Origin of the sequence: Pseudomonas sp. Sample_9 (assembly GCF_004307535.1) — a bacterium.
Taxonomy (GTDB): Bacteria; Pseudomonadota; Gammaproteobacteria; order Pseudomonadales; family Pseudomonadaceae; genus Aquipseudomonas; species Aquipseudomonas mercuritolerans.
In genome coordinates, this window is sequence record NZ_RAZO01000028.1 from 15,700 (window position 1) to 65,442 (window position 49,743).

Annotated in this window: 51 protein-coding genes and 3 tRNA genes; 33 read left to right on the top strand and 21 right to left on the bottom strand. The window is 57.1% G+C overall.

Going from position 1 to position 49,743, the window contains the following annotated elements:
* From D6877_RS01720 to D6877_RS01730, 3 genes are all read right to left on the bottom strand, one after another.
* A partial coding sequence (locus tag D6877_RS01720; RefSeq protein WP_241662831.1) for an ABC transporter substrate-binding protein occupies positions 1-767 on the bottom strand: 767 nt, incomplete at its 3' end.
* A gap of 131 nt (positions 768-898) precedes the next feature.
* Positions 899-1,180 (bottom strand): peptidylprolyl isomerase, encoded by a 282-nt coding sequence (locus D6877_RS01725; protein ID WP_016774509.1) that lies wholly within the window; start codon positions 1,178-1,180, stop codon positions 899-901.
* A 94-nt stretch (positions 1,181-1,274) separates the two neighbouring features.
* On the bottom strand, positions 1,275-2,144 hold the full coding sequence (locus D6877_RS01730) for a triacylglycerol lipase (RefSeq protein ID WP_130909668.1): 870 nt from the start codon (positions 2,142-2,144) through the stop codon (positions 1,275-1,277).
* A 334-nt stretch (positions 2,145-2,478) separates the two neighbouring features.
* Between D6877_RS01730 and D6877_RS01735 the strand changes: the two genes are divergently transcribed.
* Positions 2,479-3,558 carry a hypothetical protein gene (locus D6877_RS01735; protein ID WP_130909661.1) on the top strand — a complete coding sequence of 360 codons (1,080 nt, stop codon included), beginning with the start codon at positions 2,479-2,481 and terminating at the stop codon, positions 3,556-3,558.
* 52 nt (positions 3,559-3,610) lie between these two features.
* Here D6877_RS01735 and D6877_RS01740 read toward each other — a convergent pair whose 3' ends face one another.
* Positions 3,611-4,684 (bottom strand): 3-deoxy-7-phosphoheptulonate synthase, encoded by a 1,074-nt coding sequence (locus D6877_RS01740; protein WP_130909662.1) that lies wholly within the window; start codon positions 4,682-4,684, stop codon positions 3,611-3,613.
* A gap of 606 nt (positions 4,685-5,290) precedes the next feature.
* Here D6877_RS01740 and D6877_RS01745 point away from each other — a divergent pair.
* The 6 genes from D6877_RS01745 to D6877_RS01770 all read left to right on the top strand — a co-directional run bounded on the left by D6877_RS01745 (position 5,291) and on the right by D6877_RS01770 (position 9,178).
* A complete protein-coding gene (locus D6877_RS01745; RefSeq protein ID WP_130909663.1) occupies positions 5,291-5,734 on the top strand; it encodes a GNAT family N-acetyltransferase in 444 nt (147 codons plus the stop codon).
* Between the two features lie 127 nt (positions 5,735-5,861).
* Positions 5,862-6,503, top strand: coding sequence for a UvrY/SirA/GacA family response regulator transcription factor (gene uvrY / locus D6877_RS01750; protein WP_024012761.1), 642 nt, complete (start codon positions 5,862-5,864; stop codon positions 6,501-6,503).
* Positions 6,504-6,505: 2 nt separating this feature from the next.
* Complete coding sequence (gene uvrC, locus D6877_RS01755; RefSeq protein WP_024012762.1) at positions 6,506-8,329, top strand: excinuclease ABC subunit UvrC; 1,824 nt, start codon at positions 6,506-6,508, stop codon at positions 8,327-8,329.
* Between the two features lie 32 nt (positions 8,330-8,361).
* The gene (pgsA, locus tag D6877_RS01760) at positions 8,362-8,922 is read left to right on the top strand and encodes a CDP-diacylglycerol--glycerol-3-phosphate 3-phosphatidyltransferase (protein ID WP_041478738.1); all 561 of its coding nucleotides are present in this window, start codon (positions 8,362-8,364) and stop codon (positions 8,920-8,922) included.
* A 60-nt stretch (positions 8,923-8,982) separates the two neighbouring features.
* Positions 8,983-9,058: transfer RNA gene (locus tag D6877_RS01765), tRNA-Gly, on the top strand.
* Between the two features lie 46 nt (positions 9,059-9,104).
* Positions 9,105-9,178, top strand: a tRNA-Cys gene (locus D6877_RS01770).
* A gap of 83 nt (positions 9,179-9,261) precedes the next feature.
* On the opposite strand, the gene D6877_RS01775 is transcribed toward D6877_RS01770, so the two are convergent.
* Positions 9,262-9,795, bottom strand: a complete 534-nt coding sequence (locus tag D6877_RS01775) for a GAF domain-containing protein (RefSeq protein WP_163012213.1) — start codon at positions 9,793-9,795, stop codon at positions 9,262-9,264.
* A gap of 495 nt (positions 9,796-10,290) precedes the next feature.
* On the opposite strand from D6877_RS01775, the gene D6877_RS01780 reads away from it, so the two are divergent.
* Positions 10,291-10,377: transfer RNA gene (locus tag D6877_RS01780), tRNA-Leu, on the top strand.
* Between the two features lie 93 nt (positions 10,378-10,470).
* Here the strand turns inward: D6877_RS01780 and D6877_RS01785 are convergent.
* The 7 genes from D6877_RS01785 to D6877_RS01820 form a co-directional block, all read right to left on the bottom strand.
* Entirely contained in the window at positions 10,471-11,502 is a 1,032-nt protein-coding gene (locus D6877_RS01785; protein WP_130909664.1) for a tyrosine-type recombinase/integrase, read from the bottom strand.
* Positions 11,503-11,709, bottom strand: coding sequence for a DUF4224 domain-containing protein (locus D6877_RS01790; RefSeq protein WP_093101817.1), 207 nt, complete (start codon positions 11,707-11,709; stop codon positions 11,503-11,505). It abuts the gene before it with no gap.
* Positions 11,706-12,179 carry a hypothetical protein gene (locus D6877_RS01795; protein ID WP_093101816.1) on the bottom strand — a complete coding sequence of 158 codons (474 nt, stop codon included), beginning with the start codon at positions 12,177-12,179 and terminating at the stop codon, positions 11,706-11,708. The genes D6877_RS01790 and D6877_RS01795 overlap by 4 nt, the downstream gene beginning before the upstream one ends.
* 11 nt (positions 12,180-12,190) lie before the next feature.
* Positions 12,191-12,556 carry a pyocin activator PrtN family protein gene (locus tag D6877_RS01800; RefSeq protein WP_093101815.1) on the bottom strand — a complete coding sequence of 122 codons (366 nt, stop codon included), beginning with the start codon at positions 12,554-12,556 and terminating at the stop codon, positions 12,191-12,193.
* Positions 12,557-12,714: 158 nt separating this feature from the next.
* Positions 12,715-12,996 (bottom strand): phage antirepressor KilAC domain-containing protein, encoded by a 282-nt coding sequence (locus D6877_RS01810; RefSeq protein ID WP_008086765.1) that lies wholly within the window; start codon positions 12,994-12,996, stop codon positions 12,715-12,717.
* 9 nt (positions 12,997-13,005) lie between these two features.
* A complete protein-coding gene (locus D6877_RS01815; RefSeq protein WP_093101813.1) occupies positions 13,006-13,596 on the bottom strand; it encodes a hypothetical protein in 591 nt (196 codons plus the stop codon).
* A 253-nt stretch (positions 13,597-13,849) separates the two neighbouring features.
* Positions 13,850-14,611, bottom strand: coding sequence for a S24 family peptidase (locus D6877_RS01820; protein WP_081500543.1), 762 nt, complete (start codon positions 14,609-14,611; stop codon positions 13,850-13,852).
* 101 nt (positions 14,612-14,712) lie between these two features.
* On the opposite strand from D6877_RS01820, the gene D6877_RS01825 reads away from it, so the two are divergent.
* From D6877_RS01825 to D6877_RS01850, 6 genes are all read left to right on the top strand, one after another.
* A complete protein-coding gene (locus D6877_RS01825) occupies positions 14,713-14,964 on the top strand; it encodes a YdaS family helix-turn-helix protein (RefSeq protein ID WP_081500541.1) in 252 nt (83 codons plus the stop codon).
* A gap of 319 nt (positions 14,965-15,283) precedes the next feature.
* On the top strand, positions 15,284-15,802 hold the full coding sequence (locus tag D6877_RS01830) for a phage regulatory CII family protein (protein WP_009049401.1): 519 nt from the start codon (positions 15,284-15,286) through the stop codon (positions 15,800-15,802).
* Entirely contained in the window at positions 15,795-16,019 is a 225-nt protein-coding gene (locus D6877_RS01835) for a TraR/DksA family transcriptional regulator (RefSeq protein WP_008080171.1), read from the top strand. The genes D6877_RS01830 and D6877_RS01835 overlap by 8 nt, the downstream gene beginning before the upstream one ends.
* A complete protein-coding gene (locus D6877_RS01840) occupies positions 16,009-18,228 on the top strand; it encodes a VapE domain-containing protein (protein WP_093101812.1) in 2,220 nt (739 codons plus the stop codon). Before D6877_RS01835 ends, D6877_RS01840 begins: the two co-directional genes overlap by 11 nt.
* Positions 18,221-18,580: a hypothetical protein gene (locus D6877_RS01845; protein ID WP_093101811.1), complete on the top strand. Its 360-nt coding sequence runs from the start codon at positions 18,221-18,223 to the stop codon at positions 18,578-18,580. The genes D6877_RS01840 and D6877_RS01845 overlap by 8 nt, the downstream gene beginning before the upstream one ends.
* 529 nt (positions 18,581-19,109) lie before the next feature.
* Positions 19,110-19,442, top strand: coding sequence for a phage holin family protein (locus D6877_RS01850; protein WP_008080174.1), 333 nt, complete (start codon positions 19,110-19,112; stop codon positions 19,440-19,442).
* 138 nt (positions 19,443-19,580) lie between these two features.
* Here D6877_RS01850 and D6877_RS01855 read toward each other — a convergent pair whose 3' ends face one another.
* Positions 19,581-19,781, bottom strand: a complete 201-nt coding sequence (locus tag D6877_RS01855) for a KTSC domain-containing protein (protein ID WP_093101810.1) — start codon at positions 19,779-19,781, stop codon at positions 19,581-19,583.
* A gap of 229 nt (positions 19,782-20,010) precedes the next feature.
* Between D6877_RS01855 and D6877_RS29750 the strand changes: the two genes are divergently transcribed.
* Positions 20,011-20,169, top strand: coding sequence for a hypothetical protein (locus D6877_RS29750; RefSeq protein ID WP_231990161.1), 159 nt, complete (start codon positions 20,011-20,013; stop codon positions 20,167-20,169).
* Positions 20,170-20,647: 478 nt separating this feature from the next.
* On the opposite strand, the gene D6877_RS01865 is transcribed toward D6877_RS29750, so the two are convergent.
* Positions 20,648-21,529: an NAD(P)H-binding protein gene (locus D6877_RS01865; protein WP_093106737.1), complete on the bottom strand. Its 882-nt coding sequence runs from the start codon at positions 21,527-21,529 to the stop codon at positions 20,648-20,650.
* Positions 21,530-21,797: 268 nt separating this feature from the next.
* Entirely contained in the window at positions 21,798-22,427 is a 630-nt protein-coding gene (locus tag D6877_RS01870; protein ID WP_093101809.1) for a glutathione S-transferase family protein, read from the bottom strand.
* Between the two features lie 166 nt (positions 22,428-22,593).
* On the opposite strand from D6877_RS01870, the gene D6877_RS01875 reads away from it, so the two are divergent.
* Complete coding sequence (locus tag D6877_RS01875; RefSeq protein ID WP_231990160.1) at positions 22,594-23,019, top strand: MarR family winged helix-turn-helix transcriptional regulator; 426 nt, start codon at positions 22,594-22,596, stop codon at positions 23,017-23,019.
* Between the two features lie 64 nt (positions 23,020-23,083).
* The gene (locus D6877_RS01880) at positions 23,084-23,632 is read left to right on the top strand and encodes a nuclear transport factor 2 family protein (protein ID WP_093101807.1); all 549 of its coding nucleotides are present in this window, start codon (positions 23,084-23,086) and stop codon (positions 23,630-23,632) included.
* Positions 23,633-23,711: 79 nt separating this feature from the next.
* Here D6877_RS01880 and D6877_RS01885 read toward each other — a convergent pair whose 3' ends face one another.
* Entirely contained in the window at positions 23,712-24,314 is a 603-nt protein-coding gene (locus D6877_RS01885; RefSeq protein ID WP_093101806.1) for a helix-turn-helix domain-containing protein, read from the bottom strand.
* 173 nt (positions 24,315-24,487) lie between these two features.
* Between D6877_RS01885 and D6877_RS01890 the strand changes: the two genes are divergently transcribed.
* The 4 genes from D6877_RS01890 (at position 24,488) to D6877_RS01905 (ending at position 30,772) form a co-directional block, all read left to right on the top strand.
* Positions 24,488-24,766 carry a LysR family transcriptional regulator gene (locus tag D6877_RS01890; RefSeq protein WP_093101805.1) on the top strand — a complete coding sequence of 93 codons (279 nt, stop codon included), beginning with the start codon at positions 24,488-24,490 and terminating at the stop codon, positions 24,764-24,766.
* Between the two features lie 140 nt (positions 24,767-24,906).
* Positions 24,907-26,151, top strand: coding sequence for a multidrug efflux RND transporter periplasmic adaptor subunit MexE (mexE, locus tag D6877_RS01895; protein ID WP_093101804.1), 1,245 nt, complete (start codon positions 24,907-24,909; stop codon positions 26,149-26,151).
* A gap of 11 nt (positions 26,152-26,162) precedes the next feature.
* Positions 26,163-29,354: an efflux RND transporter permease subunit gene (locus tag D6877_RS01900; protein WP_093101803.1), complete on the top strand. Its 3,192-nt coding sequence runs from the start codon at positions 26,163-26,165 to the stop codon at positions 29,352-29,354.
* The gene (locus tag D6877_RS01905) at positions 29,354-30,772 is read left to right on the top strand and encodes a TolC family protein (protein WP_093101802.1); all 1,419 of its coding nucleotides are present in this window, start codon (positions 29,354-29,356) and stop codon (positions 30,770-30,772) included. Before D6877_RS01900 ends, D6877_RS01905 begins: the two co-directional genes overlap by 1 nt.
* Positions 30,773-30,945: 173 nt before the next feature.
* Here D6877_RS01905 and D6877_RS01910 read toward each other — a convergent pair whose 3' ends face one another.
* Entirely contained in the window at positions 30,946-31,509 is a 564-nt protein-coding gene (locus D6877_RS01910; RefSeq protein ID WP_197677831.1) for a TetR/AcrR family transcriptional regulator, read from the bottom strand.
* Between the two features lie 98 nt (positions 31,510-31,607).
* Here D6877_RS01910 and D6877_RS01915 point away from each other — a divergent pair, with 98 nt between their 5' ends.
* The 3 genes from D6877_RS01915 (at position 31,608) to D6877_RS01925 (ending at position 34,411) form a co-directional block, all read left to right on the top strand.
* Complete coding sequence (locus tag D6877_RS01915) at positions 31,608-32,252, top strand: glutathione S-transferase (protein ID WP_093101800.1); 645 nt, start codon at positions 31,608-31,610, stop codon at positions 32,250-32,252.
* Between the two features lie 3 nt (positions 32,253-32,255).
* Complete coding sequence (locus D6877_RS01920) at positions 32,256-33,299, top strand: alpha/beta hydrolase (RefSeq protein ID WP_241662832.1); 1,044 nt, start codon at positions 32,256-32,258, stop codon at positions 33,297-33,299.
* A 113-nt stretch (positions 33,300-33,412) separates the two neighbouring features.
* On the top strand, positions 33,413-34,411 hold the full coding sequence (locus D6877_RS01925) for a zinc-binding dehydrogenase (protein ID WP_093101798.1): 999 nt from the start codon (positions 33,413-33,415) through the stop codon (positions 34,409-34,411).
* A 438-nt stretch (positions 34,412-34,849) separates the two neighbouring features.
* Here the strand turns inward: D6877_RS01925 and D6877_RS01930 are convergent, their stop codons facing one another.
* On the bottom strand, positions 34,850-35,776 hold the full coding sequence (locus tag D6877_RS01930) for an AraC family transcriptional regulator (RefSeq protein ID WP_093101797.1): 927 nt from the start codon (positions 35,774-35,776) through the stop codon (positions 34,850-34,852).
* A gap of 138 nt (positions 35,777-35,914) precedes the next feature.
* Between D6877_RS01930 and D6877_RS01935 the strand changes: the two genes are divergently transcribed.
* From D6877_RS01935 to D6877_RS01945, 3 genes are read left to right on the top strand one after another with little or no spacing between them, the layout of a single operon-like run.
* On the top strand, positions 35,915-36,658 hold the full coding sequence (locus tag D6877_RS01935; protein ID WP_093106733.1) for an SDR family oxidoreductase: 744 nt from the start codon (positions 35,915-35,917) through the stop codon (positions 36,656-36,658).
* A gap of 19 nt (positions 36,659-36,677) precedes the next feature.
* A complete protein-coding gene (locus D6877_RS01940; protein WP_093101796.1) occupies positions 36,678-37,079 on the top strand; it encodes a VOC family protein in 402 nt (133 codons plus the stop codon).
* Entirely contained in the window at positions 37,076-38,053 is a 978-nt protein-coding gene (locus D6877_RS01945) for a saccharopine dehydrogenase NADP-binding domain-containing protein (RefSeq protein WP_093101795.1), read from the top strand. The genes D6877_RS01940 and D6877_RS01945 overlap by 4 nt, the downstream gene beginning before the upstream one ends.
* Positions 38,054-38,084: 31 nt before the next feature.
* On the opposite strand, the gene D6877_RS01950 is transcribed toward D6877_RS01945, so the two are convergent.
* Complete coding sequence (locus D6877_RS01950; protein ID WP_093101794.1) at positions 38,085-38,687, bottom strand: TetR/AcrR family transcriptional regulator; 603 nt, start codon at positions 38,685-38,687, stop codon at positions 38,085-38,087.
* A gap of 155 nt (positions 38,688-38,842) precedes the next feature.
* Between D6877_RS01950 and D6877_RS01955 the strand changes: the two genes are divergently transcribed.
* Together D6877_RS01955 and D6877_RS01960 are read left to right on the top strand one after the other, a co-directional pair.
* The gene (locus D6877_RS01955; RefSeq protein WP_093101793.1) at positions 38,843-39,583 is read left to right on the top strand and encodes an SDR family oxidoreductase; all 741 of its coding nucleotides are present in this window, start codon (positions 38,843-38,845) and stop codon (positions 39,581-39,583) included.
* Between the two features lie 152 nt (positions 39,584-39,735).
* Positions 39,736-40,146 carry a VOC family protein gene (locus D6877_RS01960; RefSeq protein WP_093101792.1) on the top strand — a complete coding sequence of 137 codons (411 nt, stop codon included), beginning with the start codon at positions 39,736-39,738 and terminating at the stop codon, positions 40,144-40,146.
* 667 nt (positions 40,147-40,813) lie between these two features.
* Here D6877_RS01960 and D6877_RS01965 read toward each other — a convergent pair.
* Positions 40,814-41,725, bottom strand: coding sequence for a LysR family transcriptional regulator (locus D6877_RS01965; protein ID WP_093101791.1), 912 nt, complete (start codon positions 41,723-41,725; stop codon positions 40,814-40,816).
* 398 nt (positions 41,726-42,123) lie between these two features.
* On the opposite strand from D6877_RS01965, the gene D6877_RS01970 reads away from it, so the two are divergent.
* The 3 genes from D6877_RS01970 to D6877_RS01980 all read left to right on the top strand — a co-directional run bounded on the left by D6877_RS01970 (position 42,124) and on the right by D6877_RS01980 (position 45,863).
* The gene (locus D6877_RS01970) at positions 42,124-43,179 is read left to right on the top strand and encodes a tartrate dehydrogenase (protein ID WP_093101790.1); all 1,056 of its coding nucleotides are present in this window, start codon (positions 42,124-42,126) and stop codon (positions 43,177-43,179) included.
* Positions 43,180-43,272: 93 nt separating this feature from the next.
* Complete coding sequence (locus D6877_RS01975; RefSeq protein ID WP_122611016.1) at positions 43,273-44,628, top strand: dicarboxylate/amino acid:cation symporter; 1,356 nt, start codon at positions 43,273-43,275, stop codon at positions 44,626-44,628.
* A 137-nt stretch (positions 44,629-44,765) separates the two neighbouring features.
* Complete coding sequence (locus D6877_RS01980) at positions 44,766-45,863, top strand: sugar diacid recognition domain-containing protein (RefSeq protein ID WP_093101788.1); 1,098 nt, start codon at positions 44,766-44,768, stop codon at positions 45,861-45,863.
* Positions 45,864-45,955: 92 nt separating this feature from the next.
* Here D6877_RS01980 and eno read toward each other — a convergent pair whose 3' ends face one another.
* On the bottom strand, positions 45,956-47,245 hold the full coding sequence (gene eno, locus D6877_RS01985; RefSeq protein ID WP_093101787.1) for a phosphopyruvate hydratase: 1,290 nt from the start codon (positions 47,243-47,245) through the stop codon (positions 45,956-45,958).
* A 345-nt stretch (positions 47,246-47,590) separates the two neighbouring features.
* On the opposite strand from eno, the gene D6877_RS01990 reads away from it, so the two are divergent.
* A complete protein-coding gene (locus D6877_RS01990; RefSeq protein WP_093101786.1) occupies positions 47,591-48,721 on the top strand; it encodes a glycerate kinase in 1,131 nt (376 codons plus the stop codon).
* The last annotated feature ends 1,022 nt before the right edge of the window (positions 48,722-49,743 follow it).

A 49,743-nucleotide genomic window follows, 5' to 3' on the forward strand; every position in this document is an offset into this window, starting at 1 on the left:
TCGAAGTTGTACAGGCCGCGACTGACCGGCAGGTCCTTGCCCCACCAGTCGCCATTGCGTTCAAAGGTGATGCTGCGCCCGGAGTCGACCTTGCCGACCCGGTACGGCCCGCTGCCCAACGGCGGTTCATAACCACCGCCGCCGGCGAAATCGCGGCTCTTCCACCAGTGTTCGGGGAACACCGGCAGGGTCGCGATATCCAGAGGCAGGGTGCGGTTTTCGTTGCTTTTGAAGTCGAAGCGCACGGTCAGCGGTGCCTCGATTTCGACGCCTTTGACGTCGGCAAACTGGGTGCGATAACGCAGGCTGCCTTGGGTCATCAGCAGGTTGTAGGTGTAGCGAACGTCCTCGGCGGTGATCGGTTTGCCATCGGCAAAACGCGCCTTCGGGTTGATGAAAAAGCGCAGCGACAGACCGTCTTCCGAGCGTTCCATTTTTTCCGCCACCAGACCGTACACCGTGTACGGCTCATCCAGCGAGCGCTGGGCCAGTGGCGAATACAGCAGACCGTCGATCTGCGTCACGCCGATGCCTTTGTCTATATAAGGCAGCAGATGATCGAAGTGGCCGATTTCGATTGCCGAGCGCCGCATCGTCCCACCCTTCGGCGCCTGCGGATTGGTGTAGTCGAAATGGCCGAAGCCGGCGGGGTATTTGGCCGGTTCGCCGTAAACGGTCAGTGCGTGTTGCGGGGCAGCGGTCGCACCGGCGGCACCCGTGAGCAGGGCGAGGGCGGTGAGCATCAGTGTGGGAAAAACCAGTCGCATCGTCAGCCTTGGAACGCAAAATCGATAAGCGCAAGTTGTACGCGAGCCGCGCGCCACTCGCCAGCCGTATATGTAACTGAAACACAACGGCCCACCAAAGGGTGGGCCGTTGTCAGCAATCGGACGACGAATCAGTCCTGACGGCTGGTGACTTCCAGCAGGTGATAACCGAACTGGGTTTTTACCGGGCCTTGCACGACGTTGATCGGCGCGCTGAACACCACGGTGTCGAATTCCTTGACCATCTGGCCTGGACCGAACGAACCCAGATCACCACCCTGACGGCTGGACGGGCAGCTGGAGTTGGCTTTGGCGACTTCAGCGAAATCGGCGCCGGCTTCGATCTGAGCCTTGAGTTCGTTGCACTTGTCTTCGCTGGAAACCAGGATGTGGCGGGCAGTGGCTTTAGCCATGGGAATTCTCCGAACTGTTTCAATAAAAGGTGGAGCCTACCGGAATCAGTGGGCGAATTCTCGGCAAAGTTCCATTCTGCGTCCCTGATGCTATTCAAAGATCTGCGATCCGCAGACGCCGGGCGTGCTCGACATACAGTTCAATCGGATCAGGAGATGGCCCGTTTGCGCAAGTGGTACGCCGCAGGCTCGCCAGATGATCCATTGGATAATCTGAGCAGATAACCTGGCCGAGATGGCTGCTGAAGCGTCCGACGAAACCGTCATTCTGCTGGGCTTCGGTGGTGAAGTATTGCGCCAGCACACCGCATATACGCTGAACCGGATCCTGCGCTGGGAACGTGGACTGCGGGACAATGCCGCTCCACGAGTAATAGCGCACGCCATTGACTTGCTCGGCGCCGTGGCCGCCCCAGGTTTGCGGCAATCCCTGGGGAAACTTGTCATTGAATTGACCAACGCCGACTGTCGTCAGTGCGTTGAGTGCGGCCAATGCATTCTGCGGCAGTGCCACGCTGCCGCTGAGCAGCGACAGCAAGTCAGCAAATTGCGTCGCCACGTTCTGTGCTACAGCTTCGGGGAGCTTGCCCGGGATCAGCGCCTTGCGCAGGAAGTCGGCAAGCTCCGAGCCATGGTTCGGGCCGCTGACGGAGGTGACTGAAGCAACGACGTTTGGCGCAAGCGCCGCCGCATAGCGCGCAGCGAGTGCGCCTTGACTGTGTCCTATAAGGTTGACTTTCTTCGCGCCTGTGCCTCGCAGTACGCAGGCCAGCTGTGACAGCAGTTGCTCACCCCGCATTTCATTGTCGTGGGTGGCCGAAAGGTGTGGAACAAACAATCGACAGCCAGCCGCTTTCAGCGCGGACTTGACGTCATGGAACAGCTCGAAATGACCGATACGCTCGAACCCGAACAGACCGTGGACCAACAGGATGGGATAACGAGTTGTAGCATTCCGTTGCATGTTCTTACCTTTTTCGTAGAAGTTCATCGGGAAATCACCGAGCCACTCTAAAACACCCATATCGCCGAGGAAGTACGAAGAGGCTTCGCGTTGTGTTTGAAAATGGACTACGAGGCGTACGAAATTTCGGAGAGCTGTGAAATCCGAATCGGAAGTTCATAGGGTCGTTTGTCGTTGGAAACTCACCGTGAGGGTCCTTGCCTACTTCAGGCGGCGCGTTTGCCGCGTCATCGCGGTGTCTTGAGCTGACATCTAAATCGTGTGGAAAGATGCTCAATGTAGATGTCAGTGTCGTCATTCGGGGCGGCACGTTTTCCAGGGAGTGGAAACGAAAATGAATAGCCATGAAGTCGAGTTTTGCTGGCGCATGCGTCAGCCGATGGTTGCCGAGCTGTCCGTCGACCCTCTGATCGCGCCGACGATTGACGGGCTAAAAGGGAGCGTGTTGGATCCTTCGCTGGTCAGGGCGATCGTTCGCATTTCTCCTTATGCCAACATGAGCTGTGGCGATCAGCTGGTGCTGTACTGGGAGGGGCTGGATATCGAAGGCTTTGCCTATCAATACGAGAGCGTTCGATTCATCAGCCAGGCGCAGATTGGCAAAGACGTAATTTTCGTCATCAAAGGAATGCATGTGGCCGCGCTGGATGGAGGTTCGCTGGAGGTTTACTCGACACTTCGAACTGCGTCCGCACCCAAGGCAATGGAATCTGCTCGCCTGCAACTGTCTGTGGGCGATGTCCGTACGCAACTGTTGGCACCGCAGATAGAAGGCTCGGTAAACGGAGCGCTGGATCCGTCGCGAGTGGCCGAGGGCACCCTGGTAACTCTGCAGCCTTACGCGAGAATGTCTGCGGGAGATCGGGTGGCGGTGTCCTGGCACGGAGATACCTCGCCAGAGATCTTTACCGACTCGTTGAACATTGAGGCCTACGCCGTCGCCCAAAGCCTGTCGTTCTGGGTGCCGGGCAGCTATATCGAAGCGCATCGTGGTGGTGAAGTCGTCGTCGCTTATCGTGTCGAACAGCGTTGTGGAACGATTCGAACGTCGGAGCCTGCAACGGTTTTCCTCGGGCCTGCGGTGCGTGCGCAACTGACTGCGCCGGATGTCGTCGAGGCGGTTGAAAACGTGTTGTCACTGAAGGATTCGCTCGACGGCGTTTCCATTCGCATGGAAGAGGCGCAGGTGCAGGCGGATGAATTGGTCTATCTCAAGTGTGACGGCGAGTTTTTCAGCCATCGCGATGACCTGGAGATCACTCAAGAGACGGCGGGGCAACCGGTGCGTTTCATTGTTCCCCATCGGTTCTGGCGCGAGCATCACGGCACGACAGTCGATATTGCCTACACCATCGAACGTCTGGACGATGTCAGTCAGCAATCTGCTGTCAGGCGGATCAGCGTAGTGGCATAGCCTGGGCGGTCGGCCCTCCGCACTCTGTACGGAGAGGGAGGGCGATCTGATATCAGGCTCTGGCTTGTGCGAGGCGCTGCGCAGCGTCGGTCAGCAATTGTTCCGTTGCGGCGAATCCGAGGCATCCATCGGTGACCGATACGCCGTAGCGCAGAGAGGTGCTCAGCGGCTGGCAGCCTTCGAACAGGTGAGACTCCAGCATCATGCCGATCAGCGACTGGTTACCACGCAGGCGTTGTTCAAGCACATCGTTGAACACCGCTGGCTGACGCAATGGGTCTTTGCCGCTGTTGGCATGGCTGCAGTCGACCATGATCCGGCTGGGGATATTCAGTCGGCTGAGCTCGGCCCTGATTTTCGCTACGCTGGTTTCGTCGTAATTTGGCCCTTGATGGCCACCGCGCAGCACGATGTGGGTGTCAGCGTTGCCGGCTGTTTGCACGATCGCCGGATGCCCTTGGCTGTCAACGCCGAAGTGCCGATGCGGATGGGCTGCCGAGCGCATGGCGTCGACAGCGATGGCGGCGCCGCCGTCGGTGCCGTTCTTGAAGCCCACCGGCATGTTCAGGCCGCTGGCCATTTCTCGGTGAATCTGCGATTCGGTGGTGCGGGCACCAATGGCCACCCAGCTCAGCAGGTCATCAAAGTAGTTGGCGGCCATGGGTTGCAGGAGTTCGGTAGCGACCGGTAGCCCGAGCCGGATCATTTCCAGCATCAGTTCGCGCGACAGCGTCAGGCCGGCGGCCATGTCGTCAGTGCCATCCAGGTGTGGATCGTAGGCCAGCCCTTTCCAGCCGACCGTCGTACGCGGCTTTTCGACGTAGGCGCGCATGACCAGAAGCATTTCACTGCTGACATCCTCGGCCAGGCGAGCGAGTTTGCCGGCATATTCGATCGCCGATTGCGGATCATGGATAGAGCAGGGGCCAACGATGACCAGCAGGCGCGGGTCTTCACCGTTGAGGATGGCGCGCACCGCCTGGCGATGGGCATTGACCTGCTGATGCAGGGAGTGGCTGAGCGGTAATTGCTGTTTGAGCTGCAACGAGCTGGGCAGGCGCAGGGTCAGCGCTTCGTTGGCAGAATCGAGGGTGGACAGCGGCAACGCGGAAACTGAAGAGTTCATGTTTGGTCTTCCTGGGCGGATGGCGGGTTTTTCCCGCGCACTCGGCCCTATTGGGGTGTTCGACAAATGGCCGTACTGGCTAGGCGTGTGTGTTTGCCACCTGTAGGTGACCGATCGGAGGCGGCAGGCTGTCCCGAGCGGAGGCTGGTAAATCGCCAGGCGCTAAAGCTGTCGTAACGGTAATAAGTGGCGTAGTTCATGGTGTATTCCTCGAAGTGTCTGGTGTGGTGCTGAAAATTGTGGGCCTGAAAAAACAAAACCCCCGGTCGGGAGGCCGACCGGGGGTTGAGAAATCTCTGGTAGGCGACCCGTTATCATGGGCGCCGTGTGGGTATCAGGCGCGCCAGTGGCTAAACCAATACCCAAAATAGAAATTGACCGGAGCGCAGGTGACATTCGCCCGGGCAGCCGCCACCGAGCGCGAGGCGCTGGCGATGCAAGACTGTGAAAGGGCGTTGAACATGGTCTGTCTCCGATGAATGCGCCGAGCTTACTCGACGCTGATACGCGTCAGCAATCAGAAAATGCTATTGCTCGCCGAGCAAAACGGCTATCAGTGGCAAACGATCCGGTTAAAGTACATTTTTGCGCTTGGAGAAGAGCTGAATGAGTTACCGAATTCGGCATGCCACCGATCATGATCTTGCTTTTGCACGGGACCTGACCTGTCGCACCATGCTGCGCTATTACATTGACCACGATCTGTTGTGGCAGGACGAGGCGTTCGACGCCGGCTGGCGGTATCGTGACAACTGGATGATTCTGGGGGATGAAACGCCGATCGGCTTTTTCAGTCTGAGCCAGGATTCGCGAGCGCTCTATATGCGCGAATTGCAGATTGATCATGCCAGGCAAGGGCAGGGCGCGGGTTCCTGGGCCATTGATCAGGTTATCGACATGGCTCGTCAGGCAAGACGACCGGCGCTACGGCTGACAGTGTTCGATAACAACCCGGCGCAGAAACTGTATGCACGCAAGGGACTGCGCATCGTGGGCAGGGATGAGTGTTTCCTCAGGATGCAGCTCGATTTAAGTACAGCTGTGCTCTGAAACCCACGGCCGGCAAGCCCTGAATGATGAATTGAAACTTTTTAAATGCGGCTTTCCGCTAGGTCTGTCGGGCACTTTTTGCTAAGGTGTCGGGCATCCCAATAAGACCATATCGCGAGGTGTCTGCTTGATTAGGGTGCTAGTGGTCGACGACCATGATCTCGTTCGCACAGGCATTACACGGATGCTGGCCGATATCGATGGCCTGCAGGTGGTGGGTCAGGCCGAGTCAGGTGAAGAGTCCCTGATCAAAGCCCGTGAGTTGAAGCCTGACGTTGTGCTCATGGACGTCAAGATGCCCGGCATCGGCGGCCTCGAAGCCACACGAAAACTGCTGCGCAGCCACCCGGACATCAAGGTGGTTGCCGTTACGGTGTGCGAGGAAGACCCTTTCCCGACGCGTTTGCTTCAGGCCGGCGCCGCCGGTTACCTGACCAAGGGCGCGGGCCTGCCGGAAATGGTCCAGGCCATTCGGCTGGTTTTCGCCGGGCAGCGTTACATCAGTCCGCAGATCGCTCAGCAGTTGGCGATCAAATCATTCCAGCCAACCAATGATTCGCCATTCGACGCGTTGTCCGAGCGGGAAATCCAGATTGCCTTGATGATTGTCGGCTGCCAGAAGGTCCAGATCATTTCCGACAAGTTGTGCCTGTCGCCGAAAACCGTGAACACCTACCGCTACCGCATTTTCGAGAAACTGTCGATCAGCAGCGACGTTGAGTTGACCCTGCTCGCGGTGCGTCACGGCATGGTGGATGCCAGCGCCTGACCATGACCGAGACATTCGATTCCAGTGCTTTCCTGTCGACCGTCAGCGGTCGGCCCGGCGTCTATCGCATGTTCGACAGCGAGGCGCGCCTGCTGTATGTCGGCAAAGCGAAAAACCTGAAGAAACGTCTGGCGAGCTACTTTCGCAAGACCGGGCTGGCGCCGAAAACGGCTGCATTGGTCGGGCGTATCGCTCAGGTCGAGACGACCATCACCGCCAATGAAACCGAAGCGCTGCTGCTGGAACAGACGCTGATCAAGGAGTGGCGCCCGCCGTACAACATCCTGCTGCGCGACGATAAATCCTATCCGTACGTGTTTCTCTCCGACGGACAGTTTCCGCGCCTGAGCATCCATCGCGGCGCAAAAAAGGCCAAGGGCAAGTATTTCGGTCCGTATCCAAGTGCCGGTGCCATCCGCGAAAGCCTGAGCATTCTGCAGAAAACCTTCTTCGTCCGTCAGTGCGAAGACAGCTACTACAAAAACCGCACCCGTCCGTGCCTGCAATACCAGATCAAACGCTGCAAGGCACCATGCGTGGGTTTGGTCGAGCCTGACGTCTACGCCGAAGACGTGCGCCACTCGGTGATGTTCCTCGAAGGTCGCAGCCACGCGCTGACTAACGAGCTGTCCACCGCGATGGAAGAGGCAGCGATCAATCTCGAATTCGAACGCGCGGCCGAATTGCGTGACCAGATCGCCTTGCTGCGCCGGGTGCAGGACCAGCAGAGCATGGAAGGCGGAACCGGCGATATCGACGTTATTGCCGCATTCGTCAATCCCGGCGGCGCCTGTGTTCACTTGATCAGCGTGCGCGGTGGCCGAGTGCTGGGCAGCAAGAATTTTTTCCCGCAAGTCGGCATCGAGGAAGACGTTTCCGAGGTCATGGCAGCGTTCCTCGGTCAGTACTACATCAGCAGCCCCGAACGCGATCTGCCGAGCGAACTGATCGTCAACGTGGTTCACGAAGACTTCCCGGCGTTGATCGAAGGGATTCACACCTTGCGCGGCCGTGAGTTGGCCATCAGTCATCGGGTGCGCGGTACCCGTGCGCGCTGGCAGCAACTGGCCGTGACCAACGCTGAGCAAGCGTTGGGCGCGCGTCTCGCCAACCGTCAGCACACCGCCGCGCGATTCGACGCGCTGGCCGAAGTGCTGAATCTGGATGAACCGCCGCAACGCCTGGAATGCTATGACATCAGTCATTCCAGCGGCGAAGCCACGGTGGCCTCTTGCGTGGTGTTCGGGCCGGAAGGCGCGATCAAGTCGGATTACCGCCGCTACAACATCGAAGGCGTCACCGCCGGCGACGACTACGCGGCCATGCACCAGGCGTTGACTCGCCGCTTCAGCAAACTCAAGGACGGCGAGGGCAAGTTGCCGGACATCCTGCTGGTCGACGGTGGCAAAGGCCAATTGTCGATGGCCCGCGATGTGCTCAACGAACTGGCCGTACCGGATCTGATCCTGTTAGGCGTCGCCAAGGGCGCCACGCGCAAGGCCGGTTTCGAAACGTTGTATCTGAATGATGCGGCCCACGAGTTCACCTTGCGCGGCGATTCACCTGCCCTGCACCTGATTCAGCAGATCCGCGATGAGGCGCACCGCTTCGCAATTACGGGGCATCGCGCTCGTCGCGGCAAAACCCGCCGAACCTCAACGCTGGAAGGCGTGGCAGGGGTAGGGCCGACCCGCCGCCGTGACCTGTTGAAACATTTTGGTGGATTGCAGGAGCTGTCTCGTGCAAGCATCGAAGAGATCGCCAAAGCCCCGGGGATCAGTAAAAAGCTCGCTGAGTCGATTTATGCGAACCTGCATAGTGAGTAGAATGCCCCTTCACCTCGTAGCCAGTTGTGCCGATGAATATCCCTAATCTGATTACCGTTCTACGCGTCCTGCTCATCCCGATCTTTATTTTGCTGTTCTATCTGCCCTACCAATGGAGTTACATGGCCTCCGCTTCGGTGTTCGCCTTCGCGGCTGCAACCGACTGGCTCGATGGTTATCTGGCGCGCCGACTGGAGCAGAGCACTCCGTTCGGGGCGTTTCTCGATCCGGTCGCCGACAAGCTCATGGTCGCTGTTGCCTTGGTCCTGCTGGTGCAGGAACACGGCAATCTTTGGCTCACGCTGCCAGCGGCGGTCATCATCGGTCGCGAGATCGTGATTTCGGCCCTGCGCGAATGGATGGCCGAACTCGGCGCCCGGGCACAGGTGGCTGTTTCCAATCTGGGCAAATGGAAAACCGCTGCGCAGATGCTCGCATTGGTGATTCTGCTGGCCCATCCAAAGGCTCTCAGCTTCTGGGTCGTGCTTGGTTACACATTGTTGATCGTGTCGGCAGGGCTGACCCTATGGTCGATGGTTCAATACCTTCGAGCCGCCTGGCCGCACCTGAAGACTGATGTCGAAAAGAAATAAAAGTTTTTTGAATCAAGGGGTTGACGGGGCATCTTAATTCTATAGAATGCGCCACACCAAGCGGGAATAGCTCAGTTGGTAGAGCACGACCTTGCCAAGGTCGGGGTCGCGAGTTCGAGTCTCGTTTCCCGCTCCAATTTGTACAGTGTTTGTTGTTGTGCTACTGACAGCAAAGACTTTGAGGCCGAGTAGCAAAATGGTTATGCAGTGGATTGCAAATCCACCTACGCCGGTTCGATTCCGACCTCGGCCTCCACTATCAAAAACCCCGTAGATCAATGATCTACGGGGTTTTTTGTTGTCTGCAGAAAAATGTGGTGCTCACCTGTTTGCGGAGGGTCAATCAGTCAAGCACGATCCGGTCTGGATGTGGCTGGCACCTTCCACCGTGAGATTCGAGAAAAAGATGCAGCCAATGAGCCGCGCGAACAGCGTCAATGTCTCTGCAAGATCGGGGTTGTCAAACAGAACAGCCCTTGAGTCCAGAGCACATAAGGCACCCCAGAGTCTCCCGTCCGGCAGGAAAACAGGCGCGCCTGCGTAGCTTTCAATCGAATATTGCTTCACCACAGGACGTGACGAAAGTCGTCCATCCTGGCTGATTTGTGGAAGGAAGAGGGCTTGCGGATTTCGTCGAAACTCACTGCAAAGGGTGGTTTCCAGATCCAGCGTATCGCCGACATTTATTCCCAGTTCAATCGGATCGTACGCCGAACAAACGATCCACTCTGTTTCAGTGAATTTTGCGATGCCGGCAAAGCGTGTACCGGTCAGACGGGTGACAAGTTGCAGGATATTGGTGGTCGCTTCGATCTCGGCGATCGCCGAGCGCTCCTCTTGGCTTAAAGACGCTTTTAGAACGGTGTCACTCATTTGCATGGAATCAAATCTCCTGATTGCTTGTACATCCCTGAGCACTGCTCTGGTGACGTTCTGTGAGGCGTGATCGTGGTTGAAGGGGGGGGGCGTGCTGATTACCCTTTGATTATTGATTTCGGCGCCATCCTTTAGCGTAGACATCCCGTCCAGTCCTGGGTTGCCTGCTCATAATCTCAATCGATGAAACATCTGTCACCCGTGCAGCTAAGGTGATGGTGAGCGTCTGAATCTTTTGAGTTTATCGTCTCAATTTCCAGTCGGGTTGCTGCGATTTGCCAGTAACCTCGGCGTCTACTTCAAGCAAACTCCGTAGCTCCCTGATTTCTGAGGCTTTTTGATTTTCCTCGGTCAGCGATATTTAGTTCTCAAATCGCGCACTCCAAACTTGCTTCACCGGGACGTGATGTATATATTCCCCGCTCGGCTTTTCAAGCGGCCATCCTGTCAGGATCGCAACCGCAAGGCTGAGCAAAGCAACACCGCGCTACCGCCCGAATGGCGAAACTGGTAGACGCATGGGACTTAAAATCCCCCGCTCGTAAGGGCGTGCCGGTTCGATTCCGGCTTCGGGCACCATGAATATCAAGGGCTTGCATGACATACATCATGCAAGCCCTTAGTTCTTTTTTCCGCAATCAAAAAATCTTTTCCGCAATTCGTGACCGTTAGTCACCTCGTAGGGGTGACCTTCATGCCCTTTCGCATACGGATGTACTGTTCTGTCATCCCTACGGTGGTGTGCCCAAGTTGGTCTCGTGCTTCTCTGATGCTCCCTGTTGACTCCTCTTTATCCGTGGCCGCTTTTGCTCGTAGGTCGCGCATCTGAAATTCTGCTTTTGGAATCCCGGCTGCTTCCCTGGCGTCATCGAACCTTTTTCTGAGCATGCTGGTCGTCATCGGCTGCCCAGAGTCGATTACTACCAGGCGTGTTGATCTGATTTTCTGTCCGGCCTTTCGCGCCATGATTCGATCTATTACGACTTTGAGCTCACCAATGATTTCGATCCTTCGTTTAGCCCCAGTTTTGCCTTGCTGGACGGAGAGCTTTCCGTCGTTTATGTCGCGCTCATCCATCTTCAATGTGTCAGCGACCCTCTGGCCTGTTAGATAGAACAGGTCCAAAGCATCTCTTAATGGTTGATCGGCATGCTGGTAGGCTCGGGCAAGGACTTCGTCTTCAACATATATGTCGCGACCGGTTTCTTTATTACCCTTCACGCCTGAGCAAGGATTTGCCAAGGATGTGTAGCCGTTCTCGCGAGCGAAGTTCCAAATGGAGCTGAGTAACGCTTTTTCCCGATTTGCACGAATAGGAGCTGCCTTACCGCGATGACGAAGGTACTGGCTGACATGTTTCGGTTCGATTGCTTCTAGAGGGGCCGGTGGGTCGTTGAAGAACAGGAGAAGATTTTTCAGTTCGCGCGCGTTGTCCTTTTGGGTGGCATGGGCTTTCGTGGGAACCACCTCATTCATATAAAGCTCGGCCACGTATGCAAAGGTAAGTACGGTTTGTGTCAGAGTTTGAGAAACGCGGCTTTTTTCGAGCTTTGCGTACTCCAAGATGGCTAGGCCGTAATCTGTACCCAGCGGGATTTCCTTGCGTGGTTTCCCGCCAGTGTCATAAAGGTAGTAGGTGGTGTTGCCGCGTTTTCTCTCGCGCAGGCGAGGAATGCTTCCCGGCTTTGTTGGTCTTCGCCCCATTTATCCCACCAAGCGTGGCTGCCACGTCGGAACTTCTGGTGCGTTTGTAGTTACCCCTGTTAGCGCCGAGGCAATCACGCAGGGCCAGCCGTTGCGCTTGATGGTGTGACGAATGCCATTACGCTTCAGTACAGTAATCTGACCAGCTTTAGTTTTGGCTCCAGTCAACTCGCAGACCTGCTCATGGCTAAGAAATTGAATGTTCATGCCGCCTCCTTGCCAGGAAATACAGAGCGCTTCGAATGCGCTTGCTGTGCGACTTTGCTGCCCTCGATTCCTGGTTGCAGCTGCGCAGCCATTGCAAGTACCTGTTCGCGCATAGATCGGGCATCACGCTCGAGCTTCTTGCCGGTACGAAAGGCGCTGAAGGTTTCGGCGGCGATCCGCAGCAACTCGCCGATGGCGACCAGCGTCTGGTGCTCGGCCGGGCCGAAGAGGGGGGCTGCTTCAAGTCGTTTGCAGGTTTGTGCCAAGCGAGTGTGATCGGCCCGGATGAACTGCAGGGAGGCTCGAAGCTCGCGGATGGTTTTGGCGCTTGCGGCGCGTTGGATGTCTTTACCCTCGCGCAGGCCGGTCTCCAGGCCATCGCTGCGGCCTATGATGTAACCGCCCCAGAGCAGCAGGGCGGCCAGAGCTATCAGGATGATCAGTGCACCGATTTGTATTGGGGTCATCATGTGGTGTGCTCCTAAGGTTGTCGTTGGCTGGTGGTGACAGCCGTCAGTGGTGTGGGGGCCGTTTGGCGTTGGCCGTCCTGCTGTCGCTGCATATCTTCATCAGCCTTGTAGGCGCGGATGTCGATCAGCGAGGCAACATGGCGGATGTGCGCGTACTTCAACGCCTTGCGGCTGGTGTCCAGCGTGGTTATGGGAAGCTGGATCCGGCCGCTGTTGATCTCCGTCACAAACGACTGCTCGTTGAGATTGCGAAAGTATTGCTCGCGGACTTTTTCTAGCGGGATCAGGACGTCACCGAAGATTCGATAGAGCAGTTCGACGGTGGCCGATTCGGGCGCCGGATGCAGGCGAAGCGGATTCTGTGCAGCGTTACTCATGGCCTTGTCTAGGCTCCTTGCGTTGTTGTCGTGCCGGGTGGTTCCAGGCATTCAGGCAGTGGCGTCTGGTCAGCTCGCGCAGATGTTCGGGCACTTCGAGGAGCGCGGCGTTGCGCTCCTCGCGTGTGCGCATGGCAACGATCTGGCGGGCGTACTCCCTAGGCCACGTCACGGCGATCTGCTGGGATGGCAGGAAGATCGATGTCCAACTGCTCGGCCAGCCAGCGGATGCCGGCTTGCATGACGCGGGTCGATTGGCTGTACTGCATTCCGCATTTTTCGTCATACCAGGGGCTGTCCTTGACACGCAGGTACGCTTTGTCGCGCTTCGGGTTCGCTGGCAGGTTTCCCTTGAGCAAACCTTTTTCCCGCATGAGAGCGATCAGTTTGGGACGAGTGAGGCCGAGTTGTGTGGCTGCTTGGGCGAGGGTGCGTTCCATATCTCTCTCCTATGCTGCGTGCGCAGCTGGAGTGGCCGCTGCAGCAAGGTGATTAATGGACTCAATGACCTCTGCGTAGATCTCGGCATCGGAGTCATACAAGGTGAAGCAGCGCGTATGCGGACTCTTGTTGCCGATGCTCAAGATCGCGGTGACGCCGCGGCGTGTATGAGTACGATGCAGCGCCACATGCAGGGGAAGTTCAAAACCCATGTCGAGGCTCAGCACGCCGCCGGTGTGCACCAGTTCGAACAAGCGCTGCTTGTCCTGGGCTTCAAAGCGACCGTATTGACGATCCGCATGTGGGAGATGCACCAGATCGCTGGAGTTGCTCGCGTCGAACGGACCGTTGGCAATCTCTTCAATAAAGTCTGCCAGTTTGAGGTGCATCTTCTTGTCGTTTGGCAGGGTCAGCGTGTGGCGTTCGCTGCCCAGCTCCACGACAAAAGTGCTTACCACTGCGCCGCGCTCAGCCTTGAGACGGAATGCCAGGCATTCACGCTTCGGTGCTGTGCGCAGGACATGGTTGAAGGTCTCGGTCAGGTTGACCTGGGCGTTGAGCAGCTGCAGGGTGCGGTTGTCGATCTTGTACTTGATCATGCCGCGTGCCCTCCACCGTTTGGGTCGAAACACTTGGCAGGAGGGCGACGTTTTTTGGAGGTTTGGATGCTAATAAAAGCGCAGCCACATTCTCGGGCCAGACGACGAACCTCGAAAATGCGGCAGGGGTCAGCAATGGTTGGGTGCAAATGAATCGTAGCTTTGGTATGCATGAATTTGCCTCGCTCTGTGGTTAAAGAGTGAGTGCAAATTAGCAACAGCTAATTCATTTCGCAATAGCAAATGCTAAATTTCAGATCTCAAGGTACTTTGACGGCTTTAAGATAGCCCCTACGTAATGGATTTTCTCGACGAGCTTTTCCTCCAGGAAGATAGGAGGGTAGCTGTCGTTAATGCTATCGAACCGGAGTTGACCGTCCCGGCGATAAATGAACTCTTTCACCATTGCCCTACCATCGGTGGTCCGCACGAGGACCTCATCGCCAGTCTGATAAGCATGATTCGGTTCAATGAGCACAAACTCTCCGTTTTTGATGCGTGGATGCATGCTGCTTCCCACGACTTTCAAGCCATACGCATCGGGATCGGAACTGATAATTTCCAAATATCCATCGCCATGACCTGGAGGATATTCAAGTGCGTCGAAGTAGCCATCAGTACCCAACATAGCCTTTCCCACTACGGGTACTGGAGCAGGGCGCCGGTGCTCGCTTGCTTCCCGCTCTTCAGCTGTTCTAAGGGCGGTTTCGTTGATGGTTGCATTGAAGAACGCGGGGTGGGGCAAAACTGGAGGCTTCAGGCCAAGAGCGATCCAAGCGGCGGTGATTTGATGCTGGTCTTCGGCGGAGTAGGTTCCCGTCGTAAGCAAATCAGCAGGAATTGCGAGCTTTTTTGCAAGGTTCGTGGCAGCTCGGTCACCCAATGTCCGGTGCCCGTTTAGGATCTGAGAAATGTACGAAGCGTCCACATCTGCATGCGCTCCGGCAAAGTCCTTGAGTTGGTTTTCACCAATCAGGGCTTTAAGAATCGTGAGGCGTTTTTCGTAGATATTCATATAGGGAATCATCCGTGCTCCGTTAGCAAAATGTAAATTACGTTTTGCTATTGCGGACCGGATTAGCAGTTGCTAATCTTGTGTTGAATAGGGGGTTAGCAATGACGCTTCTCGAATACATAAAGATCCTAGACGACGTACAGCTCAAGACCTTTGCCTCTCGATGTAATACCTCAGTCGGCCAATTAAAGCAGGTTGCTTATGGCAATCGTCGAGCGAACGCAGCTTTATCCATTTCGATTGATCGGCATAGCGGCAGTCGTGTGACGTGTGAGTCGTTAAGGCCAGACATTGATTGGCAATATCTGCGAACACAGGCACCAGCTAATCACAGAGTAGAAAACGCTGCATAGAAAAAAGGCGACCCAAGGGTCGCCCAGTTTCTCCCGACAGCATCACCACAATGCTATCGGGTCGTGATGTCAGAAGGCGAGCACACCACATGCCGTCGACTTTCATCGCGTTTCCAAGGCTCGGAAGCCTTGGTGTTGCTGCCGTTCTTACCACAGAGCTGGCAGCTGTTGCGCCAGGGGTGAACAACGGATTGTTCGTCCCGGCACGGTGCCGGTGTTGGTCTTACGAACCTAGCCGGCTTTGGGCCTCTCCAGACCACGCGGCAAATGTATCACCAACTTCTGTCGCGCGGCACTGGCAACTTTTAGGATTAATGCCATGAGCCGTATCGCTCTGAGTTCTCTGGAACGGGCGCAGCGGGAAATCCTGCCGCTCGATTTAGCGCTGTACCACGCCGCTCGCGATTACCCGGGCGGCGCTGCTGCCATCGCAGCCACCACTGGCCGCAACCCGACCACGCTGCAGCACAAGCTGTCGCCAACCCACCCGAGCCACTCCATCAACATTCAGGAGTTTGGTGAGATCCTCGAACTGACCAAGGATCGCCGCATTCTCGATGCTGTGCATGCGCTGGTCGGTGACACGATCTGGCAGGAGCTAGCCGACACCTATACCAACGACATGCCCGAGACTCTCACCACCGGCATCGCCGAATACTTCCGCCAAGTCGCGGATCTCGCCGAGACCTGGGCCAAGAGCATCGGCGACGGTGTCGTCACCGATCAGGAACTCGCCGCGATTCGCCTGCAGGTGTTCCGGGGCATCCAAGGGCTGCTGGGTTTGTTCAACCGCGCCACCTACGTCAACCAGACGACGCGAGGCGCTGATCGTGGCTGACATCGCCGATTTCGCCAATGATCTGGTGCAGGAACGCATCGATCAGGCCATGGCTGCGCGCAGCGCTGCCAAAGCAGAAAGCGCTGCCCATTCTTTGCTGTTCTGTGAAGCCTGTGACGATCCGATTCCGGAAGCACGCCGACTGGCCCAGCCGGGTTGCTCGCAATGCATCAGCTGCCAGTCCCTTTCTGAGCGGGGGATTCAGCATGCTCGATGAGGTGTTGGGGCAATTCGCCGATTACGGTCTGGAGCCAGCGCAACCGCTGGTGTTCGGCAAGCTGACCCGCTGCAAGACATCGCAGGACAAGGGCAAGGAAAAGAACGGCTGGTACGTGGTCCACGAGCAGCGCACGGAGAAGGGCGACACCCTGATCTTTGGCGCCTTCGGTGACTGGCGTTCGGGCGAGACGCAGAAGATCAAGGTCAAGGCCGGCCGCATGTCGCCTGAAGAGCGTGAAGTGATGCGCGCCCGCCAAGAAGAAGCTAAGCGCCGCGCTGCCGAAATCGCGAGTAACGCTGCGCGGCGGGCCGCGAAAAGGGCGCAGGGTTTGTTCGAGCGCATGCCGACCACCGGCCGAAGCGACTACCTGGACCGTAAGCAGATCGTTGGTATCAAAGTGCGTTACGCGCCGCGCACCGGTGCGGTACTGGTGCCGATGAACAATGCCCGTGATCAGATCATGGGCCTTCAGGTGATCTTTCCAAACAAGCAGGAAGACACCGGCCGCGACAAATCCTACTGGCCTTACGGGATGGCAAAGGAGGGCACTTTCCACCTGCTCGGTCCGCACCCAGTACCGGGCGAACCGGTGCTGGTTTGTGAAGGTTACGCCACCGGCGCCAGCCTGCACATGGCGACCTCGCTCGCTGTGGCCGTAGCCTTCGATGCGGGCAACCTGTTGGCCGTGTGCAAGGTCATGCGCGAGCGCTTCGCCGGTTGCCCGCTGATCATCTGCCGCGATGACGACTGGAAGACCACCAAGCCCAACGGCGATGCGTGGAACCCGGGTGAGGAGAAGGCTAGCAACGCCGCGCTGATCGTCGGTGCCCAGGTCGTTGCGCCGATCTTCTCGATTGAACGTCACGACAAGTGGACCGACTTCAACGATCTGCACGTCGCCGAAGGCCTCGACGCGGTTCGCCGACAAGTCCTCGCGGTGGTCCGCCCACCGGCAGCCGGTGGCTGGAAAGATCAGTTGGCTCGCAGTGAAAGCGGCGCCTTGATCGCGCACATGCAGAATGTCGAACTGATCCTGGCTCACGACGAACGCTGGGCCGGGGTGATCAGCTACTGCGCCTTCAGCTCGAAGATCGTCAAGCTGCGTGCGGCGCCTTATGGCGGTGGCACCGGCGAGTGGGCCGACATCGATGATGTGCGCGTGATGAAATGGCTCGCGCAGCAGTACAACCTGCGCGTGAAGTCCTCGCACGTGATTGAGGCCGTCAGTGTCGTGGCCCACGATCACGCATTTCACCCGGTGCGTGAGTACCTGAAGAAACTCGAATGGGATCGTGTGCCGCGCCTGGAGCGTTGGCTGACGGATGTCATGGGGGTGAAGGCAACGGATTACACCTCCAAGGTCGGCAAGCGCTGGATGATCTCGGCCGTGGCGCGGGTGATGAAGCCCGGCTGCAAGGCTGACTCGGTGATGATCCTCGAAGGCGTGCAGGGCGCCGGTAAGTCGACCGCCATGAGCGTGCTCGGCGGTGAGTGGTTCATGGACACGCCGTTTGCCCTCGGTGACAAGGATGGCTTTCAGGCGATTCGCGGTAAGTGGATTGTCGAGCTCGGCGAGCTGGACAGCTTTAACAAGGCTGAGAGTACCAAGGCTAAGCAGTTCTTCTCGGCGTCCACCGACACCTACCGCGAAAGCTATGGCCGCAGAACATTGGACGTGCCACGCCAGTGTGTTTTCGTCGGTACCACCAACCAGGACGAGTACCTCAAGGACGCCACTGGTAACCGCCGTTATTGGCCGGTGGCATGTACCAAGGTCGACGTGGCGTTGCTGCGCGAGATCCGCGACCAGCTGTGGGCCGAAGCGATGTTTTGCTTTGAGGCCGGCGATCTCTGGTGGGTAACGCGAGAGGAAGCGCCGATGTTCAGCGAGGAACAGGACGAACGCTTTGTGGTGGACGAATGGGAAACGCCCATCCTGACCTGGCTCGAAGAGTCGCAGATCGGCGAGACCACTACCGGCAGTGAAGTGATGAGTCAGGCGCTCAAGCTCGATCCCGGTCATTGGGGCAAACCCGAGCAGATGCGCGTGGGAGCGATCCTCCATCGACTGGGCTGGCGACGTTTCCGTTTGGGCGCCTTGAGCAAGAGCGGCCAGCGGCCCTGGGCCTACAAGAAACCGGATGGTTGGGGCAGGGCGCCTGTGCTGGAACAACCGGAGTTTGAGGAGCCGTGCTTCGATGATTAAAGCGATCGATATGGCTCTCAAACAATGGGCGCAGGAGCTGCACAGCGACGAGGTGGCCGCCGGTTACTCGGGCGGCAATATGGTCGCCATGATGATGGAGAGCGGTGGCCAGCTCGTGCGCGGCAGGCGTGGGAGCAGGGTGCCGCTGGAAGCCTCTCTGGACATCGAGCGTATCGTCAAGAAACGCCTCGATCCCGAGTTGAAGACGGTGGTGCAGGTGCATTACTTCCAGCCTGATGCGCCTTTGACTGCGCGTCTGGCCGAGAGTGGCTGCACACGCAATCTTTACTACCAGCGCCTACATGACGCTCACATCGTGGTCGAGCACTTCCTCTTGGGGGAAGCGGCTTGAACGTGGGCATTACTCTGGCTCACGCCGTCCCACTGGCCTGCCTCCGTCCCACTGCTTTTTGCGGTGGTGGGACGGGCGCAGGCCCCGTCGTTGTTGGGCTGTCCCACCGTCCCACCTTTTTCATGCCTCCCGCCCGTGTATGCGTAGCGGGCATCAATGCGCGTGTTCACGCGCACGCGTGTTTTTAAATATTCTCTCTATACACGAGAAAGGAGAGTTAAAAGTAGGACGGTGGGGCTAAGCCCCAATCTACGGGGCTTTCAGACGTCCCACCTTGTTTTAGAGAGGTGGGACGCATGGGACGCCAGAAAAGCAAAAGACAGCCGGGATAGATATTCACCGACATTCGCCAGCTGTTCACCGGGCGTAACCCACACATTCACTGGATGGCATTAAAACGGCCTTGCTGCCACCAGAATCGACCTGTAAAAAGGGGCCATCTTCGATGGGTGCGACCGCAAAGCGCGGCAGGCCACCCACCACCTGACCCGGCCATTGCGCCGGGTCTTTTTGTTTAAGGGGCAGGGCAATGACGAACGAGCAACAGGCACTGGCAGAGATGCCGATCTGGTTGGTGATTGCCCTGTCATTGGTTGGCGGTGTGTCCGGCGAGATGTGGCGCGCCGACAAGGACGGGGCGAGAGGCTGGGCATTGTTGCGCCGCCTCGCACTTCGGTCCGGTGCCTGCATCGTGTGCGGCGTGTCAGCGATGATGTTGCTGTTCGGTGCGGGCCTGTCGATCTGGACAGCCGGCGCCCTCGGTTGCCTGACTGCGATGGCCGGCGCCGATGTCGCCATCGGCTTGTACGAGCGCTGGGTGGCCAAGCGGCTGGACCTGAGCGAGGCCGAGCCGAAGGCATGAGCCGGGCAGGCCCGGGAGGGCGCCGATTTTTACGGGTCCTCCCTGAAGGCCGCCCCCTACACGGGTTATCGAACTCGCGGAATCTCTCTAGCTGAAACCTTCGCAGGGATGTCCGTCTTTCCAAGTGCAAGACATCACTCAGCACTGATAACGATCACGTATGTGCTGGTTGTAATACGAACCCTTGGATACAGCCGCTATCAACCCGTTATATACGTCTAGGGGGACGTTGCAGAAGTCGTAAGTGTGGCCTTGTTGAAAACAGATCCTCATCCGTTTCGTGCTTGGATCGTAGCCAACGGCGGTGATTGCATCGGAACGCACGGCAATCATTTCCATGCCATCTCTCCATTTGAAAAAGCGTCTGCAAATACTAGTAGAGAGTCATGGATTTGCAGCCCTCCGCACAAAAGTGCCGGGGACCCTGGGGACTTTCAAAGGACACGGGGTCGGAAACCCGCGGGATTGTGTTAGAGGGAGTCCCGCCAGCTTACTGAAATTTCAATCATTGAAATCTGAAAGGACTCATTGAAAACCGCTGAAAAGGAGGGCTTATGACCGCAGCCACGTGCCTGTCCAAGAGCGACTTCGCCGTGCCATCGGCGGGTCATCGAGTTACATCACCTGGCTCAAGGAGAGCCGTCGACTGGTCCTGTCCCCCAACGGCAAGCAGGTCGACGTGCTGGCCACCGAAGCGTTGATCCGCGACACCACCGAGCCGAACTAGGCTGCCGTCGCTGCTCGCCACAACAGGATCGGCTTCAGGGCGATGTTGCAGCCACGTCGCAGCTCAATACGAGCCGACTAACATGGCTGCGCCGCCGCCCGCTGATCCTGCGCAAGGGGAGACTCCAGTCTTTGTGCAGAAGGCCGCATTGAAAAAGCACATCGCTCAATCATTCACTAATGAGCCTGTCGCTCCGGCCGGCGCGGCAACGCGCCGTCTTATCGAATCCTTGGGAAGTGGAGATGCAATTGACTGCTGCGAGTGAAGAAAGCTGTTCGTCTAAATTGCAAGGCACGCGCGTAGTTTGCATCTGATATGTATCTGAAAATATGGATTTGAGCGTGACGCGCGATTCGAAATTCGGTCTGGTCGCCTGTCGCATTGAACCCCTTATTGCGCAGCCTCAGCCGATTGCAACCCGTTGCGCGACGAACAACAACCGACCAAACACTGGCTATTTGCCGCCAAGCGACCAGGCTTATCTGTTAAATAGCTCCTTGTGCAAGTTTACAAACGCTTGAACAGTCATCGGTGGCTGTCCGGTGACTTCACCAATGATGAAATCCTCGCCCTCGAACACGCCGTGCTGGTAGTCCTTGGCAACTTCCAGCAGATGCTGAATGAGGAAAGGCTGTAGGCCATCGCTTTGCATTTCCTTGCGGTACTGATCCAGTGTTATCGCGACGTACTTGATCTCCCGATCCAATACTTTACCGACTTCGTCAGCCACGGCATGCTGGTTCATTTCGACCGGACCGTGAAGCGGATACGTCTTGCCTTTGTGAGGCTGCGGGTTTTGCAATATGGCAGCGATGAGCCGCGCCTGATCCTCTGCTGCAATCGGGGCATGACGACCTGAGCCAAAGGGGAGGCGAATCTCGCCGTGTTCAACGATATGTTTACGCCAATGCGGGTATATCAACCACTGTGCAAAGTACGTCGGTCGCAAGTGCGTCATGTCCAGCCCCGACCAGTCAAACACTCGTTCTGCGGTGTAGTGATTAAGGGCCGCGTGACTTTTGGCAACGCGACGTGCGGAAATTTGAGACATGTTTACAACTGACTCTACCCCGGCTTCTTTAGCAGCGAGAGCGAAGTAGGCAGTCGCTTCAATCAAGCCAGGTGCGATTGGGTAAACGAAATAAGCTCGCTTGATGCCTTCAAGCGCTGCTCGAACAGCGTTCAAGTCCAGCAGGTCCGCGACCACAACTTCGGCGCCCAATTGGCGCAGTTTGGCCGCTCGATCATCGTTCGTGCGGACGAGCGCACGTACCGCGTGTTTTTTCTGGCGCAGTATTTCAACGGTTCTCCGGCCGGTAAAACCACTGGCGCCGGTAACGAGTATGGTGGGGCTTGTCATCGATCTTCTCTCTCTTTTGGTTTTCGACTGCATAATGGCCATGGTTCGCATGATGGCTGCAATATGGTTATATGATAGCTATCATCTTTGTCAACGAGTTCTTTAGCTCTAGGGAATTCAGAACGTAAGTTTTAGAGGGGGTAGGCAGTGTAGGCGGGGACTGGAGGGACGTCAGCAATCTGACGAGAGGGCTGGCAACCACCGGAATGAGTACACCGCACGCCTAACGAGGGTCCGAATACAAAGTCGGCGGGTTGATGGATCATTTTCACGATGACGGCTTGGATTCAAATGCCTGCATGCCCAGCTTCACTGCAGGTCGGGCCTCTATCAACGCCAGCCAGCGTGCCATGCGGGGCAACTTCTCCCAATGAATTTGGTCGCGCACCGATCTTGCAAAAGTAAACGCAGAAATATCGGCCATTGAAAAGGCATCGCCCGCTATGTACCCGCCCTCGAGAAATGCCTCTGCCGTCATCAGATGTTCCAACGCTCGTCGGCTTAATGGTGCAGATGCATCTTGCTGCCCTATCTGGCGCAGAAAAAAAGCAGCGTGGCTTGGCGCGATAACATCCGTGACGAAGAAATAAAACCGGTCGTAGACCCGGTACCGTTGAGCACTCGGCCCTCTGGGCGACAGCCGACCAGGGGCGTGTTCGTCAGCATACTGAATAATGCCATTTGACTGATTGATTACAAGGGGAGGTGAGACGCTGTGATTTACAAATGTCGGAGCCTTACCTAACGGGTTAAGCGCCAGATATTCTGGGGCACGCTGATCGCCAGAGAGAAGGTCAAGGCACCTCGGGGTAAATTCTATGCCCGCCTCAGTCAAGGCGATTGCAGCTCGCACACTGTTCCCCGTTGATGCGCCATAAAGCTCCCGTATCTCAGACATAAAATTCTAACCTCGTAAAATTGGTTACGCGAATGCATCCACGAAGGACTACGTATTACGGTTTCAGCAATTTTGCTGACCTCTCAGAATTTCGTCGGCGCCGAGCACAGCCTCAGTGCCTCAATTTGTACTTGACTGGTGTGTATTTACACATATGATGGTCGTCATGAAAAGCCCCCATGGCGCCGACCTTTGTCATTGCCTCGCCGCCAGACGCCATGCGCGTCTGCTGACCCGCCTCTACGATCGGCATCTGTCTGCTGCGGGTCTCACTGCCTCGCAGTTTTCTACTCTTGCGTTGATCAATGAGCACCCCGGGATTCTGATCGCCGAATTGGCTGAGGTAATGGTCATGGAGCGAACTACGTTGGTTCGGGCACTGAAGCCACTGCAGAACGAAGGTTATGTCGCTAGCCATGCCGAAGGGCCGCGTTCTGCCATCAGGCTCACGCTGTCTGCGCAAGGACGAGCGAAGTTGGCGGAGGCCGAGCCCTATTGGAAAGCCGCGCAGCGTGAGCGTGAGGATCAAATCGGCGGGGTCGCAGCAGTTCTGATTCGTAACTCGCTTCTTCAGCAGGCCGGTGGCGAATAAATTTTTTTGCGTGTTTGGTGTGTAACTGCACATATGATTCTTACCCAGAAATGAGGAAGTACTCATGAAAGCTTTTCCAAGAGTTCCGTCCCAGAGCGCTGTCAATCCAGCGGAGCGAATCAGTGCGATCGACTTCGTGAACAGGCTCAATTGGTGGTTCGAGACTTGGGATGTGGAGGCAATGGTCGATGCTTTTCTACCGGACGCCGTCGCGTACCACTTCCATGGCACCATTCGTGGCCACGATGAGATTCGCCAGTTCTTCAAGAAGGACTATCCGTATCTGATTCCTGGCGTCAGCCGACACGCCACCAACCACATTGTCGATGCGGATGAAGACGGCGTCGTGGTGCGCTATCAGAATCTGCTGGTGCGCTACGCGACGCCAGAGTCGGCCGCGATACTGGGAGATGGCCAAGCCATCGATAGCCCCGATGATTTGCCTGCCATCTGGCTCTACTCGCCAATGATGGATCGCTTGCGTCGAACTGAACACGGCTGGAAAGTCTTCGAGCGGTTCATAGGTGGTTCAGCCATCAACATGAGGCTTAACCCACCGATTACTGATGCTGCTCAACTTGCCAAGTACATGCCCCAATTAAAGCAAGCGTAAGACCTGCCATCGTCGAGTAGAAATGAAAGGGGGGCGTTCCACACATATTCGGAATAGCGAAGCCCTTGCTAACAGTAAGTCAGTCTTCATCCTTTGAGCGGCGCTTAGCAGCCCGCTCTTTTTTTGTGGGAGTGACAGGCCAGGCATTAATGACCGATTGTAGAAACTGCTCAGACAGTTCAGGGCTATCCAGCGCTCTGGCAATGAGCATCGCCCCGGTGATCGATGAAAGGATGCGTAGTGACTCTTGGTACTTTTCTTCATGATTTGCGCCTTCGACCAACGCCATCAGGGTATCGATCAAATGCTCGACGCCTCTGGTGAAGGAGCTGCTGACCGTGCCACCGGTACGCGCGACATCCGCACCTAATGCAGGAATCGGACAACCCTCGGTCCAGTTATCCAGATGCGCTTGTGTCAGGTACGTCTTGACGAGCTCAGGAATAGATTTGGCATTCTGCCAATCCTGAATATTTGATTCAAATGTCCGGCTGACCGCTTCTGACGCGAGCTGTTCCTTGCCGCCCGGAAACTGTCCGTAGAATCCGCCATGGGTCAGTCCAACTGAGCGCGAGAGCTCGCCGATACCAATTCCGTCGATGCCTTTTTCCCGATACAGCCGTGACGCTGCAGTAAGGATGGCTTCTTTGTTGGCTGCGGCCTGGTCTTTCGTCACTTTCATGAAATTGCTCCTGTGGCCAGGTTGGCATCGCCTGGACATAACGATGTTGCTGGGCTGGCTTTCATGATATTCGTCATATAAAGTTGCTGCAATGGCTGTCTAGGCATCTGTAGAAGTCTCGCGGATCCCATGGCTTTAGCTCAAGTCAAATAATTTTCCGGTGGACCGGCCCCATGAAACGTAATGATCTGCGCTGTGTCGATCTGAATCTGCTGGTGGTGTTCGAAGCTCTTATTCAGGAGCGCAACCTCACCCGCGCCGCTGAAAAATTATCTCTTGGTCAGCCAGCGGTCAGCGCAGCGCTGGTGCGTTTGCGCAGGCTGTTCAACGACCCTCTGTTCGAGCGCATCGGTCGTCGAATGGTGCCCACCTCTCGTGCATTGCGTGCTGCACAGACGCTCGGGCCGGCGTTGGATTGCGTGTGTACTGCGATCGCCGACACCAGGGTTTAACCGGGCTGATCCCTTTTTTTGTCATTAAATATGATGGCTATCATTATTAGTGATAGCCAACTTCACTCCCTTCGATTCGTCGTGACCTCGTGCGAGGCCGAGAATCCGCAAATTCCCAAACCGTCTGGCGGACACAACCCATGGAACAGTCACTCAAACCTTTGCGTTATCCCCTTGCCGCGTTGGCGCTGGTAGCGCTTGCTGCGTGTGAACGCACACCCGATGCCGCTCAGGTTCCCGGGGCGCCGCACGTTACCGTCGCGAAAGTGCTTGAGCAACCCATCACCGAGTGGGATGAAGTCACTGCTCGCCTGGAAGCACCAGAAACCGTAGAGGTTCGCCCACGGGTGACGGGCCAGATCGAACGCGTGGCTTTTACCGATGGTGTGCTGGTGAAGAAGGGCGATTTGCTGTTCCAGATTGATCCGCGTCCGTTCGAGCATGAAGTGCATCGCATCGAGGCGCAGTTGCAACAGGCACGCGCCACGCTGATCCGCACTAGCAACGAGGCGCAGCGCGGACAGCGTCTGTTAAGCAGCAACGCGATCTCTGCCGAACTCGCCGACACTCGCACAACCACGGCGCAGGAAGCCCGGGCCGGTGTCGATGCGATCCAGGCGCAGCTGGATCTGGCGCGTTTGAATCTCAGCTTTACCCGCGTCACGGCGCCGATCACCGGTCGTGTCAGCCGCGCGGAAATCACCGCCGGCAACATTGTCACCGCCGACACGACCGCGCTGACCAGCGTGGTCTCCACCGACAAGGTCTACGCATACTTCGATGCTGACGAACGCATGTTCCTCAAGTACAGCCTGCTTTCCCGCCAGGGCCAGCGCGGCCAGACCACGCCGGTCTACATGGGGCTTTCGAACGAGGAGGGCAACACGCACCTTGGGCAGATGAATTTTGTCGACAACCAGGTAAACCCGAAAACCGGCACCATCCGAGGCCGTGCGGTTTTTGATAACGCTGGCGGTCAATACACCCCTGGTCTGTATGCGCGCTTGAAACTGGTGGGTAGCGCTGCGTATCCCGGTCTGTTGATCAAAGACGAAGCGGTCGGCACCGACCTCGGCAAGAAATTCGTGCTAGTGGTCGGCCAGGACAACAAAGCGGTTTATCGCAGCGTTGATCTGGGGCCGAAACTGGAAGGCCTGCGCATCGTGCGCAGCGGCTTGCAGAAAGAAGATCGCATCGTCATCAACGGCCTGCAGCGCGTCCGCCCAGGTGCTTTGATCGATCCGCAGGACGCGCCGATGGCGAGCCCGGAAACGGTCACCACACTGGCTCGCCAGCGTCAGGCAATCGAAGCCGCCAATCAACCGGCTTCAGCTAAATCGCCTGCGCTGGTGAATGCTGAATCTGCCGCTGCACCTCGCGGATAAGGAGCACTGACATGAAGTTCTCCCAGTTCTTTATCACGCGGCCGATTTTCGCCGCAGTGCTATCGCTGCTGATCCTGATCGCCGGAGCCATCTCGCTGTTCCAGTTACCGATCAGCGAATACCCGGAAGTGGTGCCACCGACCGTGGTGGTCCACGCCAACTACCCCGGCGCCAACCCGAAAGTCATCGGTGAAACCGTGGCCGCGCCGTTGGAGCAGGCGATCACCGGCGTCGAGAACATGTTGTACATGTCCTCGCAATCCACCGCTGACGGCCGACTGACCCTGACCGTGACATTCGCTTTGGGCACCGATCTGGACAACGCCCAGGTCCAAGTGCAGAACCGTGTGACCCGCACCGAACCCAAGCTGCCAGAGGAAGTGACGCGCATAGGTATTACCGTCGACAAGGCTTCTCCCGAGCTGACCTTGCTGGTGCATCTGGTGGCACCGGACAAGCGCTACGACATGCTCTACCTGTCGAACTACGCGATCCTCAACGTCAAGGATGAGCTGTCGCGCCTCGACGGTATCGGCGATGTGAAGATGTTCGGTATCGGTGATTACTCGCTGCGTATCTGGCTCGATCCGAACAAGACCGCTTCGCGCAATCTGACCGCAACCGACGTAGTTAACGCGGTGCGCGAGCAGAACCGTCAGGTCGCTGCAGGACAACTGGGTTCGCCGCCGGCACCGAATGCCACGAGCTTCCAGATGTCGATCAACTCCCAGGGGCGTTTGGTCAGTGAAGAAGAGTTCGAGAACGTCATTATCCGCAGCGGTCCGGATGGCGAGATCACGCGTCTGAAAGACATCGCCCGGGTCGAGTTGGGCTCCAACCAATACGCCTTGCGCGCCTTGCTCAACAACGAGGAAGCGGTGGCGATGCCGATCTTCCAGCGTCCGGGCTCGAATGCGATCGACATCTCCAACCAGGTGCGGGCGAAGATGGCGGAACTGAAGAAGAGTTTCCCGGAAGGCATGGACTACGAAATTGTCTATGACCCGACGATCTTCGTGCGCAGTTCGATCGAGGCAGTGGTTCACACCCTGTTCGAAGCATTGATTCTCGTGGTACTGGTGGTGATCCTGTTCCTGCAAACCTGGCGCGCCTCGATCATTCCGCTGGTCGCGGTGCCGGTGTCGCTGATCGGTACGTTTGCCGTGATGCACCTGTTCGGCTTCTCGTTGAATGCGCTGTCGCTGTTCGGCCTCGTGCTGGCGATCGGGATCGTGGTGGACGATGCGATCGTGGTGGTGGAGAACGTCGAACGGAACATCGAGTCGGGGCTGGAACCGGTCGAGGCGACCAAAAAAGCCATGGGCGAGGTGACCGGTCCGATCATTGCCACGGCGCTGGTGTTGTGTGCGGTGTTCGTACCCGCAGCCTTTATTTCCGGCTTGACCGGGCAGTTCTACAAGCAGTTTGCGTTGACGATTGCGATCTCTACGGTGATCTCTGCGTTCAACTCCTTGACCTTGTCACCGGCCCTGGCCGCCGTGTTGCTCAAGGCACACGGCGCACCGAAGGACCGTTTCTCCAAAGTGTTGGATCGCCTGCTTGGTGGCTGGCTGTTCAAACCTTTCAACCGCTTCTTCGATAAGGCCAGCCATGGCTATGTGATTGCCGTGGCCAAGATCATTCGCGGCAGCAGCGTGGCGTTGCTGATATACGCAGGTCTGATCGCCTTGACCTACATGGGCTTCAGCACCACGCCGACCGGTTTTGTGCCGACCCAGGACAAGAAGTACCTAGTGACTTTCGCCCAATTGCCGGACGCCGCGAGCCTGGATCGCACCGAAAACGTGATCCGGCGCATGAGCACCATCGCCATGAACGAACCGGGCTTCGACAGCGCCGTGGCCTTCCCGGGCCTTTCGATCAACGGCTTCACAAACAGTCCGAATGCCGGCATCGCCTTCATCGGTTTGCGGCCGTTCGATGAGCGCAAGGATCCGAGCCTGTCAGCCGGGGCGATTTCCGCTTCGCTGAACGCCAAGTTCGGCAGCATCCAGGACGCCTACATCGCGGTGTTTCCGCCGCCGCCAGTGCAAGGCTTGGGCACCATCGGCGGGTTCCGTTTGCAGATCGAGGACCGGGGCAACCTGGGTTACGACGAGCTGTACAAAGAAACCATGAACATCATCAACAAGAGCCGCAGCGTTCCGGAGCTGGCCAACCTGTTCACCAGTTACACGATCAACGTGCCGCAGATCGAAGCCGCCATTGACCGCGAAAAAGCCAAGACCCACGGCGTGGCGATCAACCACATTTTCGACACGTTGCAGGTGTACCTGGGCTCGCTGTATGCCAACGACTTCAACCGTTTCGGGCGGACCTACCAGGTCAACGTACAGGCCGAACAACAGTTCCGCCAGGAGCCGGAACAGATCGGCCAATTGAAGGTGCGCAACGACCGCGGCGAGATGATCCCGTTGGCCACCTTCGTCAAGATCAGCCCTAGTTCGGGGCCTGACCGCGTCTCGCACTACAACGGTTTCGTCACCGCCGAAATCAACGGCAGCGCTGCGCCAGGCTACAGCTCCGGCCAGGCCCAGGCGGCGATTGAAAAACTGCTGAAAGAAGAATTGCCGAATGGCATGACCTACGAATGGACCGACCTGACCTACCAACAGATCCTGTCCGGCAACACCGCGTTGCTGGTGTTCCCGCTCTGCGTGTTGTTGGCGTTCCTGGTGCTGGCGGCGCTGTATGAAAGCTGGAGCCTGCCATTGGCGGTGATCCTGATCGTGCCGATGACCCTGCTGTCGGCGATTGCCGGGGTGATCATTTCCAAGGGCGACAACAACATCTTTACCCAGATCGGCCTGATCGTGCTGGTTGGTCTGGCCTGCAAGAACGCGATCCTGATCGTCGAGTTCGCCAAGGACAAACAGGAGCAGGGCATGTCGCCGCTGGATGCGGTGCTGGAGGCTTGCCGCATGCGGTTGCGGCCGATCCTGATGACCTCGTTCGCCTTCATCATGGGTGTGATTCCGCTGGTGACGTCCACTGGTGCCGGCTCCGAAATGCGCCGGGCGATGGGGGTTGCGGTGTTCTCCGGGATGCTCGGCGTAACTTTCTTCGGCTTGCTGCTGACGCCGGTGTTCTTCGTGCTGATTCGTCGCTCCATTGAGCGCAAAAACGCACGCAAGGTCGCCAAGGTTCACCCAACAACCGCATTGCATCCGGAGGCACACTGATGAACACCTTGAAGCTTTTTTTTCCCAGCCTTCTCGTCGTTGCGCTCGCCGCGTGTACGGTCGGTCCCGACTACAAGACGCCTGACACCGCGCCGGCCACTATCGTGTCGATCCAGGGCGGGCACTACGATCAATCGCGGTTTGAAACGGTGTGGTGGCAGCAATTCGATGACCCCACGCTCAACCAGTTGGTGAGCAAATCCCTGGAAGGTAACCGCGATCTGCGCGTGGCGTTCGCCCGCTGGAAAGCGGCCCGAGCGATTCGGGACGACGTCAGCAACGACAATTTGCCGGTGGTTACCAGCCGCGTCAGCAGCCAACAAGGAAAGGGCCAAGTGCCCGGTCAGACCGAAAGCCGCGTCAATCAGGAACGCTATGATCTTGGCCTCGACATGGCCTGGGAAGTCGATCTGTTCGGTCGCATCCAGCGCCAACTGGAATCCAGCGACGCTCAGGAAGATGCTGCCGCCGCAGACTTGTATCAACTGCGCGTGACGATGATTGCCGAGTTGGTGGACGCCTATGGCCAATTGCGCGGCGCACAACTGCGGGAAAAGATCGCCCTGGCCAACCTGAAGAACCAGCAGGATTCGCGCAGCGTGACGGTCAGCCTGCGCGATGCGGGTGCGGGTAATGAACTCGACGTAGTGCGCGCCGATGCACGTCTGGCTGCGGTCGAGGCTACGGTGCCGCAACTTCAAGCGGAGCAGGTGCGGCAGAAAAACCGCATCGCCACGCTGCTGGGTGAGCGTCCGAATACGTTGAGCGTGTCGTTGAACCCCGCCGAGTTGCCAGCCATCGCCAAAGTGCTGACAATTGGTGATCCCGCAGAGCTGCTGCGTCGGCGCCCGGATGTGCTTGCCGCCGAGCGCAGGCTGGCTTCCTCCACTGCGGATATCGGTGTGGCCACCGCCGACTTGTTCCCGCGCGTGAGCCTGAGCGGTTTCCTTGGTTTCACCGCCGGCCGTGGTTCGCAGATTGGTTCCAGTGCCGCCAGGGCCTGGAGTCTGGGACCGAACATCACCTGGGCAGCATTTGATCTGGGCAGCGTGCGGGCGCGCATTCGCGGTGCCGACGCCAATGCCGAAGGCGCGCTGGCGACCTATGAACAGCAAGTGCTGCTGGCGCTGGAAGAGTCTGAAAACGCCTTCAGCGACTATGGCAAACGCCAACAACGCTTGTTGTCGTTGATCAAACAAAGCGAATCGAGCCGCGCCGCTGCCGACCTTGCGGCCATCCAGTACAAGGAAGGAACCGTGGATTATCTGGTGCTGCTGGATGCGCAGCGCGAGCGGCTCAACGCCGAAGATGCTCAGGCACTGGGTGAAACCGATCAGTACCGTGGCATCGTCGCGATCTATAAAGCGTTGGGTGGTGGTTGGGACAGCGGTGACGGCAGGGTCGCGAGCGTTTATTGATATACCGATCGAAACCCCTGGCGGAATCTTTGGCACAATATCAGAAGCGATTTAGAGAAGGTGCAGCGTTTACCTCGCCTGATCGTTCGTCATTATGATTCCAGCAGCGATTGCTCACACCATCGCTGCTGGTCTGGACTCCACAGGCAAGGCGTGTCGAGAACTGCGGCAACTTAAGGTAATAGGCCTGCCGAGCGATACGTCGCGATTGTTCTGTCAAAGACACTGATGTCAGCCCGCCCGCGAGCGATCAATTGAGCTCCCTCCACAGCCGCATAGATCGCCAGCGCTTGTTCCTGTCGTTCCTCAAGGCTCAGCTGTGGCCGGCAAACCGACAACACTTCCGTCAGCCAGCGCACATTCAGTTCGGTGAAACCGTCGACCTCTGTCCTTACCTCTGGTGGCAAGTCATCGTATTCGGCAGACATGATCCCGCACAGGCACATGCGATTGTCGTTGACCAAAGCCATGCGAAAGATGTCCGTGTAGCCCTTGATCCACACATTCAGGTCGTCGGAATCGGCCCGTAAGCCAGCAAGGTATTCAAGCCCATCCTCGGTGTAACGTTTGGCTAAAGCCGCGCCCAAGTCGCCTTTGGTAGGGAAGTGGTAGTGGATGCTCGCGCTTTTGATGCCGACTTCCTTGGCGAGCTCACGAAAGCTCAAGCCGTTGTAGCCCCGGGTCTGCACCATCTTTCGGGCAGCCGACATGATCGTTTCTCGTGTATCCGTCGTCACAAATAAATCTCCCTATCGATAGATAGACGTTGACAGTGAAAATGTTCTTGCCGTAGCTTATACCTATCGATAGGTAGATGGATAGTTATGGAGCTCGTATGAAGATTTTTGATATCCCTGGTTTTCCTAACCCGCTGCGCATTCGTATTGTTCTCGCCGAAAAAGGGCTGGGCTCGCAAGTAGAGTTCATTAAGGTCGACCTGCCTGCTGCGGAACACAAGCAACCCGCGTTCCTGACGATCAACCCGTTGGGTACCGTCCCGGTGCTGCAACTGGATGACGGCACCAACATCAGCGAATGTACCGCAATCACCGAGTATCTGGACAATCTGGACGGCAACCCGATTCTCACCGGCAAGACGCCGAAGGAAAAGGCCATTATCCACATGATGCAAAAGCGCGCAGAGTCCGAGCTGGCGGATCCGGTCGGCTATTACTTCCACCACGCCACGCCGGGGCTCGGTGCCGCGCTGCAGCCCTACAAGAGTCCTGAATGGGAAGGTCGTATCGAGTGGGGCAACCGTCAGCGCGACAAAGCAGTTGCCGGCATGCACTACTTCGATCAGCTCTTGCGCAGTCAGCCATACATCGCCGGTGAGCAATTTTCCATGGCCGACATCACGGTGTATGCCGGGCTGATCTTCGCCGGTTTCGCCAGTATTGCCATCCCCAATCAGTGCAGCGCGCTCCTGGCATGGCAGGCGAAAGTGCAGCAACGCCCAAGCGTAAAAAATCCCGCCTGATCCTTGCTCCTCCGCCCCAACTGGAAAACAGTCAGGGCGGACCTAAACCTACTCGTTTTTTTCAGGTTCCTCTATATGACCCTTTTCAACATCCGATGGGCGATGCGCCATACCCTGGCCATCGTCGCGCTGACGACTGCGTGCTCGACATTGACTGTTCAGGCCAGCAGCACCCCAGCAGAAAAAAAAGCTGCACATAGCTATATCCATCAAACCGCTCCGACCCAGTTCATCGAAGTCGAGGGTGCGCGCCTGGCATATCGTCGCTTCGGCAAACCCAGTGCCGTGCCACTGGTATTTCTCCAGCATTTCGTTGGCAACCTAGACAGCTGGGATCCCAAAGTCATCGACGGTTTTGCCCGTGATCGTGAAATTATCCTTTTCGACAATGCCGGCGTCGCCAGTTCCAGCGGTGAAGTACCGAACACCATCGAAGGCATGGCCAAATATGCCTCCGGCCTGCTGCAGGCACTGAACGTGAAAAAGGCTGACTTGCTCGGCTTTTCCATGGGCAGTCTGATCGCACAGCAAGTGACGCTTGATCATCCGAACCTCGTCCGTCGCCTGATTCTGGTCGGTTCATCACCTCGCGGTGGAGTTGGTATGGACTCGCTGACGCCGGAATTTCAGGGCTACCTGGCGAAAAAGCGTGCCGTACCGGATGAACTGTTGCTGGACGTTTTCTTTACCCAGACCGTAGAAAGCCAGGCCGCCGGACGCGAATTCCTTTCCCGTCTGCGCTCACGTAGGGTCAATCGCGATGTTGATGTCGATAGCAAGACTGCACCCGCACAAGCAGCCGCCATCGCTGGTTGGGGGGCGCCAGCCGGCAACGCCAACGACTACCTGAAAGGCATCAAGCAACCGACGATGGTAGTCGCCGGCAGCCATGACATTGTCTTCTACACAGTTAATGACGTGACCTTGCAGCAGAGTTTGCCCAACGCCCAGTTGGTGATCTACCCGGATTCAAACCATGGCGCGATCTATCAATACCCGGATCTATTTTTGAAACACGCCACGCTGTTTCTCAATGGGGTGAAGTAATCGAAACAAAGCACTGACGATTTGCTCGGCAGTACATGCCGCACGACCGATTAGGCTCCAAGTCAGGCCTGCGTCTACAGATCTGACGAGCGAAGAATCCAGGATCTCAAAATATGAAAGCGATTCAGTTCCGTAGCTTCGGCGGCCCCGAAGTACTCGAGTACGTCGACTTGCCAACGCCCGTGCCGCGGCCGGGAGAAGTATTGATAGAAACCTCCGCGATTGGGGTGAATTTTCCGGATATTCGTGAACGGTTAGGCATGTATAACCGGCCCGAAACACGCGTTGGTGGTGTCACGCTGCCGCATGTATCCGGACTTCAGGTGGTCGGACGCGTTTCAAAAACAGGAGCGGGCGTTGACCGTGCCGTTATCGGGCGCAAGGTCATGGCCTTGATGCCCAAGGGCGCATACGCACAGCAGGCTATTGCCCGTGCTGACATGCTGGTAATGCTGGATGAGTCGGTAAACGACGTCGCCATGGCGGGTTTACCTTGTCAGGGGGTGACTGCGTTCCTCGCTCTACGCACATGCGCGCATTTACAGTCAGGTGAAAGCGTTTTGATCCAAGGCGCCGCCGGGGGGCTTGGCAGTCTGGCTGTGCAGATTGCAAAAGCCATGGGCGCACAGACAGTTTTCGGTACGGCCAGCACTGAAAATCGACGCGCATTCGTGCGCAGCCTCGGGGCCGACTATGCCATTAGCTACGACACTCCCCAGTGGCCGGAGCGGGTGCTTAAATTGACCGAGGGGCGTGGAGTCGATGTGATCCTCGAAACCATCGGCGGCGAAGTGTTCGATCAGAATTTTGAGTGTCTCGCCATGCTGGGGCGTTGTGTGGTGGTAGGCTCCACGCGGGGGCCAGGCGAGGCATTGGCGCCTCGTCGGTTGATGGCCAAAGCGCAAACCTTGACCGGCATGTACCTGCCGACGTTCTTCCAGCGCCCTACTTTGATTCGCGAAGCTTTGCAATTCCTCGCTGATGGCGTTTCAGGCGGAGTGATCAGACCAGTCATCGGCGCGACGTTACCCCTGAGCGAAGCAGGGCTGGCGCACGCCTTATTGGAGCGAAGGGAAGTGCAAGGCGTCATTGTGCTGGATCCAAACCTCTAAGAGTGAATCTCCGATTCCCTGAGTTTTCTCGCGAATTAATGATGTAGGGGGGCTGTGGCGTTGATCAGGCGGACAAACATTCATCAGTAAATATGTCCTCACGAGAAGAGGACGCTATGCGGCATCACGGTTTCAATGGCAATGCAAGATGTTGACGCTCGGACTGGTGCTCGCGTGGGACGATCAATGCATTAGTGCGGTCACATAGCCTTTCTAGGTCTATAAAGGATAAGGTCTTGCGCACACGCGTCACGCCATCCTCATTAAGAGTGGCCCGATATTAGCGTTGCGATTATGGCGGTTCGTCTACCGATGGCGGACCTGATAGGCTGCTTCTGGCCGTTAGCGGCCACTTGCGAACGGCCGCTTCTAGGCGAAACCTGTTATACATGAACGCCAGCAATTGCTCGATTACAACCCCCCCCATTAGCCTGAAATCTAAGTCTTGAAGGGAGCCAGTTTCCTGCCCCCGTCAGATTGTGGAACCTTCGTTTTTCCGAGAATTCTTCCTGCATCCTTCGCAGGTGAAAGCCCAAATACCTTCGTATAGTCTCGACTAAACTGCGTTGGGCTTTCGTAGCCCACCTCGAAAGCTGCCGCCATGACGCTCCTGCCGCTGGCTACCATGAGCATCCGCGCCTGAAGTAAGCGCACTCGTTTGTGATACTGCAATGGACTCAACGTCGTCACCGCTTTGAAGTGGCGATGGAAGGCCGAGACGCTCATTGCCGCTTTCTGAGCCAAGCTTTCCACCCTGATCGGCTGCGCAAAATCTCGACGGATCCATTGAATGGCTGTGTTCACTCTGGCCATGGCGGTATCGGGCGCTGCGATCTCTCGCAGCATCCAGCCGTGGGGGCCTTGCAGCACGCGAAACAGTATCTCGCGTTCATAAACAGGCGCCAGGGCTGCGATAGCTTCCGGGTTGCCCATCAATCGCAACATGCGCACCCATGCGTCCATTAATTCGGTCGTAACGGCCGCCACCGAAAAGCCCGGGTCGCTTTCATGGCGGCCGACAGGTTTGGGCAGGTCAGCCAGCAAGGTTGATAACACGGTGGGATCAAGCGTGAGGCTTATGGCCAGATAGGGTTCGCCCGTTGCCGCAGGGTGCACCGCGCCCACCGCAGGCAACTGAATCGACATGACGAAATAGGTCGCAGGGTCGTATCGCAGCGTGCGGTCGCCCACGGTCATGGTTTTGCTGCCCTGCAGAATCAAGTTGATCATCGGGTCATAGACTGCCGCCAGCATATGCTCGGGGATTTTGCCTTGGACCATAGCGACGCGGGGAATGCCCGTCTCTGTGCGGCGTTTTTCGGCCTTGGCGGCGAGGATGCGGAGTTCGTTAAGTTGTTCGTTCATGCTGGCCATGCTGAATGTCACAGCAGGAGCAACGCAAGCGAAAAGTAGAAACAGGCAGATTTCGAGTAGGAACGGCTGCGTCCGCAGTGACCAGCGCCCTTAATGTGGAGGCTCATTCAAGCAGTCGAGGAGTACGTCATGGGCGTTATCGTCATTACCGGAGGCAGTCGAGGGATCGGTGCGAGTGCAGCAGAACACGCCGCCCGGTGGGGTATGGGTGTCATTCTTACTTACAACCAGCATCCGGACGATGCGGATGATGTGGTGCGACGCATTGAACGAGCGGGCGGCAAGGGCGTTGCGCTTAATCTCGACGTGGCGGATGTGGAAAGTTTCAAAGGGTTCCGCGATGCCATCCTGTTAGTGCTCCGGGAGACATGGGGCACAAGCACCCTCTCAGGTTTAGTTAATAACGCCGGCTATGGCCTGTTCAACCCGCTGGCGTCGGTCAGCGAGGCTCAGTTTGATGGTCTTTTCAAAGTCCATCTGAAAGGCCCTTTCTTTCTGACGCAGACCTTGCTGCCATTACTGGAGGAGAACGCCAGCATCGTCAATCTGACCAGCGCTACTACACGCGTGGCCACCTCCGGGGTGGCGCCGTATGCGGCGTTCAAAGGTGGACTGGAAGTGCTCACGCGCTACATGGCCAAAGAGTTCGGTGATCGGCGCATACGTGTCAATGCGGTTTCACCTGGGGCGATTCGAACCGAGTTAGGTGGCGGGCTCAATGATGAGTTTGAGGCGATGCTGGCTGAGCAAACGGCGCTAGGCAGAGTCGGTGAGCCCGAAGATGTGGCCCGCGTCATTGCCATGTTGCTGTCCCAAGACGGGGCCTGGATCAATGCCCAGACCATCGAAGTCGCGGGCGGCTACATCATCTGAACGATCGGGAGACGTTGCCATGCTGGATCATATTTTTCTGTCTGTGAGTGACATTGAGCGCTCTATCCGTTTCTACGAAGCTACGTTGGCGCCGCTGGGTATCACCGCGCGCTTGGACTACGATGGCAAGGACGGTCCGCCTGGGCATCCGGACCTGAAAGGTTTCGGCGCCAAGGGCCGGATGTTTTTCTGGCTGCGTCAGGGTGAAGTCGAAGGCCGAGCGGTACATGTCGGTTTCGTCGCAGACAGTAAAGCTCAGGTTGCGGCGGCCTATGCGGCAGCGTTGGCTCAGGACGCCGTCGATCAAGGCGCACCGGGGGCGCGTCTGCACTACGACCCCAACTACTACGCGGCCAATGTTCTGGATCCTGACGGATACAGCCTGGAATTCGTTTACAAGAACTGGCAGCACGCACAATGAAAAAATTGATGATTTATGGCGCAACCGGCTACGTCGGGCGCATGGCGACCGACTATGCAGTGGCGCAGGGACTGGACGTTGTCATCGCCGGGCGCAGCCACGACAAGCTGCGCGCTCTGGCTGCACAGTTGGACGTTCCTTATCGCGTGTTTTCCCCTCATGCCCCGTCGACACAATGCCTGGAAGGCATTGGCCTGCTGGTGAACTTTGCCGGCCCCTTCGCGCGGACAGCTGACGCCTTGATGTGGCTCTGTATCAAGGCTGGAGTCGATTATCTGGATATCACGGCCGAGATCAACGTATATCGGTTGGCCGAGCAATTGGGCGATGAGGCGGCAGGGGCAGGGGTCATGCTCCTACCTGGCGTCGGTTGGGACGTAGTGCCGACCGACTGCCTGGCGGTGCATGTCGCTCGTCGGGTGAAATATCCGCAGTCGTTGAACATTGCACTACAGGTCGCGGGTTCCATTTCACGTGGGTCAGCACTGAGTGTTAGCGAAATTGTTGGAGCGGGGCTGCTGGCCCGGATTGATGGAGCGCTTCTTTCAACTCCCGATGCGCAACCGCGACACTTCGATTTTGGCGACGGCCAGGAGCTTTGCGTGCCTTTGTCGTTCGGTGATCTGGTCACCGGCTGGCGCTCCACCGGCATTCCCAATATTGCAATGTTTGTACATTTTTCCGGTGATCCATTACCTGACGGAGATCTTTCAAAAATTCCCGAGGGGCCGAACGCGCAACAGCGCGAAGCTCATCGCGCTCGGGCAGTGGCCGAGGTAACTGGCGCTGACGGCACTGTGGCACGTTCAGTGATCGAAACCGTCAACGGTTACACCTATACGCCGATTGCTGCCATGGAGGCGGCACGCCAAGTATTGAACGGCGTGCGAAGACCGGGTTTTGAGACACCGGCAAAGCTGCTGGGCGGCTCATTCGCCGAGAGCATCGGCGGTACGACCATCACTGATTACTGATTGATCGGACGATAGTGCAGATGTTGTTTACTCAGGATTCCACTGCGCTGTCGTCTGCCTCGAACTCATGGGCAAGCCACCTGCCGGCAATCCGTGCGACGTTCACCAAGCGCTCGCTGGACATCCCGCTGCATGCCGCTGCAGACAGCCCCCGCAGGGTGACCAGGATGTAGTCAGCCCAGGTCTGCGCAGCGTCCGGGCAGACTTGGTCCAGATACCGGCGGATCGCCTGGATTCCAGCGTCGCCGAATTTCTCCGCCATGTTTCGAGCGACCGGATCGTCCGCACGCAGGCCTTCGGTGATCAGGCAACCACGCAAAGCGCTATCTCGCCCGTACTGCTGCGCAGCGGCAATCAGCAGCGAGGTTAGCGCTTCGGCGGGAGGTCGATCCGGTGCCAGCAGTCTGTCCATTGGCAGCGCGTTTTCTGCGGCATAGCGATGCATTGCTCGTTCGAACAGTTCGGCCTTGCTTCCATAGGCTGCGTAAAAGCTCGGCGGCTTGATATTCATTGCCTCGGTCAGGTCGGTCAGGCTGACAGCGTCGTATCCACGCTGGTGAAACAGTGCTTGTGCGATGGCTATCCCTTGCTCCCGGTCAAAGGCGGAACGGCGCTGTCTGGGTTTTTCGTTCATGGCTATTTCTCTAGGTAATACGCCACTGTAGCGATCGCTACATGCAAGTTCAAACGCTTCGGTTGCTCCTTTTATTTAGTACTCACTAAATAATTTGCAGAGGACGTTCTTCCTATGTAGTGTTCACTACATATACGACAGTTGAGGTTCATCCCATGCAATTCAGAAACAAGGTCGTGCTGGTTACTGGCGGTTCTTCGGGCCTCGGCTTCGCAATCGCCGAAGCATTCGTCAGCCAGGGTGCGGATCTGATCATTACCGGGCGCCGCCAGCCTCAGCTAGACGAAGCAGCAAGTCGCCTCGGTGGGAATGTTTCTGCGGTGCGGACTAATATCTCGGACCCAGCCTCCCTAGGGGAACTGTTCAAGCATATCGGTGCGGTCCACGGTCGTATCGATGTATTGATCGCTAACGCCGGGATGGGTGAAATCGAGCCTCTAGGTGCAATCACCGACGCGGGCTTCGATCGGGTGTTCGCGACCAACGTCAAAGGCACCACCTTTACGGTTCAGGGGGCGTTACCGCTGATGAGCGAGGGGAGCAGCGTTGTCATTATCGGCTCGACTTCTTCGATCAACCCTGGACCTGGTATGAGCGTGTACGGAGCAACCAAGGCCGCACTACGCGCGTTGGTGAGGAGCTGGATTCTCGACATCAAAGGATCGGGTGTACGCATTAACTTACTCAGCCCCGGGCCGGTGGACACCCCGTCCCTACGGGCCGTGCTTGGTGAAAACGCGCCACAGGTAATCGATTTGCTAAATGAGAAGAGCACCCTCGGCCGGATCGGCCAGGCACACGAGATCGGCCAAGCTGCGCTCTTTCTGGCGAGCGAGGCGTCGAGCTATGTCAATGGTGCCGAGCTGTTCGCCGACGGTGGAGCTTCTCAGGTTTGAACGCCCATGGATCGGTCGTCTCGCCAAATGCTTACCTTCCGCTGAACGACGACAATGCCTTAACGGGCAATCCGCAACGGGAATATCATTCGCTTATAGCTGACGAGTGCAACCATCCTGCCGAGTGAATCGGGGATGCAAGGAGTTACCAAATGAGTAAGTTTGCTGGATCAGTAATCGATCATGTGGGCATTGGTGTCTCGGACATTTTGCGCGCTCGCGCCTTTTACGAGCGGTCGCTCGAGCCGTTAGGGATCACATTGCTAATGAGCATCGAGACGGACCATCCGCATTCGACGCCTCGCAGACTTGGGTTCGGCTCCGCAGGCAAGCCGTTCCTGTGGCTGCACGATGCACCAGTTCCCAGCTACGGGGCTCATATCGCGCTGATGGCGCAGAGTCATGGGGCCGTCGACGCATTCCATGCGGCTGCCATCGCCGTTGGCGGACAGGACAATGGCGCACCAGGCATCAGGCCTCAGTACCACTCCGATTATTACGCAGCCTATGTACTGGGCCCTGACGGAGTTAATCTGGAGTGTGTTTGCCAACTGACGCCTTAGGTGCCTGGGCTCTCATTAGGTATCTGTCAGGTGGCATTCTTCGTCAGCTTTTCAACCGCATCGAGCTGTTAGCCAATGGAGGTTTTCCCAGAATTGAATGTGTTCCTGTTTAGCTATGGAGCAATTCTTATAACCGATAGCAGCGCCAACTCAAGATGTCTCGTGGCACGGCTGTAATGAGGCTCCTCCTCTGGCCTGTTGCTGTGGCTGCTCCTGGCCGTTAGCTGCCGCTCGTGACCGCCAGCTTCCGGCCAAAAGCTGACAGTCGTGGCCGCACTATGATGAGCTAGCCTCCAATCGAGGCTGGGGGCATTCGATGCTTGACTTCTACACGACATCCCCTGTCGGGGCGACAAAAACAACAAGAGTTAAACTGCTACCGGGGAGATACTGTACGACGCGAAATTCCTGCTGCGGCACCGTCCCGTTGGTAGCGATATTGAACTGGCTGCACGCGGGGAAGAGGAACCCGATCACTTCGGCTCCTTAATTGACCCCTGTGGGCAGTTCCTCTGCCGAAAGCTGAGGCAAGCCGCTGAGCGGCAGTGAATCATGCCCCTTCCAAGATCACGTATTCCGGCAAGTTTTACATGCCTCTGGCATTAGTCTGGCCCCGTGGCGCTTTGCTTGCGCTGTTTGCGGTCCATCGGATTGTAAGTCAATGAGCTCATTCGGCTTCGCTCAAATGGTCGATATGAGCAAAGCGCTCGACCAGAAAGTCGATCAGGGTGCGAACCCGTGCAGATAGCTGCAGTTGCTGCGGGTAAACTGCATAGACATCCGCGCGGGTAGGCGTCTGATCTTCAAGGATCAACTGCAAGCGGCCGCTTCGGACATATCGGGCGATGTCCCACTCTGCTCGCATCAGAATGCCGTAACCCTCCAACGCCCAATTCAAAGCCACCTCGCCGTCGTTGCAACCCAGGGCGCCATGCACTTTGATGTTTTGAGTACGGCTCCCTGCTGCGAAACTCCATACGCCATAAGGCGTCTCGTTTTGCCTGATGAAAATGCAGTTGTGCTGCTGCAAATCTGCCAGTCGCTCAGGTGTGCCGTGCTTCTGCAGGTAGAGGGGAGAGGCACAGAGCAACCGACGGTTGGATGCGATTTTGCGAGCATGGAATGCTGCATCTGGCAGTGTGCCGAAACGGATGCTCAGGTCAAACCCATGGGTCGTGAGATCCAGTGGGTGGTCGCTGATCTCCAGTTGTATTTCAACCTCAGGATACCGGCTGTAAAAGGCCGCCAACGCCGGCCCGATATAGCGGCGACCAAAGCCGAGCGATGCGTTGACCCGAATCAACCCTTTGGGAGTTGCCCGACTGCTGCTGACCATCTGCTCGACCTCATGGATCTGCGTCAGGATTCGCGCCGCGTGGGAGAAGTAAAGCTCACCCTCTGTGGTCAGGCTCATTGAGCGGGTGGTGCGATTGATTAAACGAATGCCCAGCCTGGCTTCCAGCGCCGATAGACGTTTGCTCACTGCCGGAGGGGTGACCCCCAGCTCGCGAGCCGTGGCGGCAAGGCTGCCTTGGTTGGCCAGCAGGTAAAAAAACGACAGGTCTAAGGTCTGGCTCATTCATCGCTCAAAGTCGTGTATGGGGCGTATAAGTTTGATTGAAGCATCATCAATACATATATCCTGCCCATGGCTTGTCTGAATAGCATTTTCAACCTGCAAAAGCAGGAGCTTTAGGTGAAGGTGCTCTGGTTTCCGTCAGTGCTGCGCTTGCTTCGGGGGCGAGCCACCTTGAACCGTAATCACCTTTTCAAATCCGCACGGCCCGGTTGTTTACCTGAAGGCTTGGTCTCGAGTGGTTTACGGCTCAAAAAAGGCGAAGGATTCATAACCTAAAGTAAATTATGTAGTGATTTAAAGTAACTCACGCCTTCCGATTCAATACTTATACTCGGAACACACCCTGATCGAACGACTCCGTTTGACGGGCAAAACAAAACTTACAAAGGTGTTCCCAAATGAATGCGTACAAAATTGCTTCGGTTCCTGGAGACGGTATCGGCATTGAAGTTATTGCTGCCGGGGTTGAAGTCCTCAAGGCGCTGTCCAAGAAAGTCGGCTTTGAAATTACCTTCAAGGACTTCGACTGGAACTCGGATAACTACTTGAAAAATGGCTACTACATTCCGGAAGGTGGCCTGGAAGAACTCAAGACTTTCGATGCGATTTTCTTCGGTGCCGTAGGTGCGCTGAACGTTCCTGACCACATTTCTTTGTGGGGACTGCGTCTGCCTATTTGCCAAGGCTTTGACCAGTACGCAAACGTACGTCCTGCCCGCGTGCTTCCTGGCGTTAAAAGCCCGCTGCACAATGGTGATCAGATCGACTGGGTCGTGGTGCGTGAAAACTCTGAAGGTGAGTACTCGGGCAACGGCGGACGCGTACACCGTGGCTTGCCAGAAGAAGTGGCCACTGAAGTCTCTGTGTTCACCCGTGCCGGTGTTGAGCGTATCCACCGTTTTGCTTTCCAGTTGGCCCAGAGCCGTCCGCGCAAGCACTTGACTATGGTCACTAAGTCCAACGCCCAGCGCCATGGCATGGTGTTGTGGGATGAGATCTTCTACGAGGTGGCCAAGGACTTCCCTGATGTGAAGATCGACAAAGAACTGGTCGATGCCGTTACCACACGCATGGTGCTTAAGCCATCCACTCTGGATGTGATCGTGGCGACCAACCTGCACGCCGATATCCTTTCCGACCTCGCCGCCGCCTTGTCAGGTAGCCTGGGTATTGCACCGACTGCCAATCTAAATCCTTCGCGCCAGTTCCCGTCGATGTTCGAGCCGATCCACGGTTCCGCCTTCGACATCACCGGTAAAGGCGTCGCCAACCCGATCGCAACCTTCTGGACTGCGGCCATGATGCTCGAGCATCTGGGCGAGGCTGCGGCCGCCAAGGAACTGATGTCCGCCATCGAAGCTGTTACCGAAAGCGGTTTGCACACGCCTGATTTAGGCGGTACAGCGACCACTCGGCAGATCACCGACGCTGTAATCAAGCTGATTGGCCGCTAATTCATAGTAATAACTACGGCATACCGCCAAGGGAGGGGTCATTGATCCAGCCCTTGGCATTTCCTGACAACAATAAAAAATCAGGGCCCCGTCATGAAAAGAATTCTGGGAAAGCTCTACGTTCAAGTTTTGCTAGCCGTGATCCTCGGTGCCATCGTGGGTGTAGCGGTTCCTGAAACCGGTGAAGCACTGAAGCCCTTGGGCGACGCGTTCATCAAACTGATCAAGATGCTCCTTGCACCGGTGATTTTCCTCACGGTGGTAACGGGCATCGCCAAGATGGAAAACATGAAGGAGTTAGGGCGTGTCGGTATGCGCGCACTGATCTACTTCGAGGTGGTGTCGACCCTAGCACTGGTGGTTGGTCTGGTGGTGGTGGACGTGTTCAAGCCCGGCGCAGGCATGAACATCGACGTCGCGACGCTGGACGCTTCAAGCCTGGATACCTATACCACCGCAGCGAAGCACACGACGTTCATGGATTTCGTGATGAACATCATCCCGAACACCATTGTCGATGCCTTTGCCAAAGGCAATGTACTGCAGATCCTATTGTTCTCGGTGCTGCTGGGCGTCGCCCTGGCACAGGTTGGCCCCCGCGCAAAATTCTTCGTCGACACGCTTGATAGCCTGATGCAGGGCATGTTCCGAATGGTCAACATGATCATGCGCTTGGCCCCCATTGGCGCATTCGGCGCGATTGCCTTCACCATCGGCAAATACGGCTTCGGCTCGCTGTTCTCGCTGGGCAAGCTGATGGCCTGTGTCTACCTCACCTGCATCGTGTTTGTGATCTTCGTGCTCGGTCCCATCTGCCGCATGAGTGGTTTCAGCCTGTGGAAGTTCCTGCGGTTTATTAAGGAAGAGTTGTTCACTGTGCTGGGCACCAGTTCATCGGAGTCGGTACTACCGCAGATGATTTCCAAGATGGAGAAGGCAGGGGTTTCCAAGCCGGTTGCTGGCATGGTGATTCCGGCGAGCCTGACGTTCAACCCGGATGGGCAGGCGATCTACTACACCATTGCAGCCATCTTCATTGCCCAGGCCACCAACACACCATTGACCTTGATGGACCAATTGATCGTGCTGGCCGTGCTGATGTTCACCTCCAAGGGATCGGCCGGGGTGACAGGTTCGGGTTTTATCATTCTGGCGGCCACCCTGGCTTCGCTGGGAACCATTCCGGTCGCTGGCATGGTGCTGTTGTTGGGTGTCGACCGTTTCATGTCTGAAGCGCGTGCCATCACCAACACCATTGGCAACGGCGTCGGCACCATGGCGATTGCCAAGTGGGTAGGAGCACTGGATACGGCGAAGATGAATCGTGCACTCAACGGTCAGCCGGAGCCTGATGAAGTGACGCCCCCTGTCGCCAGCCAATCCGCGTCCCATGACGCTCATAGCAACGGCTCTCAACAGGTGGGCCTGGCGCCTGCTTTGAAGGTCTAAGCTTCTGCAATCAGAAGTTTGGGCTGGCTCAACGTCGGCTCCTTCCCGGAGTCGACGTTTTCTTTTTAGGTGACCTTCAATTTGAAATCAGATAGCTGCGCCGGTTGCGTGACGAGTCATTTTCAAAGGTAAAAACAATGTTTGAGTTGGATCATGTGCTTGCGCAGGACATCGTCGATCGAGCAATGCTCATCCTTCCTTTCAATGTCAATGTGATGGACTGCCAGGGCTTGATTATGGGCAGTGGCGAGCCCGAGCGGATAAACACCCGTCATGAGGGTGCCCAGCTAGTTCTGGCGAACCAGCGCGTGGTGGAAATCGATGTGCAGTCGTCTCCCTGCCTCAAAGGGGTCCAGCCAGGTATCAATGTGCCCCTCATGCACGATGAACGCTTGATTGGCGTGCTGGGCCTTACCGGCGATCCGCATACGCTGCGTACTTACGCAGAATTGCTGCGCATGACCGCTGAAATGCTAGTTTCGCAACGGCACCGCGAAGTGCAGTCGCAATGGCGCAAGCAGCGCAGCGACGACTTGCTGGCCTTGCTCTTGGGGGATGCGGGAAACTCTCCTCGCTTGTTGGACGAAGCGCAGCAGCTAGGGCTCAAACACCAGCTCACGCGCACGCCACTTTTGATTGAGTTCGCGTCTAACCAGGTCGCAGCGATGGTGAGTGAATGGTTGCTGGGGCGGGTTCCGGACAGTTGGTGTCTGAGTCCGTCGCCTAATACGGTCCTGTGGTGCTGCCCCGCCGTCAGCGGGGTCGATCCTCACAAGTACCTGCAAAAAATGCAGAGCCAAGGCTGGACGCCTGTTCGTGTGGCCATCGGAGTGCCTGTCCAGGGCATGGAGCGGCTACGCAAAGTCTGCGCGCATGTGACGGCGCTAGCGGCCTATGGTCGTGCCGTTTTGAAGACGCAGCGGCTTTTGCTGCTGACGCGCTTGCGTCTGCCGGCAATGTTATGGGCTCATCGAGAAGAGTATGTGGTCGAGGAACTACTGGCCGTCGTCAACAAGGTGCGTGCCAAGGACAGCAATGGTCAGTTGATGCAAACGTTGCGAAGCTGGTGTGAGCACAGTGGGCAAATCCAAACCTGTGCAGATGCCCTAGGCTTGCATCGAAACACCCTGCGTTATCGGATGGATAGGATTTCAGAGATCACCGAAATGGATTTGAACAAGCTAGATGACGTGGTTGTTTTGTACCTGGGTGTGCAACTGATGTCTGACGGTTGAGCCTCGATGTTCAGCGTAAACAGGCGCAGACTTGCATCAGCGCCTGAGGTTGGAGGCTAAACGGTTCGCCGATATCAGCACTCGGCATAGGTTTAGCGAGTACCTGCGCCGTAAACCGCGAAGGCGCCCAATGCTTCTTCTATTCGCAGTAGACGATTGTATTTGCTCACTCGGTCCGACCGGCACAACGATCCGGTCTTGATCTGTCCGGCCCGCGTGGCGACGGCGAGGTCGGCAATGAAGGTATCCTCCGTTTCCCCGGAGCGGTGTGAGATGACCGCTTTGTAGCCCGCCGCTTGAGCCATGCGAATGGCGGCCAGGGTTTCGGTCAAGGTGCCGATCTGGTTGTATTTGATCAGCACCGAGTTGGCAATCCCTCGATCTATCCCTTCCTTGAGGATGCGCGTGTTGGTGACGAACAGATCGTCGCCTACCAGTTGCACATGTTCGCCAAGCTGGGCGGTCAGTTTTTTCCAGCCGTCCCAGTCACTTTCGTCCATGCCGTCTTCGATAGAAGTGATGGGGTAGCGCTCACAGAGTGAGCTCAAGTAACGGGAAAAGTCTTCGGAGTCGAATCGACGATCTTCACCCTGCAGATGGTAGAAACCGTCCTCGAAGAATTCGGAGGCTGCGCAGTCGAGCGCTAGAGTAACGTCCTGTCCCAGCACATAGCCTGCTCGCTCCACGGCTTCTTGGATGACCAACAAAGCGGCTTCGTTGGAGGGCAGCGAAGGGGCAAATCCGCCTTCGTCGCCGACCGAGGTACTCAGGCCTTGAACGCGCAAAACGGCTTTCAAGGAGTGAAAGATCTCGGCACCCATGCGCAGTGCCTCGCGAAACGATGAGGCTGAAACCGGCTGAATCATAAACTCCTGAATGTCCACATTATTATCGGCATGTTCGCCGCCGTTAATGATGTTCATCATCGGTATCGGCAAGGCGTACCGTCCAGGTTGACCGTACAGGGAGGCCAGGTGTTCGTACAGCTCCAGGCCCTGATGCTGTGCGCCAGCCCGTGCGGTGGCCAGCGATACGGCTAGCGTCGCATTGGCGCCCAAGGCGCTTTTGGAATCTGTGCCGTCCAGTTTGATCATGGCCTCATCGACGGTCTTCTGGTCCAAAGCGCTAAGCCCTTTGACCCGTGCGCTGATCACGCCCTTGACGTTTTCCACGGCGCGCAGTACGCCCTTGCCCAGGTAGCGAGCCTCACCATCGCGAAGCTCCAGCGCTTCTCTCGAACCCGTCGATGCGCCAGAGGGCACACTGGCGGAACCGGTCACACCGTTGGCCAGTGTCACGCTGGCTTCTATCGTCGGGTTGCCGCGTGAATCGAGTATCTCGCGAGCGTGAATGTGCGCAATGGCAGAGGTTTCAGGCGTCATGGAGGGTCTCCGATTGAGTGGTGCTTGCAGGGCGCGGTTGGTTGGCGTTTTCGAGCAGTTCTTGCTGCTCTGCTCGTAAGGCACGGACGTCGAAATCCCGTGGCCAATCAGTCATGGACTCTCGGGGAGTCGGCATTTGTACGGCTGGGTGCTGCTTCGAAATCATTGGACGTCACTCTTTTTGATATTGAGGGACAACTATTACCTGACCAAGCCTACGCCGAGATTCGGGCGAATCCTTTAGGCGCGCGAACAAAAGCGCTTGCCTTTGCTTGTGCCTGGAGCTGGAGCCTAAGCGGTTCGCTGATGTCAGCATGAGGCATCACCTATCGCCGGAGAGCGCTCATGAAAGTCGTCATAGCACCTGATTCATTCAAGGACAGCCTAAGCGCCGATGGCGTTGCACAAGCCATTGCGCTGGGGCTGGCTGAGGTGCTGCCTAACGCTGAATTGGTGCAATGCCCGATGGCCGATGGCGGCGAGGGAACCATGGAGGCGATTCTGGCGGCCCTGCACGGTGAGTGTCGTCACGCCGAGGTTAGAGGGCCTTTGGGTGTCGGGGTCAGCGCCCGTTGGGGATGGCTTGCGCAGACGCGAACCGCGGTCATTGAAATGGCCGAGGCGAGCGGCCTGCAACTGGTGGCCTTGGAGCAACGTGACGCATGTCTCAGCTCCAGCTATGGCACTGGGCAACTGATCCTTGATGCTCTGAATGCCGGGGCCGAAACAATCATCTTGACCATCGGTGGTAGCGCGACCAACGACGGCGGTGCGGGTATGCTCAATGCCTTGGGCGCGCGCTTCCAAGATGAAGGTGGAAGGGAGCTGACGCCAGGTGGCTTGGCTCTTTCTGGATTGTGTAGTATCGATTTGAGTGAGATGGATCCCCGTCTGCATAGTACCCGTTTCGAAGTGGCGGCTGATGTCGATAACCCCTTGTGCGGTGCCCACGGCGCTTCATTTACCTTTGGTCGGCAGAAGGGGGCAAGCAGCGAGCAGATCGAACAGCTGGATCAGGCATTGACCCATTTTGCCGATTGTTGCGCTGTCGTGCTTGCGCAGGATGTTCGCGACATTCCGGGCGCCGGGGCAGCCGGAGGCATGGGGTTTGCCGCGAAAGCGTTCCTGGGGGCCGGTTTTCGACCGGGCGTAGAAGTGGTGGCAAAATTGGTCGGGCTTGCCGATAAGATCAAGGGTGCAGACCTAGTCATCACCGGCGAAGGCCGTTGTGACGGTCAAACGTTGCGCGGCAAAACCCCCATGGGGGTAGCGCGTATTGCCCGTGAGCAAGGCGTACCTGTAGTGATTCTTGCCGGCACGCTCGGTGAGCGCTACGAGGCGCTGTATGAACACGGCGTCAACGCTGCTTTCGCATTGGTGTCAGGCCCCATGAGCCTCGCCGATGCGTGCCAGCAAGCACCTCGACTATTGCGCGAACGGGCGCGGGATATTGCTCGTCTCTGGCGGCTTAAATAGCTATTCGCGGCCTGCAGGCAACTGAGAGGGGTGAACCGTCCCACGCCTGAGCTCAGTTACTACCACCTGCGGGGCACCTACTCGCCACATTGAAAGGTTTCTCAGTCCTGCGGTGATCTTTGCTGCTTTTTAACGGATTAGTTTCAGGTTAATTGCTAGTGCATGTGCGCCTATCCTGTGTCTACGGCCTTAGATGCAATTAAGTCAGCCGTTGCAGTTTCTGCACCTGCGGCGGCCTGTGTAAACTCATCGCTCACGCCTCATGCTGTGTGGTTTGTAGTGATCCAACGCCAGGATGCGCTTGAGGTGAGCTCACACCATTTCTACTTTTTTACGGTCGTGCGAAGGCGCTGATGACGAACCACATCTCGGGTCGCTCATCGTTCGGCCCCATTCCTACAGTTCGAGTATCAGCCCCAAAGCGATTCCTGGTTATGTGCCGCTTTTGCCGACCTTTGCGAAGCCTGAGAGGCTGCAATGGTTCGAAAGGGGCCACTCACGAATGACTGGTTTTGGCCGATAGCGGCCCTTGAAGACTGACAGGTGGAATTCCTGCCTATGTTCAATTGGCCCCTACACCTAGCCCAGGCGTGGACACCCTTTCTTGCCACCTCGGAAACCTGGCCCCTGTGAGCTGGGTCCACCGATCCTTTCTGCCTAGCTAGATGAGGCGACAGTTACCAGTGATAGATTCATGTCAATCTGTAGCCTATCTACCACGTCCGGTCCGTCATCCTTGATCCACGCTCCGTACTGCTGACTGATCATCTTTCCATGAGTATGGTTCAACTGATCGGAGATCCAGTCGACCGGCGCACGGTGACGGCCAGGCCTCTCTACAGCCCGGTTTCTTTCCGCAATTTATTTTGAGGTGCTGATTTTGCTGTCTTGGAACGGATAAGAAATGTGTGCGATGCGGAAAAATCATGTCCCTAAGCGAATGATTTAAAAGAAAAAGATTATGGACTTAAAATCCCCCGCTCGTAAGGGCGTGCCGGTTCGATTCCGGCTTCGGGCACCAT

What these genes read in the sequence shown, in the direction of transcription:
- D6877_RS01725 (WP_016774509.1), bottom strand. Translation starts at nt 1,180, where the DNA reads ATGGCTAAAGCCACTGCCCGCCACATCCTGGTTTCCAGCGAAGACAAG.
- D6877_RS01730 (WP_130909668.1), bottom strand. Translation starts at nt 2,144, where the DNA reads ATGCAACGGAATGCTACAACTCGTTATCCCATCCTGTTGGTCCACGGT.
- D6877_RS01735 (WP_130909661.1), top strand. Translation starts at nt 2,479, where the DNA reads ATGAATAGCCATGAAGTCGAGTTTTGCTGGCGCATGCGTCAGCCGATG.
- D6877_RS01740 (WP_130909662.1), bottom strand. Translation starts at nt 4,684, where the DNA reads ATGAACTCTTCAGTTTCCGCGTTGCCGCTGTCCACCCTCGATTCTGCC.
- D6877_RS01745 (WP_130909663.1), top strand. Translation starts at nt 5,291, where the DNA reads ATGAGTTACCGAATTCGGCATGCCACCGATCATGATCTTGCTTTTGCA.
- uvrC (WP_024012762.1), top strand. Translation starts at nt 6,506, where the DNA reads ATGACCGAGACATTCGATTCCAGTGCTTTCCTGTCGACCGTCAGCGGT.
- pgsA (WP_041478738.1), top strand. Translation starts at nt 8,362, where the DNA reads ATGAATATCCCTAATCTGATTACCGTTCTACGCGTCCTGCTCATCCCG.
- D6877_RS01775 (WP_163012213.1), bottom strand. Translation starts at nt 9,795, where the DNA reads ATGAGTGACACCGTTCTAAAAGCGTCTTTAAGCCAAGAGGAGCGCTCG.
- D6877_RS01785 (WP_130909664.1), bottom strand. Translation starts at nt 11,502, where the DNA reads ATGGGGCGAAGACCAACAAAGCCGGGAAGCATTCCTCGCCTGCGCGAG.
- D6877_RS01790 (WP_093101817.1), bottom strand. Translation starts at nt 11,709, where the DNA reads ATGAACATTCAATTTCTTAGCCATGAGCAGGTCTGCGAGTTGACTGGA.
- D6877_RS01795 (WP_093101816.1), bottom strand. Translation starts at nt 12,179, where the DNA reads ATGATGACCCCAATACAAATCGGTGCACTGATCATCCTGATAGCTCTG.
- D6877_RS01800 (WP_093101815.1), bottom strand. Translation starts at nt 12,556, where the DNA reads ATGAGTAACGCTGCACAGAATCCGCTTCGCCTGCATCCGGCGCCCGAA.
- D6877_RS01810 (WP_008086765.1), bottom strand. Translation starts at nt 12,996, where the DNA reads ATGGAACGCACCCTCGCCCAAGCAGCCACACAACTCGGCCTCACTCGT.
- D6877_RS01815 (WP_093101813.1), bottom strand. Translation starts at nt 13,596, where the DNA reads ATGATCAAGTACAAGATCGACAACCGCACCCTGCAGCTGCTCAACGCC.
- D6877_RS01820 (WP_081500543.1), bottom strand. Translation starts at nt 14,611, where the DNA reads ATGAATATCTACGAAAAACGCCTCACGATTCTTAAAGCCCTGATTGGT.
- D6877_RS01825 (WP_081500541.1), top strand. Translation starts at nt 14,713, where the DNA reads ATGACGCTTCTCGAATACATAAAGATCCTAGACGACGTACAGCTCAAG.
- D6877_RS01830 (WP_009049401.1), top strand. Translation starts at nt 15,284, where the DNA reads ATGAGCCGTATCGCTCTGAGTTCTCTGGAACGGGCGCAGCGGGAAATC.
- D6877_RS01840 (WP_093101812.1), top strand. Translation starts at nt 16,009, where the DNA reads ATGCTCGATGAGGTGTTGGGGCAATTCGCCGATTACGGTCTGGAGCCA.
- D6877_RS01845 (WP_093101811.1), top strand. Translation starts at nt 18,221, where the DNA reads ATGATTAAAGCGATCGATATGGCTCTCAAACAATGGGCGCAGGAGCTG.
- D6877_RS01850 (WP_008080174.1), top strand. Translation starts at nt 19,110, where the DNA reads ATGACGAACGAGCAACAGGCACTGGCAGAGATGCCGATCTGGTTGGTG.
- D6877_RS01855 (WP_093101810.1), bottom strand. Translation starts at nt 19,781, where the DNA reads ATGGAAATGATTGCCGTGCGTTCCGATGCAATCACCGCCGTTGGCTAC.
- D6877_RS01865 (WP_093106737.1), bottom strand. Translation starts at nt 21,529, where the DNA reads ATGACAAGCCCCACCATACTCGTTACCGGCGCCAGTGGTTTTACCGGC.
- D6877_RS01870 (WP_093101809.1), bottom strand. Translation starts at nt 22,427, where the DNA reads ATGTCTGAGATACGGGAGCTTTATGGCGCATCAACGGGGAACAGTGTG.
- D6877_RS01875 (WP_231990160.1), top strand. Translation starts at nt 22,594, where the DNA reads ATGAAAAGCCCCCATGGCGCCGACCTTTGTCATTGCCTCGCCGCCAGA.
- D6877_RS01880 (WP_093101807.1), top strand. Translation starts at nt 23,084, where the DNA reads ATGAAAGCTTTTCCAAGAGTTCCGTCCCAGAGCGCTGTCAATCCAGCG.
- D6877_RS01885 (WP_093101806.1), bottom strand. Translation starts at nt 24,314, where the DNA reads ATGAAAGTGACGAAAGACCAGGCCGCAGCCAACAAAGAAGCCATCCTT.
- D6877_RS01890 (WP_093101805.1), top strand. Translation starts at nt 24,488, where the DNA reads ATGAAACGTAATGATCTGCGCTGTGTCGATCTGAATCTGCTGGTGGTG.
- mexE (WP_093101804.1), top strand. Translation starts at nt 24,907, where the DNA reads ATGGAACAGTCACTCAAACCTTTGCGTTATCCCCTTGCCGCGTTGGCG.
- D6877_RS01900 (WP_093101803.1), top strand. Translation starts at nt 26,163, where the DNA reads ATGAAGTTCTCCCAGTTCTTTATCACGCGGCCGATTTTCGCCGCAGTG.
- D6877_RS01905 (WP_093101802.1), top strand. Translation starts at nt 29,354, where the DNA reads ATGAACACCTTGAAGCTTTTTTTTCCCAGCCTTCTCGTCGTTGCGCTC.
- D6877_RS01915 (WP_093101800.1), top strand. Translation starts at nt 31,608, where the DNA reads ATGAAGATTTTTGATATCCCTGGTTTTCCTAACCCGCTGCGCATTCGT.
- D6877_RS01925 (WP_093101798.1), top strand. Translation starts at nt 33,413, where the DNA reads ATGAAAGCGATTCAGTTCCGTAGCTTCGGCGGCCCCGAAGTACTCGAG.
- D6877_RS01930 (WP_093101797.1), bottom strand. Translation starts at nt 35,776, where the DNA reads ATGAACGAACAACTTAACGAACTCCGCATCCTCGCCGCCAAGGCCGAA.
- D6877_RS01935 (WP_093106733.1), top strand. Translation starts at nt 35,915, where the DNA reads ATGGGCGTTATCGTCATTACCGGAGGCAGTCGAGGGATCGGTGCGAGT.
- D6877_RS01940 (WP_093101796.1), top strand. Translation starts at nt 36,678, where the DNA reads ATGCTGGATCATATTTTTCTGTCTGTGAGTGACATTGAGCGCTCTATC.
- D6877_RS01945 (WP_093101795.1), top strand. Translation starts at nt 37,076, where the DNA reads ATGAAAAAATTGATGATTTATGGCGCAACCGGCTACGTCGGGCGCATG.
- D6877_RS01950 (WP_093101794.1), bottom strand. Translation starts at nt 38,687, where the DNA reads ATGAACGAAAAACCCAGACAGCGCCGTTCCGCCTTTGACCGGGAGCAA.
- D6877_RS01955 (WP_093101793.1), top strand. Translation starts at nt 38,843, where the DNA reads ATGCAATTCAGAAACAAGGTCGTGCTGGTTACTGGCGGTTCTTCGGGC.
- D6877_RS01960 (WP_093101792.1), top strand. Translation starts at nt 39,736, where the DNA reads ATGAGTAAGTTTGCTGGATCAGTAATCGATCATGTGGGCATTGGTGTC.
- D6877_RS01965 (WP_093101791.1), bottom strand. Translation starts at nt 41,725, where the DNA reads ATGAGCCAGACCTTAGACCTGTCGTTTTTTTACCTGCTGGCCAACCAA.
- D6877_RS01970 (WP_093101790.1), top strand. Translation starts at nt 42,124, where the DNA reads ATGAATGCGTACAAAATTGCTTCGGTTCCTGGAGACGGTATCGGCATT.
- D6877_RS01975 (WP_122611016.1), top strand. Translation starts at nt 43,273, where the DNA reads ATGAAAAGAATTCTGGGAAAGCTCTACGTTCAAGTTTTGCTAGCCGTG.
- D6877_RS01980 (WP_093101788.1), top strand. Translation starts at nt 44,766, where the DNA reads ATGTTTGAGTTGGATCATGTGCTTGCGCAGGACATCGTCGATCGAGCA.
- eno (WP_093101787.1), bottom strand. Translation starts at nt 47,245, where the DNA reads ATGACGCCTGAAACCTCTGCCATTGCGCACATTCACGCTCGCGAGATA.
- D6877_RS01990 (WP_093101786.1), top strand. Translation starts at nt 47,591, where the DNA reads ATGAAAGTCGTCATAGCACCTGATTCATTCAAGGACAGCCTAAGCGCC.